We start from the raw sequence: 57671 nt of genomic DNA, 5'->3' as shown, positions 1-57671 counted from the left end.
GGTTCCCGACACAGATAAAAAATAATCAGCTTTTGGAGAAAACATGGAGGCGGGAATATTTACCCGAGAAGCAATATTTTCTTGCGCTAAAATAGGGTAGCCTGCGGCCACTTTACCAATAACGGGTAAGCCAAGTTCTTCTTTTGTTTCATCAATGGGGGGCGTGTCTACAAGGCGTATTCCTCTAGAGGCCCCTGACAGCATTTCAATGGCCCCTTTTTTATACAGGGCTTTAAGGTGCTCTTCTGCTGCGTTAGGGGATTTAAACCCAAGTCGACGGGCGATTTCTGCCCTCGTTGGTGGAAATCCTGTTTCGCAAATAAATTCGCGAATGGTTTCTAGAACGTCAGACTGTCGTTTGGTTAATTTAATCATAAGGCATCTGGTTGTTTATACAGTAACTGTTATTATATACAGCATTATTAACGATACTCAATGACTTAAATGCTTTCAGATGAACTAAAAACACAAATACAGCGTGCTTACCGTGCTTCTCTAGACGCGAAGTCTCATAAACCGAGATCGGGGCAGCGACAAATGATCGGTGCCATCGCACGAACCTTAGGGAATATCAAACAAGATTCTGAGGGTGTGCGGTTGGGTGAACGTCATGTGGCTGTTATCGAGGCGGGTACGGGCACAGGTAAAACCTTGTCTTATTGTCTTGCTGCCATTCCGGTTGCTAAGGCGCGTGGGCTTACCTTGGTTATTTCCACGGCAACCGTTGCCTTGCAAGAGCAAATTCTTCATAAAGAGTTGCCCAATTTACTTGAACACACCGAGTTGACCTTTAAATACACTTTAGCGAAAGGGCGCGGGCGTTATTTGTGTTTGAATAACTTAGAAGGCTTTTTAAGCTCCGAAGAGCATGCTATGGAAGATATGTTTGCCGGGCTTTTTGAGCAACACTTGCAATCAGATGATGTCAATACTGTGCTCTATCAAGAGATGGATACGGCACTGTCAAAGGGAGATTGGGACGGCGATAAAGATAATTGGACAGGTGTGATTCGTGACCAAGATTGGCGGCGTTTAACAACAGATCATCAGCAATGTACCAATCGGAACTGTGCAAATTATTCTGCTTGTCCATTTTTTAAAGCGCGAGCCGAAATAGAAGTGGCGGATGTCATTGTGGCCAACCATGATTTGGTGCTAGCCGACTTGTCTTTGGGTGGGGGAGCGATACTGACGCCACCAAAAGAAACGATTTATGTGTTTGATGAAGGTCACCACTTGCCTGATAAAGCGATCGGCCATTTTCGTCATGAAGTGCGTTTACAGCAAAGCATCACTTGGTTGCGCCAGTTGGAAAAAAATTTGGTTAACCTAAAGCAGTCATTAACCGATGACGTCAGTCTGACAGGGCAGTTGCTGCTCAAGATCCCACAACAAATCCAGAGTATCGTCAATTTTATTCAGTATGCCCAGCAAGGGCTGGCGCCCTTTATTCAGGGATTGGGATTGGATAAAGACAATAATCAGCATCGCTTTGAGTTTGGTGTCATCCCCGACGAACTTAGGCAACTTGCTTACAGTTTACAAACGGCTTATCAAAAGTTGTTTAAAAGCATTGAGAGTATTCAGGATGAATGCAAGAAAACCAAACAGAATGAAGGTATGGGCGTAACGCCAGAGATCGCAGAGACTTGGCAGCCTATTTTGGGGGTAATACTTGGGCGTTTAGAGCAGAGCATTGGATTGTGGCAATTGTATTGCGCGGTGGATGATCAGGCTTATCCGCCCAATGCACGTTGGTTGGTATTATCGGGGCAAGGTATGGAGCAAGATATTGAATTGGGTGGTTCACCGATACTGGCCGCAAATACATTGCGTCAGCAGCTCTGGGATAAGTGCTATGGTGCTGTGGTCACCTCTGCCACACTGACGGCGCTGAATCAGTTTAATCGTTTCAATATGCGTTCTGGAGTACCTCGCGATAGTGAGTATTTACGCGTATTAAGCCCCTTTGATTTTCAGAAAAATGGGCGCCTTGTCGTACCCAATATGGAGCATGAACCCAATCGAGTCGAGCAGCATACCGCGGAGATTATTGGCTATCTTAATGAGCATGTGAATACGCAAAAAGGCAGTTTGGTGTTGTTTTCGTCACGTCGCCAGATGGAAGAGGTGGCGCAATCCCTTGCTGCAGGGTTGCAGGATATTCTACTGATGCAGGGCGAGCAGTCTAAGCGCGTAATTTTAGATTCCCACAAGGCTCGTATTGACGAAGGCAAGGGAAGTCTTTTATTGGGGCTGGCCAGTTTTGCAGAAGGGGTGGATTTGCCTGGCGACTACTTAACTTGTGTTTATATTGCCAAAATTCCCTTTGCTGTTCCCGACGATCCTGTTGAAGCGACGTTGGCGGAATGGATTCAGAAGCGAGGCGGTAATCCCTTTATGGAGATTACCATTCCAGATGCGTCATTACGTTTGGTTCAAGCGACGGGCCGTTTGCTGAGAAGTGAGCAAGATAGGGGCGAGATACATATTTTAGATAAGCGTTTACTTACTAAGCGTTATGGCTCTCAGCTGATAAATAGTCTGCCGCCCTATCAGTACCTATAGTGTCTTGTAAGGGTGCTGCAACAAAGCGGGTGATAAAGCCTCATCAATTAGGTACACTCTCCCGATAGAACATTCACTTTAAAAAACAATAGAAGCGTATAGATTCCAATATGGAAAACCAAACTCAAGAAACACAATCAACCACAACATCAAAACCAAAGCGTACGCGTCGTCCAAGCAAACGTCCTAGAAGTCATGAAGAAAATACGATTGAGGCATCTGCAAGCACTGAAGTTGAACATACTGCAGCGGAAACCAGCGCACCCAAAAAGTCTCAGGCAAAGGCGTGGTCCATTGACGATTTTATTGTTCCCGAAGTGGAAGGTAAGGTGCGTTTTCATGACCTAAATTTACCAGACCGTGTATTAAAGTCGATTGCTGAGATGGGATTTGAATATTGCAGTGAAATTCAAGCCGAGACCTTGCCAATGACGCTACAAGGTTATGACATCATAGGTCAGGCCCAAACTGGTACCGGTAAGACAGCCGCATTTTTAGTCGCCATGATTAGTGATTTTCTAGATTACCCACTAGAAGAAAAAAGACCGAATAACTTTGCTCGTGGACTCATTATTGCTCCGACACGAGAGTTGGCTTTGCAGATTGCCGATGAAGCGGTAAAGCTAACCTCTAATTGTCATCTTAACGTTGTCACCTTGGTGGGTGGCTTGAGTTATGAAAAGCAAAAAATTGCGTTAGAAACGGAAAATGTCGATATTCTTGTGGCGACACCGGGTCGTTTATTGGATTTTGCTCGAAGCCGTAAAGTTCAGCTGGGCAAAGTGGAGTGTCTCGTTTTGGACGAAGCAGATCGCATGTTGTCAATGGGCTTTATACCAGATGTCAAAAGCATTATTCGAATGACGCCGCACAAAGAACTTAGACAAACTATGCTATTCAGTGCGACTTTCCCTAAGGACATTCAAGCGTTGGCGCAACAGTGGACTTACATTCCAAAAGAAGTGTCTGTGGTGCCGAAAGAAGCAACGAATCAAAACATAGATCAAGTCATCTACACCGTTGAAGCCGATCAAAAGTGGCCAGTTCTTAGGCAGTTGATCAATGAAAATGGTGGGCAAAGAACGATTATTTTCGTGAATCGACGTGATGAAACGCGTGATTTGTACGAGCGTTTACGCAAAGCTAACATCAACTGCGCCATTTTATCTGGCGAAGTGGCTCAAGATAAGCGTGTTAAAACACTGAATAACTTCAAAGAAGGCATCATTCAAGTGTTAGTTGCTACGGATGTTGCAGGGCGAGGCATTCATGTCGACAACGTTGAATTGGTTGTGAATTACTCTCTACCGGACGACCCTGAAGATTATGTACACCGTATTGGTCGTACTGGTCGAGGGGGTGAAGTCGGTAAATCGGTGAGTTTTGCCAGCGAAGATGATTCTTTTATGATTCCAGAAATTGAAAGAGTGGTTGGTGAGAGTATTCGCTGTGAATATATGGTTAATACGTCTCAATAATCATCGCTTACTTTCATAGTGAGATAAGATGAAATTAGAACATAATTATGCAAATCTGGGTGCTGGGTTTTCGTCGAAAACCCAAATCCAGCCACTGATAGAGCAGCGATTGGTTGAGTTTAATCAGCCCCTTGCTGCTTTTCTTTCTGTTGATATCAAATCCCCACTTACAAAGTCTTTACTGTGTGGCGATAAGGTCATTCCTGACGCGCTTAGCATGGTTTACGCAGGTCACCAGTTTGGTGGCTTCTCACCGCAGTTAGGTGATGGTCGAGGTGTCTTGTTAGGCGAAGTTCGCGGTGCAAATGGCTTGCTTTATGATTTACATATGAAGGGGGCGGGCCCAACGCCTTATTCTCGTCGTGGTGATGGTCGCGCCGTATTGCGTTCTTGTATTCGTGAATATTTAGCGGGTGAAGCGATGACGGCCTTGTCTGTCCCTTCTTCACGCGCACTGGCTTTGTACGACAGTCGCCAAGCCGTCTATCGTGAAACGCCTGAAGCTGGCGCCATGCTGTTGAGAGTTGCGCAAGGGCACGTCCGTTTTGGTCACTTTGAATACTTTTTTTATCAGGGTAAGCAGACTGAGCTTGATCAACTTATTGCGTATTGTTTGACGCATTTTTACCCCGAGTGCCAAGCGACAGATTCGCCGCTGGAAAGCATGTTGATCGAAGTCGTCAAACGCACAGCCCGTATGATTGCAAAATGGCAAGCGTTAGGGTTTCAGCATGGCGTAATGAATACAGACAATTTTTCTATTACGGGTGAAACGATTGACTATGGCCCTTATGGGTTTATGGAAGATTATGAGCCAGATTGGGTGTGCAATCATTCTGATCATGAAGGGCGATATGCTTTCTCCCGTCAACCGGGAGTAGGCTTATGGAATCTCAATTGTCTGATGCGCTGTTTTTCAAAGCATTTAGAAAAAGATCAATTAATTGCGATTTTGCAATGCTATGAGCCAGAGCTTCAAACACAGTACGATTGCTTAATGATGGAGAAAATGGGGCTGAATAGCTCGCGTCAACTTCATGATCTTTTGCCATCCTTGTTGACACTTTTAGCAGCGGAAAAACTCGATTACAGCGTGTTCTTTAGGTTGTTAAGTCATATTAAGCAAGATCATTTTGACACCCTGCTTGATGAGGTCGTGGATCGGGATCGATTAGCCCAATGGTTGGTTAAGTACCAATCAGCTCGCTTGGATCAGCCTCTAAATTGGCAAAAAACCAGTGAGCGAATGCTACAAGTTAATCCCAAGTTTATTTTGCGTAACTACTTGGCCCATGACGCCATTCAAGCGGCTGAGCACGGAGACTATTTGCCCTTTAGGCGTTTGTTAAACGTGCTTAACCATCCGTTTGAAGAGCATCCAGAATCGGAATACTTGGCACAAAGGCCGCCATCATGGGGCAAGTCGTTAGAAGTCAGTTGTTCATCTTAAAAACGTAAGACGATAATGGTAGAGAAACAGGCATTATGAAGCATTCAGTGTGTGTGTTAGGCGGTGGTAGTTTTGGTACGGCCTTAGCGAATATTATGGTAAAAAATGGCCATCAAGTCAGTCAATGGATGCGTAACGAAGAGCAGGTGGAAGAAATTAATTTAACGGGACTTAACAGTCGTTATTTACCCGATGCGCCTCTGCACAGAGAATTACTCGCAACCAGTAACTTAGAGCAAGCCATACGGGACAGTGATACGGTATTCGTGTCCATTCCTTCAAAATCATTTGAACAGGTGGTTCAGCGAATTGAACCCTTGTTAACGGCAGACAAAATACTCATAAGCACAACTAAAGGCTTTAATCCCAATCGTTTTGAGCTAATGAGCGACGTGCTTCGTAGAAATTCTGTGACACAAAAAATTGGCGTCTTGAGCGGTCCTAATTTGGCGAAAGAGATTGCGGCAGGCCAGATGACAGGTACCGTGATTGCAAGTGCCAACGATCAAGTTCGCCAACGGGCTATTGAATTGCTCAAGTCCCCTAGTTTTCGTGTTTACGAAAATAGAGATAGCACAGGGGTGGAGTTGGCTGGGGCGTTGAAGAATATTTACGCAATCGTCTGCGGTTTGGCCAAAGCGTTAAATGTGGGTGAGAATACCATGTCGATGATTATGACTCGAAGCTTGGCGGAAATGAGTCGTTTCGCCGTTCACTTTGGTGCTAATCCGATGACCTTTTTAGGGTTGGCGGGGATGGGTGATTTAATCGCCACGTGCACATCGCCACTAAGTCGGAATTATCGTGTGGGTTTTGCGATCGGTTCTGGGCAAAATTTAGATGAGGCGATTGGCGGTATCGGTGAAGTTGCTGAGGGGGTTAATACCCTCAAGATGGTCGTCGATGAAGCGAAAAAGCATGGTCTGTATATGCCATTAGCAGAAGGTCTTTCTAAATTATTGTTCGAGGGTGCCAAGCTGGAGTCATTGATTGGTTCAATGATGACAGGGGAGCAAAAATGGGATGTCGAATTTGCGACAAGTGAGGAGAATAGCAATGTCTAAGCCGGGTTATGCAAATCAAGGTTTTTGGTTTCGAGTTATCTTTATGTTTTTGTATTGGGTAGTGTTAAACATTGCCATTACCGTGTTTGGTGTCTTACTGGTTATCGTAGGTTTGCTGAAATTGGTGATGAGTTCAGAGCCGGTCACTTTATCTTCTTGGCTTAAAAGTGTGGCTTTATTTCTTGGTCAAATATTCTCTTTCTTGTCTTTTGCAACGGAAGAGAAGCCTTTCCCATTTCAACCATGGCCTCAGGTAGACGCCGATGACGAAGTCTAAGCGTTTGTATGTGCTTCGCCATGGAAATGCGGCGCCTTACGGTTATGATCAGGATGAACTTCGTGAATTAACTGAGTTAGGCATAGTCGAGGTCAAAGCGGCGGCAGCCGCTTTTCGTGAGAAAAATCTGTTATTCGATAAGGTGTTTGTTAGTCCTTATGTTCGTGCACAACAGACAGCGAAGGTTTTTTTGGCTGGGCTGGACGCGGCGTCCAGCTTTGAAGACTTGTCATTGATAACACCGGACGGTCAACCAATGGCAGTGGCTGCTTGGCTTAATGACCAGCCATATCATTCTGTTTTATTAGTGACTCATCAGCCTTTCGCTCAACAGTTTGTGAATTATTTAGTCGATGAGCCTTTGCCGATCAATTTTGCCATGACAACGGCGACCCTAGTTGCTGTTGAAGGGGAACTGTTTGCCGCTGCTTGTTGTCAATTTAAATGGCGTGTTTCTCCTTCTTAGAGGGGAGCAATAGCTTAAGATACATTTTTAATTTAATTGGTTGGTAATGCATATCGATGGGAAATGAAGTGGTTTACAGGCTGGCGCATACAGAAATAGCGGGTGTGCAATGGTTACCCAAAAAAACAATGGCGCTTAAAGTTATCTCGTTACATGGCTGGTTAGACAATGCGGGCAGTTTTTCCAGCTTGTCCCCTTATTTGTCAGATTATTCCCATGTTGCTTTAGACCTTGCGGGCCACGGGTTGTCTCAGCATCGCCCAGCAGGCTGTTTTTACCATCTGTGGGATCATGCTTTGGATGTGGTTTCGGTTTTGAATCAGTCAAAGCAAAGTGTTTGGCTGATTGGGCATAGTATGGGTGGGGCGGTTGCCATGCTTGTCGCGGCGATTGCGCCTGATAAAGTACGCGGCTTGATCGTTTTGGACAATATGGGGCCACTAAGTGGCCATCCTTCGGATCGAGTTGTGACCTTGCAACGTGCGGTCAACAAAATGGCGAAGTTTCGCCCTGACAGAGCAACCCATTACTCATCAAAAGAAGCCATGGTGTTGGCTAGAATGGATGGTTTTACTTCGCTATCTAAATCTGCGTCGGCTTTTTTGGTTGAGCGAGGAGCCTATGAGGATGGTGATGGAACATGGCGTTGGCGGCATGACGGTAAGCTAACATTCCCGTCTCCTTTTCGTATGGATGAGGAGAGTGTTGACGCTTTTATTGGTGAAATAAAGTGTCCAACACTTGCGCTTGTCGCCAAAGAAGGGGTGTATCGTAATACACCTAAGTTTGTAAAAGAGCGAGCGGCTCAGTTTCCATGGATTACTTTGAAATGGTTAGAGGGAAATCATCATTTTCATCTTGAGCCAGAAACCTGTCTTTCTGTTGCAAATGAAATTCAGCGCTTCATCAATCAAAACTAATGCAGAACACCGACCTCGTTGAGGCTAAAGGAAAATGACATGGCGAAACGACATATAATAGCGTTATCACTATTGGCTACGATAAGCAGTTTTTCTTTTGCAAATATCTTAACCATTGAGCCGTACAGAGACGCTCAGCTTGTTAAAAGCCGTTCTCAGGCAGAAGAGTGGGTGAGTGTTCCACTGGGTAAAATTGGCCGTTCTGGTCGCGGTTGGGAGCCTGAGTCTGTTATTCGGGTTCAAGGCGACTATTTAACTTCCTTGCATAAAATTAATAGAAGTGCTGATCTTACGGCTATTTTTGCTCACTACCGTGCCCAAATGCTAACCAAAAATCGTACCATTTTATTTGAGTGTGAAAGTCGTGCTTGTGGAAGCGGGAATGCTTGGGCAAATGATTTTTTTAACGATTACTTATTAAATGGTGCGGATCAAAATCAATACTTGTTGGTGGTAAAAGACCAGCAAGAGCTTTACCAAACACTGTACATAAATCGTCGCGGTGCTGGTGATGTCATGGTTAGAATTGATGAGGTGAAATCGGCTGAGTCCTATGGCACGGAATTCAATATAGTGGCTCAGATGGATGCGCAAGACACCCCCAGAATTCGTCGTTTTGTGAGGGATTTGCCAGAGGATCAAAAAGTTATCGGCTTTGTGACAAGCAAAAAAACCGGTATCACCAATGCGATTGAGTCGGGCGATCAGCTTATCCAGCAGATCCAAGCGGGTTTGGGGGATCAACTAAGGGATAAGGTGCGTTTCATTAATGTGGCTGACCTAGGGGTAGAGTCGCTGGGCGTAAACCGTATTTCTTTTGTTTACGCATCCCAGTAAGTGTTCTACTGCTATATTTTGTATTTATTCAGTCATGTTGTTAATTGCGGTTTTTGATGAGTAGGTTTTGTTTGTGAGTAGCAAAAAAACAGTGGCCTTGGTGTTGGGTAGTGGCGCGGCTAGAGGGAATGCACACATTGGCGTAATTGAAGCGATCGAAGCTCGCGGTTATGAAATTGTTAGCGTATCTGGTTGTTCGATTGGTGCTATTGTTGGTGGGGTGTTTGCAGCAGGCAAATTGCAAGAATACCGTGAGTGGGCGGAATCCCTTGATCGGGTGGGTTTGGTGCGGTTATTGGACATGTCTTTTTCGAACGGTGGATATCTCAAAGGCGATCGTTTTTTCGAGAAGATTAAAAATATTATTGGCGATGTTGCGATTGAGTCATTACCCATCAGTTATACCTCGATTGCTGTTGATTTATTAAAGCAAAAAGAGTTTTGGTTTCAGCAGGGTGATTTAATCAGTGCTATGCGAGCGTCGTCAGCGATTCCGTCTATTGTGTCGCCGGTGTTGCTTAATGGCCGTATGTACGTGGATGGCGGTGTGCTTAATCCTCTACCTATTATTCCCTGTGTGCCTGCGGGGGCTGACTATATTGTGGCTGTGGACTTGAATGGTGCTGCAGAGGGCATTGCGCAAGACGAATCAGAAAATCGTTTTGCTGCCCCTGCTTGGTGGCAAAGTGCGAAAGGTTTTTTTTCAAAGGGCAGTGAGTCTGAAAGTGAGGAGGCAGAATATTCGCCAGAAAGTTGGGGAAGGCTTCAAACCATTAACATGATGTTTGAAACGATGCAGGAGTCCCTAACGCAATACAAGTTAGCGGGTTATCCGCCTGATTTGTTGATCTCCATACCAAAAGACATTTCTGGTTTTTATGAGTTTTGGCGCGCCAAAGAGTTAATCGACTTTGGGTATGACGTTACTCTCAAAGCGCTAGATGGGTTGGAGTCGCCGACTTCGAATTATTATTCGTTCCCCAAAGGGAATTAATTAGCCAATAGGGTTTATGCCTAGTTCTCTGAGTTGGCTGCATAAGGAGATAAGTGGTAGGCCAATTAAGCTGTTTGGATCGTTTCCTTCCATTTTTTCAAATAAACAGACCCCGAGCCCTTCGCATTTAAAACTGCCGGCACAGTCGAGAGGCTGTTCGATTGAGATATATTGTTGAATCTCGCGTGGTGATAAATCCCTAAAGTAAACGTAATATTCGTTTAAGCTATACTGATATGTCTGTGTGTGTTGATCGAATACACACAGGCCGGTTAAGAAGGTGACTTTCTCTCCACTAAATGTCGTGAGTTGTTTTATGGCATTTTCTTCGGTGTGAGGTTTGCCGAGAATGTTTCCGTGCAAGGTGGCGACTTGGTCAGAGGTAATGATTACCGTATCCTCTACAAGACCTTTCTGTTGACGATCATGGTGAACGGCGAATGCTTTGGCAATGGAAAGTCGCTTTACAAGATCGGTTGCGCACTCTTGATATAAAGGCGTTTCATCGATGTTAGGCGAGTGGCATTCGAAAGATACGCGTAAACGTTGTAGCAGCGTTTTACGATATTCAGATGATGAGCCTAAGATGATTTTTTTGTTCATGGTGTTCCTGCTTATTTATGCATTTGTTCTAAGGTGGTCTGGATTTTACTGTTTTTGTTCGAGAATGCCTTAAGATAGTGAAAAAAAACGTGTTTAAGGCAGTTAGACTTTGACAAGTGGGCTCCTTGGCCATATTATTCCCCGCCATGTTGAACGATACATTACCTAAATATTTTGACCCTCGAAAATACGCTAGCAACGAGCTCGCCTTCGAAGGGTACGTGCCCCTTAATGCCTTTAAGGAGCTTTGTGCTATATTAGCCTCTGATGAGGGTAATGCATTCATTCATCTAGACTTTAGAGTTGATGAGGATAGGCGCTACACTGCTACTGGATCATTGACCACTCAAGTACAGGTTGTTTGTCAACGCTGTCTTGGCCCGGTTAAACATGATCTGGAGTTGGATTTGAAGCTGGGGTTCGTTTATGACGAAGATCACGCTAAAAATTTACCTAATGATTACGATCCTGTTGTCATGACCGATGGTGAAGTAATCTTGGCAGACATGGTGGAGCAGGAAATCATACTTGCCTTACCAATCGTCGCCTATCACGAAGAAAGTGGTTGCAACCCAACAGCTGTAAAGTATGCCTCGTCTACCGATGACGCACCGGATGGCGAAAAACCGAATCCATTTAGTATATTGGCCCAATTAAAGGCCAAGTAAAGTTAGGAGCTCCAAAAAATGGCAGTACAAAAAAGTAAAGTAACTCGTTCACGTCGCGGCCAGCGCCGTTCGCATGATGCTTTGACAGGACCAACTCTTTCTGTAGAAAAGACAACAGGTGAACTTCACCGCCGTCACCACATTTCTGCAGACGGTTTTTACCGTGGCCGTCAAGTTATCACCCCTAAAGGTGAATAACTAAGATACCCATGATCAGGGTAGCTTTAGACGCTATGGGCGGGGACTTAGGTCCCCGCATTGCATTCGGCGGTGCAATAGAGATTCTTTCTCGCCATCAAGATGTCGCCATCACCTTATATTACTCCCCTTGTTCTGGTTTGGTCCTTCCTGAACCTCATGAACGCTTATCTCTTGTTGTTTGCTCCGATGTAATTGATGCCAACGAAGAGATTGTTCTGTCCTTATTTCGTCGACGACAAAGTACGTTATATCGCGCATTGCAATCGTTGGTTGACGGTTCGGCTGACGTGGTGGTTACCTTAGGTAATACGGGTGCTATGGTTGCTTTGGCTCGACATTTATTAGGTGTTCTCAGACCTAAACTTTACCCAGCCTTGATCAGGGAGCTGTACTCCAATCCCCTTAGATGTTTGGTGGATTTGGGTGCAAATGTCCATTGTCCACCGTCTATGTTAGTGGGTTTTGCCGAGCTAGGCGCGGCGTATATTGAGGCGTTAAGTGATGAGGCGCCCAAAGTGGGCTTATTAAACGTTGGGGTGGAGAGCTCAAAAGGAAGTGTGGTTATTCGAGAAACGAATCGATTGTTGAGTGATAGGACGTGGCCATCTTATCTTGGTTATGCGGAAGGGACAGAGCTGTTTGAAGGTGAGAAAAATGTCATTGTTTGCGATGGCATGGTTGGTAATGCAGTATTAAAAGCATCAGAAGGTTTGTTGTCATTTTTGATGGGGAAGTTTAAAGGGTTAGGCGGCGCGTCGTCTTTGTTTGAGACTTTTTACCAAACTGAGCGCAGGCATGGGGCCTGTTTAGTTGGGGTGCGTGGCAATTTGGTAAAAGGTCATGGTTGTTCAGACTTGCCAGCTATGATTGGTGCCATTGAGTATGGCGTTGATATTGCGCGGGCAGATTTATGTTCTGCCATAGCGGCGCGTATTTTTGATTAAGCTTGATAGCTAGGAGATTAAATGAGCAGTAAATTGGCTTTTGTTTTTCCAGGACAGGGTTCTCAGCAGCTGGGTATGTTGGCTGATTTGGCGGAAAAGCACGATATAATAGGGCAAACGTTCACGGAGGCATCTGAGGTTCTTGGTTACGATTTATGGGACCTTGTTCAAAACGACGCTGAAAAATTGAGCCAAACCGATAAAACGCAACCTGCACTACTAACGGCCAGTGTTGCCTTGTGGCGTCTTTGGGAGCAGCAAGGTGGTGAAAAGCCTGCTTATGTGGCGGGTCATAGTCTTGGTGAGTATTCGGCTTTGGTGTGCGCTGGTGTTATGGCATTTGCTGATGCGGTTGAGCTAGTTAAACTGCGTGGTGAATACATGCAGCAAGCGGTTCCTGCTGGTGAGGGTGCGATGGCTGCCATTATTGGTTTGGACGATGATAAGGTCGTGGCTGCATGCGATGCTGCGCCAGGGATCGTGAGTGCGGTTAATTTCAACTCGCCCGGTCAGGTAGTTATTGCAGGTCATGTTGCTGCAGTAGAAGCGGCTATGGTGAATGCGAAAGAAGCGGGTGCTAAGCGAGCGCTGCCGTTGCCCGTAAGCGTGCCTTCTCATTGCGAATTGATGATTCCAGCGGGTAGCAAATTGGCTGAAAAACTTGAAACCATTGCGTTTCATTCACCTTCTTGTACTTTGGTGCAAAATGTTACCGCTCAGGCTGTATCTGACCCTGCCGTGATCAAGGCCAATCTTGTGTCTCAGTTGAGCGAGCCTGTATTGTGGACGCAATCCGTTATGTTGCTGGCTGAATTGGGTGTGACCTCTACAATAGAGTGTGGTCCTGGTAAAGTGCTTAGCGGCTTAAATAAGCGTATTGTCAAAGGCCTAGAAACGGCTTCGCTTGGTGACATTGCTAGCTTTGAAGCGGCGTTGTCCGCTGAGTAAAACATTTACACTCGGCTCTTACAGTGTCGATTTATATTTATAGATTAAATGGTGGAGGCAAAAATGAGTCTAGAGGGAAAAATTGCTTTGGTCACAGGAGCGACTCGCGGTATTGGTAAAGCGATTGCGGTTGCTCTTGTTGAGCAAGGTGCAACGGTTATTGGTACAGCGACAAGTGAATCTGGAGCTCAAAGTATCAGTGATTATCTAGGAGCCAATGGTAAAGGCTGGGTGCTAGATGTATCATCCAGCGAATCCGTTGAGACGGTCGTGAAAGAAATTACCGCTGAGTTTGGTGCGCCAACTGTTCTGGTTAACAATGCTGGTATCACGCGTGATAATTTGATGATGCGAATGAAGGAAGATGAGTGGGAGCAGGTGGTTAACACTAACCTAACGTCCGTATTTCGTGTTACAAAGGCATGCTTGCGTGGTATGACAAAAGCCAAGTTTGGTCGTATTATCAGTATTAGTTCTGTTGTTGGCTCTATGGGTAACGGTGGTCAAACCAATTATTCGGCGGCAAAAGCAGGACTAGAAGGTTTTAGTCGTTCTTTAGCGGCTGAAATCGGGTCTCGTGGCATCACTGTCAACTGTGTTGCTCCAGGCTTTATCGAAACAGATATGACCAAGGTGCTTCCAGAAGAGCATAAAGCGAATTTGGTATCAAAAGTACCGGCTTCACGCCTTGGTCAGCCTGAAGAAATTGCGGCGGCTGTCGCCTTTTTGGCGTCAAATGGCGCTGCATATATCACTGGTGAAACATTACATGTCAATGGTGGCATGTATATGTCGTAATTTGAGTTGAATTTTATATTTATTTCAACGAAAATACGTCTCCGGTTCATGTCGAGAATCACGCCGTACAGGTGATCGAATTTTTATAATATGCTCACACTGAGCTGTTAATGAGTAGAGTAGGAACTTCTAATGAGTAGCATTGAAGAACGCGTTAAGAAAATCGTTTGCGAACAACTAGGCGTTAAAGAAGAGGATGTTGTTGCTTCAGCATCTTTCGTTGATGACCTAGGTGCCGATTCCCTAGATACAGTTGAGCTAGTAATGGCTCTGGAAGAGGAATTCGACACTGAGATTCCAGACGAAGAAGCTGAAAAAATCACTACAGTGCAAGCAGCGAACGACTACATCAACGCTAACTTGTAATAGATCAGTGAACTAAGTTTCCCGAAAAGCCGCTTGTACTTGTTACGGCGGCTTTTCTTATTAATAGCCCTTAAGAATGTAGGGCGAAATACTGGAGTAATCATATGTCTCGTCGTCGGGTTGTAGTCACAGGTATGGGAATGGTGACCCCCCTTGGCAATAATGTGGAAAGTACGTGGGATAATATATTAGAAGGCAAGAGTGGTGTCTCAGAAATCACCACTTTCGATACAAGCCAATTTTCAACTCGGTTTGCCGCTCAAGTTACAGACTTTGACGCGACTCTATACATGAGTGCCAAAGAAGCTCGAAAAATGGATGTCTTCATCCAGTACGGTATTTCTGCAGCAGTGCAAGCCCTTGACGATGCCAATTTAAATGCTGACACCGCAGATCTGTCACGTGTCGGTTGTGCAATAGGTTCAGGCATTGGTGGTTTGCCAATGATCGAGAAAAATCTTGAGCTGCTTAACGAGTCTGGCCCCAAACGCATTTCTCCTTTTTTTGTGCCGGGCGCGATCATTAATATGATTTCTGGTCATGTTGCGATTCGCTTTGGGTTTAAAGGCCCTAATATTTCTATTGTGACCGCGTGTACAACAGGAACTCACAATATTGGTATGGCGGGTAGAATGATTGCTTACGGTGACGCTGATGTCATGGTAGCAGGTGGTGCAGAAATGGCGATCACCCCTCTCGGTATTGGCGGGTTTGGCGCAGCCAGAGCTTTGTCCACGCGAAATGATGATTTTAAGACCGCTAGCCGCCCTTGGGATAAAGACCGAGATGGTTTTGTAATGGGTGATGGCGCTGGGATTTTAATACTAGAAGAGTATGAACATGCCGTTGCTCGCGGTGCGAAAATATACGCAGAACTGGCAGGCTTTGGGATGAGCGATGATGCTTATCATATGACAGCGCCCCCAGAAAGCGGAGAAGGGGCTGCTTTGGCTATGAGTGCTGCATTAAAAGATGCGCAACTGGCCGCCTCTGATGTTGATTACATTAATGCCCACGGCACATCGACACCTGCTGGTGACTTGGCTGAGACGAATGGGGTAAAAGCCTTGATGGGTGAGAACGCTTCTGATGTTGCGATTAGTTCAACGAAGTCCATGATAGGCCATTTGTTGGGTGCCTCTGGCGCGGTTGAGTCAATCTTCTCCATTTTGGCGATTCGTGATCAAGTCGCGCCGCCAACCATTAATTTAGAAGAACCCGGCGAGGGATGTGATCTAAATTATGTGCCAGGAACGCCGCAAAAACGTAAGATTGATGTGGTTCTTAACAACTCCTTTGGCTTTGGTGGCACAAACGGCACCTTGGTGTTTAAGAAGATACACTGATTAAGTCAGCCTTACCCTTTTGCTGCCTAGCTTGTTAACAGAAGTGAGTGCAAGGGGTTCTGTTATAACAGCCCCCTAAAAGGGGGGGGTGATGGCAGGCGATTTTTTTCGTCTGCTATCACCATGATGTAATCTAGTTGCTGTGTTTAATGTAGCTGCTGTGGCTGTAAATCTGGTTTGTTTCGTAAATTATTAATTTCTACTGAGATCTCATACGCTTTGTTTTGACGGTCGAGCTCGTATAAACGATCTTCTAGTTGCTGATAAAGTGTAATCTCTTCATCACCCAGAAAATGCAGGCATTCGCCACCAACAAACCACAATAGTTCCCGTTTTATTAAAGGCACTAGGTTTGCGTAGCAACGAATGAAGCGTGATAATACTTCTTGAGCATCAAAACTGTAATCGTGTGTGTTGGCTTGTATTTTTTGAGTCAGAAGATCCCACTTCTCTAAGAAGTCTACCTCTTCTTCTGCTAAATCTGACTGATTAAAAGGAGCATGCTCCGCTATGCGCTGACGCAAATCTGCAAATGCATCCAGTATGTATTGTGTGCGTGATTCCACGTAAAGCCCTATTCAAATAAAGTAACGATTTAATCGGCATTAGCCGTATGAGAGCTTTAATTATGACATATGCAATCGAAATTAGTGACCTTAAAAAGCGCTATGATGGTGGCTTTGAAGCACTGAAAGGGATTGATCTTAAAGTTAAGAAAGGCGATTTCTTTGCGCTTCTCGGTCCAAATGGTGCCGGCAAATCAACCACCATAGGTATTTTATGTTCGTTAGTGAATAAGACAGCGGGCAAGGTGTCGATTTTTGGTACGGATGTAGATCACGATTTTGCAAAAGCCAAAAAATATTTGGGTGTCGTGCCACAAGAATTCAATTTTAATGTCTTCGAAACCGTATTTAACGTGGTTGTCACGCAAGCAGGTTTTTATGGCATTCCAAAAGCGATCGCAGCGCAGAGGGCCGAGAAATATCTAAAGCAGCTTGACCTCTGGGAGAAGAAAGACGTTCAGTCTCGTATGTTATCCGGTGGAATGAAGCGTCGTTTGATGATTGCAAGAGCGCTAATACATGAGCCAGAAGTGTTGATTTTAGATGAGCCGACGGCTGGTGTGGATATTGAGTTACGCCGATCCATGTGGGCTTTTATTAAAAATCTGAATGAGCAAGGGACGACGATCATTTTGACGACCCATTATTTAGAGGAAGCCGAGCAGCTGTGTCGAAATATTGCCATTATTAATGCTGGCGAAATTGTTGAAAACACCAGTATCAAAGCCTTGCTGAAAACGTTAAATCAAGAAACTTTTATCTTAGATTTGGATGCCAGCTTACCAGAGGGCTGGTCAATACCAGAGTTCAATGTATCTGTTAGTAAAGACGGCGGTACCGTTGAGGTGGAAGTAGTAAAAGGGCAGTCTATCAATGCCATTTTTAAAGCGCTTGATGCTATCTCTGTCAATGTGGTGAGCATGCGCAATAAATCAAATAGACTCGAAGAGCTCTTCGTAAAATTAATCAAAGGCTAACTCGATGAAAAACTCAGAAATTTGGATTGCATTTTATACTATTTTGGTCAGAGAGATTCGTCGTTTTACGCGCATTTGGCCGCAAACCTTGTTGCCCCCAGCGATCACTATGACGCTGTATTTTGCTATTTTTGGTAATTTAATTGGCGAGCGAATTGGGCAAATGGGGGGCTTTAGTTATATGCAATACATTGTGCCCGGTCTGATTATGATGTCTGTTATCACCAATGCTTATTCAAACGTGTCTTCGTCGTTTTTTTCCGCAAAGTTTCAGCATAGCGTTCAAGAACTATTGGTGTCTCCCACGCCGAACTGGGTCATTTTAATGGGCTATACACTTGGTGGTGTCGCACGCGGTTTGTGTGTTGGTCTGATCGTGACTGTGTTGTCATTTTTCTTTACTGACTTTGCTCTTGAGAGTTTGTTTCTGACCGTCCTTGTTGTGGGGTTAACCGCCATTATGTTTTCGTTGGGCGGGTTTGTTAATGCGATTTATGCGCGAAGCTTTGACGATGTTTCGATTGTGCCAACCTTTATTTTAACGCCTCTCACTTACCTTGGCGGTGTTTTCTACTCGATTGATTTATTGCCAGATTTTTGGCAATCCGTATCGCTTTTAAATCCTATTCTTTATATGGTAAACGCTTTTCGTTATGGGATTTTAGGCGTCTCGGATATTAACGTGTATTGGGCGCTGGTTATTGTCAGTGTATTTATTGTGGTGTTGTTTGGATTTGGTCTACGTTTGCTTAATCAAGGCAAAGGTATTAGGAATTGAGGAAGTAGATATGGGCTTTTTACCGTTAGGTCAACAAACTGAGTATGTGTCCGAGTACGATGCAGGGTTGCTTTACCCCATCGCTAGAGTAGACAAATGGGCTGAGATGGGCATTGAGACAGAGCGTTTGCCTTTCTATGGGGAAGATATTTGGAATGCGTATGAAGTGTCTTGGTTGAATGCGAAGGGCAAGCCGATAGCGGCCTTGGCTGAGTTTCGTCTGCCATGCGATTCACCAAATATTATTGAGTCTAAATCTTTTAAGCTGTATCTGAATTCTCTAAATCAGATGCGTTACGAATCCGTTGAGGAAGTTCAGGCTCTGCTGGAAAAAGATTTGTCGGACGCGGCGTGCGCACCAGTAACGGTTTTTATCCGCGATGTTGATAATATGGCGTCCTTGGTTGTGATGACGCCAGATTATTGCATTGATGAATTAGACATCGAGGTATCCGAGTATCACCCTAATGCAGATCTTCTCACGGTCGACGCCTCTCAGGGTGTGGTCGAAGAACGCTTGGTCAGCCATCTTCTGAAATCCAATTGCCCTGTAACCAATCAACCTGATTGGGGTTCGGTGTTTATTGAATACAAAGGCACTAAGATTTGTCATGAAAGCTTGTTGAAATATGTTATTTCGTTCCGTGAACATACCGACTTTCACGAGCAATGCGTTGAACGAATGTTTATTGATATTTTGCGTCAGTGCCAACCTGAAAGCTTAACGGTTTATGCACGTTACGTGAGACGTGGTGGTTTGGATATTAATCCTTATCGTTCAACAATGCCTCTGGTATTGGGGAATGATCGCTTAACACGCCAGTAATTGTTTTAGTCAAACATTGCTCTGATTCACCTAGTTAAAGCAAATAAGCCGCTTGTCAAAAAAACAGGCGGCTTATTTGCTTTCAAGGCTTGCGTTTATAGTATATCTAGTTGTTTTGCCATGAAAAAGCCCAAGCAAATTAGTAATAGAATGAGAGTAAGTGCTCCTGCTAATGCTGTTGAATAAAAGAGCCCTTGCGAGTGGTTTGGATTATGGTTATTTCAATGAGATTAATCAGCGGTTATGTTAAAGGCTTCTATTAGATAGTCCACTAAGGCTTTCACTCTTAAGCTGATATTTCTGGATTTAGGGTAGAGCAAAGTGACGTCAGAAGAGGATAGCTGCCAGTCTGGTAACGGGTTAACGAGTAGTCCTTTCGCTATTTCTTGCTCTACATAATAGGCAGGCTGTCTGGAAATGCCAGCTCCATTGAGCGTTGCCAGCTTGGAGACATGACCATTTGAGCAGGTTAATTTTGCTAATACGGGGAGCTCATACTTCTCTTTAGTAGTGGTGTGTGTAAAAGACCATCTTTTCACCGAGCCATTGATTAATGCATGGTCTAATAAGTCTTTCGGACTCTTCAGTGTAGGCATGGATGTTAAATAGGCTGGGCTCGCCACGAGATGATTCGTATAGTGGGTTAACTTGCGACCGATTAGATTAGAGTTGGACAAGCTTCCCATTCTGACCACTAAATCATACTGCGCCTCAATTAGATCTTCTCGAGTGCTGGAAAAGCTCAGGTCAATTTCTATTTGCGGATTGTCAATCATAAAGCGAATCATGATTGGTGCGAGTATGGCTTCACCAAACAACCCCCCCACCGAGTTTATCCGAATTTTCCCGCTGATACTGGCGTGAGCATTTTGCGCCGATTGAACCGCATGTTCCAACTGATCTATGCCTTGGCGAGAAAGTTGGTAAAAGGTCTCGCCTGCGGGAGACAAAGACAGAGAGCGTGTGGATCGATAGAGCAATTGAACGCCCATGTGTTTTTCTAATCCACTGATGATTTGCGATATTCTCGCGCGTGACAGATTGCGTTGTTCGGCTGCCTTTGAAAAGCTCTGTGTCTCTACCACGGCCAAAAACTCGGGTATGCCTTCTGGGAAGTTGGTGCTCATATTGTTAAGCCTTAATAAACAATGCATTTAATAGATTGATAATTATAAACAGTAAAAAGGCTCGTATAGTAGCGTTATGGGTTATTAGATCTCGCCGAGGAGGATGTATGAAAACGAGAGTGTTAGGAAAAACAGGCTTTGAAGTATCAGAAATTGGCTTAGGGTGTTGGCAACTGGGTAACGACTTCGGCCCTTTAGAAGACAAAGACGCTGAGCAGATATTGCAAACGGCGATGGCTGAGGGAATTCGTTTTTTTGACACTGCGGATGTATATGGTGGCGGAATCAGTGAGCAGCGAATTGGAGAATGGTGTAAAGCCTTAGCTAAGCCGCCCATTATTGCCACAAAAGTGGGACGAAATGCCGCGTTATACCCAAACGGTTACAGCAAGGCAGCAGTGAAAAAAAGCCTGCAAGAGTCCGCGAATCGGTTGGGGGTTGATAGTATTGATTTGGCGCAATTACACTGCGTACCAAGAGAGGTGCTGTTTGATGGTGATATCCTTGTTTGGATGGAAGACCTTAAGCAAGAGGGCATTATTAAGCATTTTGGCGCCAGTGTAGAAATGTTAGACGAAGCAAGGTTTTGCTGTGAACATCCTGAAATGGCCAGCTTACAAATTTTGTTCAATGTATTTCGTCAAGATGCCGTTGAGTCGCTTTTGCCATTAGCCGAAAAGAATAATGTTGGCATCATAGTACGTTTGCCTTTAGCAAGCGGATTGTTGTCAGGCAAAATGTCCAGCCATCATCAATTTAATGAGCATGATCATCGCTCTTATAACCAAGATGGCGCCGCGTTTCATGTGGGCGAAACCTTTAACGGCATTCCGTTTGAAAAAGGTGTGGCGTTAGTGGAATCATTAAAAACGAAGTTACCTGAAGGGCAGAATATTCTTGATGTATCACTGCGCTGGCTTTTAGATCAACCTCAGGTGTCTAGTATTATTGCCGGAGCCAGTCGTTCCTCACAAGTTGTTCGCAATGCGGCGGCGTCTTCACTGCCTCCATTGAGCAAAGAACTGCACGTATTGCTGGCCGATTTTTATCGTGATGAGGTGAAATCGGAAATTCGTGGCGGCATTTAACGTATTAAGAATTCAGACAAGAAAAAGTGGGGCGCGAGCATAATCGCGTCCCACTCTGAATGCTTTATTTTAGTATTTGTTCTGAGTGAGCCTTGGTTTTCACCTTGCTGATAATGTCCGCAATAACCCCTTCTTCATCGATAATAAATGTGGTTCTTACTGTGCCCATTGATTCCTTGCCCATGAACTTTTTCAATTGCCAAGTGCCATATAGCGCATGTACCTCTTTTTCAGTATCAGCGATTAAAGGGAATGGCAAATCGTATTTTGCAATGAAGTTTTGGTGTTTCTTTTCGGTGTCTGTGCTCACACCAAGAACGACGTAACCTTGATCTAACAGAGCTTGGTAATTGTCACGCAGATCGCAGGCCTGAGCAGTACAGCCTGGTGTTGAGTCTCTTGGATAAAAATACAGCACCACTTTTTTGCCTTTAAATTGGCTCAAAGTGATGGTGTCGCCATTTTGATCTTTGGCGCTAAAATCGGGCGCCTTTTGTCTAATTTCAATCGTCATAATGTGCTCTCTATTAGGTGAGGTGTGTTTAAAAAATAGCCTATATATTATTAACTTAATTAAGTTTAGCGTAACAAGTATGGGCGGATAAATCCCTCAAGGGCTTTTTCTATCATTTTACTCGGGCTTTACGCCCCTCTATTATTGTTAAAGAGGGGGCTGGGCGTTACTATAGGCCCGCTTATAATTTTATCGGAGACTCGAAATGATCACAGGTAGTTTAGTTGCGCTCATCACACCTATGTCACCAGATGGCGCTGTAGATACTAAAAAATTAGATGATCTTGTAGAGTTTCACATCAGCGAAGGGACGCACGGTATTGTCGCGGTAGGCACTACGGGGGAATCCTCAACCTTAACGCCTGAAGAGCATACTAATGTCATTCGCCAAGTGGTTAATACCGTGAATGGTAGAGTGCCGGTTATTGCTGGTACGGGCGCTAACGCGACTCACGAAGCCATTGATTTGACGCGCCGAGCGAAAGAGGCGGGCGCGGATGCCTGTCTTTTGGTTACGCCATACTACAACAAACCCACACAAGAGGGATTGTTTCAACATTTCAAAGCCATTGCTGACGCGGTGGATATTCCTCAGATTTTGTATAACGTTCCTGGAAGAACCGCTTGCGACATGCAGAATGAAACTGTTGTACGCCTTTCTGCCGTTAACAACATTGTTGGGGTTAAAGATGCGACGGGCGACTTAGAGCGTGGAGAAGCATTGATTAATCTGGTGCCGGCAGATTTTGCGGTTTATTCTGGTGACGACGCGACCGCTGTATCTTTGATGTTGTTGGGAGGTAAAGGCAATATCTCTGTGACGGCGAATGTGGCGCCAAGAGTCGTTGCTCAAGCTGCTGAGCTTGCTTTGACCGGTCATTCTGATAAAGCGCACGCGCTTGATGCAACTATTGCGTCACTGCACAGCAATCTTTTTCTAGAGTCCAACCCTATCCCAGTAAAGTGGGCGTGTAGTCAACTAAACTTATGTCAGGAAGGCATTCGATTACCGTTAACGCCACTGTCTGATCAGCATCATTCTGCCGTTCGCCAGGCACTAATAGAAGCTGGAGTGTTATCAGTATGAACAAAATCTTGTTTAAAGTAGTGAGTTTGAGCACAGCGACCTTGGTATTGTCAGGTTGTAGCCTTTTTTTGACAGATCACACCGACGATTATCAGGACCAAGTTAGCAATAGTTCGGCTCTTATCGTGCCAGAGGGTGCCGTACCGTCACGTGATGTTCTGGTTATACCAAATGAAGATAAAATTGCGTCGTTAACACCATCAAAGCCTTTTACCATTCCAAGAGCACCTTTTGTGTTTTATCCCATGGTTGAAGTCACTGTGAATGAGACCGAAGAGGCTTTTTCATTGGTTGTTCCTACCGGTGTTGAAAATGCCAAACGTATTGTGGCTGATTATTTAACATCACTTTATGGTGCGGGAACGCCGATCGCTTCTCAAACAGAGAATACATTAACAAGTGTGCCTTTTGATTTTCATCCTCAGGGGTGGCTGTCTTCCGTTTGGAGCAGTGTAACGAGAATATACCCAAAACAAACGGCGTTTTCTTTTGAGTTTGATACCGTTAATGGCCAAACCGTTATTCAGGTAACGTATCGTGAAGAACAGGAAGGCATTGAGCCTACTGGTTGGATGACACCGAACAAAAATGAAGATGCTTACGCCGTCGCTGTTCGACTTTGGGGTGTGATTGGACGACAGTTAAACCAATCTTCCGCTTTTCTTTCTAACCGTGAGAGTGTATCCGATTTTCCAATGTGGGTAGATCACGAGGGTATGTATGCTATCCAATTGGGCAAAGAGCCAGTCAGTGAATCCCGTCTGTTATCGACTTTTGAATCTGCCAATCTGTATTTAATGCCCGACAAAACGCAATTTGTGTCTCCCGTTCCTGCTGATCAGGTTGCGCGAATTGGCGATGTGATTGATTTAAGTATCCCTCTAGGGAATGGTCAAAAACAAAAATTATTCAACGTTTACCGTCGTAATTTAAATGATGTTACCTGGGATAAAAGAGAATATCCCTACGAGATCACAAAACAGAAAGCGGGGTACTTTTTAGTCATTGATGTATCCGCCGCGCCTAATCCAGAAGTTGTTTCTTTCAGATTGGCACAACGTTTTATTAATTGAAGTTGAAAACCCCTCAAAAATGAAAACCGGAGACTCTCCAATGGAAAAGCGACAAGAACTGTATGCAGGTAAGGCAAAATCTGTATACCGTACCGATGACCCTGACAAAATGGTGTTAATGTTTCGTGACGATACCTCGGCATTTGATGGTAAGCGTATTGAACAGTTAGACCGCAAAGGGATGGTCAATAATAAATTCAATGCATTTATTATGACGAAACTTCAAGAAGCTGGCATTCCAACGCATTTTGAAGCCCTGTTGAGTGACACAGAGTCTTTGGTAAAGTGCCTTGATATGATGCCTGTTGAGTGTGTCGTACGTAATGTGGCGGCTGGCAGTTTATGTCGACGTTTAGGTGTTGAGGAGGGCGTTACTCTTAATCCGCCTACGTTTGAGTTATTTTTGAAGAACGACGCCCTGGGTGATCCAATGATCAACGAGTCACATGTTGAAGCGTTTGGTTGGGCTAAGGCATCCGATCTCGCTAAGGCTAAAGCGTTAACGTATCAAGTTAATGATGTTCTGAAGGCGCTTTTTGCTGCAGGCGACATGATACTGGTTGATTACAAACTTGAATTTGGTTTGTATAAGGGTGAAGTGATATTAGGGGATGAGTTTTCACCTGATGGCTGTCGCCTATGGGATGCAGAAACAAAAGAAAAACTAGACAAAGACCGTTTTCGTCAAGGTTTAGGCGGAGTGATCGAGGCTTACGAAGACGTAGGTCGCCGTATTGGTATCGATTTCAACGCGTAAGCGGTTTTGTGATCAGTAGTAATGGAGGGTTTTCCCTCCATTTTTTGCTATGCAAGGACACACTTTGATTAATCTTCTTCCTCTCGCTATTGGTCTACGCTATGCCCGGGCCAAGCGTTCAAATCATTTCATCTCCTTTATCAGCTTTTCTTCCGTTGCGGGCTTAGCGTTGGGTGTAATGGTTTTAATTACCGTGCTTTCGGTCATGAATGGCTTTGATAGAGAATTGCGTCAACGTATTTTGGGGATGGTTCCTCATGCTACTCTTTGGGGGTCGCCTGTATTAGAGGATTGGCGCAATACGGCACAGCAAATTTCAAATATGCCAAATGTCATTGGTGTCGCTCCCCAAACGCAAGCGCAAGTTATGTTCCAATCTGGTGCCAACGTGCATGGCGCTATACTAAATGGTATTCATCCAGAGATGGAAAAGAAAGTTTCCATTATTGGCGATAATATGGCGTCTGGCTCATTAGAGGCTTTGGATGAGGTTCGTTTTGGAATAGTGCTTGGCTCACAATTAGCCAGAATGTTAAATGTAGGGCTCGGTGACAAGGTCACCGCTATTTTACCCAAAGCCAATGTATCTATCGCTGGGGTTGCGCCGGTATTAAAGCGTTTTACTGTGGTTGGAACGTTTGAGGTGGGGGCAGAGCTCGACAGCGGTTTGGCTTATATTAATATTCAAGATGCTGCCAAGCTTAAACGCTATGACGAAGACGGTGTTGAGGCGCTTCGTATCTCTTTTGATGACTTGTTTCTTGCGCCAACGCGTATTTGGGATATTGCGCGAGCGGTGCCAGGGCAAAATAGAGTGAGTAACTGGACTCGCACTCACGGTAACTTGTTTCAAGCAATCCAGATGGAAAAAACCATGATAGGTTTGCTGCTCTTGCTGATTGTGGCGGTAGCGGCGTTTAATATTGTTTCAACGTTGGTCATGGTGGTAACTGACAAGCGCAATGATATTGCGATATTGCGCACTATGGGTCTGACATCGGCTCAGGTAATGTGGGTGTTCATAGTGCAAGGTATGTTTATTGGCTTATTAGGGACCCTTATTGGTGTGGTTTTGGGGGTCGCGTTAGCCTTAAACGTCAGTGATATGATCGCCGGTTTACAAACTCTTCTTGGTGTTCAATTTCTTAATGCGGACGTGTATTTTATTAATTATTTACCCTCTGAGCTGAAATGGTCAGATGTGCGTGTCATTGTCGCTTCCGCATTTGTTATGACGGTCGCTGCTACGATTTACCCTGCATGGCGTGCTTCAAAAGTTGAACCAGCAGAGGCTCTGCGTTATGAATAATCAGATAGTGTTAGAATGTCACGACTTGTCCAAACAGTATCAAGATGGCAAACAGCTTGTTGATGTTTTTGACTCGATCGACTTCACCCTCCAAAAAGGAGAGATTTCAGCCATTGTGGGGGCCTCGGGTTCCGGCAAAACCACCTTACTTAATTTGTTAGCCGGTCTTGATTTAGCCACGGCTGGTGAGGTGAAGCTGGCACAAGTATCTTGGTCTAGTATTAATGATGCTAAACGTTCAAAGATGCGCAATAAAGAAATGGGATTTGTTTATCAATTCCATCATTTGTTGGCCGAGTTTTCAGCATTGGAAAATGTGCTGATGCCCATGTGGATTGCAAAAATGCCCAGAGCAAAAGCAGCGGAACGGGCCAAAGAGTTGTTAGGGCAAGTGGGTTTGGCGGATCGCATTCATCATAAGCCATCACAGCTGTCTGGCGGAGAAAGGCAGCGTGTTGCGATCGCTCGTGCTTTGGCAAACCGCCCGGCATGCGTGTTAATGGATGAACCTACGGGAAATCTAGATGAAAAAACGTCTCTTGAGATTCAGCGTTTAATCGTTGATTTGAAAAACCGATACAATATGGCGTTTCTAGTGGTCACTCATGATGAAAAGATGTTGGATTGGATGGATTCAGCTTATCGCCTTTCTCAGGGAAGATTAACTATATTGAAAGGGTTGAATGCTTAGATGTGGTCTTAATCGTACTTAGATGTGGTCTTAATCGTACTTAGAGTGCACTAAGTCAGGCATTTTATAAACGTCGTTTTCGTTCTTGCCAGCGCTTGACGACGTGGAATCGCCATAAAAAACTGATGACAAGATAGCCAATTATCCCCGCCGATAGTCCACACAAGGTGGAGCCTAAATATAATGGTAACCATATTTGCTCCATCTGCCCCCATATCCATTCAACCGAAAAATGAAAATCGCTGTGGACGTGTTCACCAAGGATAACGGTGCCCACTTTATAATTAAAATAAAATACAAAGGGCATTGTGACGGGGTTGCTTACCCACACTAAAGCAATAGACAGCGGGATGTTAGCTCGCAAAGGAATAGCAAGTAAGGCTGAGGCGAGCATTTGAAAGGGCATTGGAATAAACGCCCAAAAGACACCATTCAAAAACGCTCGTGCAACGGATTTACGGCTTAAGTGCCATAAGTTGGGTTCATAAATCTGTGAACCTAATAATCCCAACGCCTTGCTTTTTCTCAGCTTGTCGGGATTAGGTAAGATTCTTTTTAAGTAATTTTTCGGCATAATTGGGTTAAATAGATTAGCAATTTAAGACATGGAGGTCTTATGTTACTAAGTAGTTTGTCCATCTTAATTGGCGCCGTGATGGTGCCGATTGGCTACGAATGGCTATATTCTACGCACATCATTCTTGTGTGTCTTTATTTAATCCATTCAAAACGTTTAATCCTTTGTCTTGCCGCAGGCTTTTCAATTTTTGCCGTTGCGCAAAGCGAATACTTCTCCCTGCCAACCTTTGAGTTTCAGCTTGATGAGCGTGTTCTTATTGATTTTGATGAGAAAAAGATACACGTAGAGCGGCCTTTTAACGTGAATTCGCTTTCTGTCGACGACAACGCTTCGATCCAAATTGTTTATTTTCATGAAAATGGTACGCGCTTTATTGAAAGGGACTTTACCCTCAAGGTAGTGAGTCAGTTAACAAGTCTTGTAACTGATGATTTTAGTCTGCAAGTGGATCCTGCCTCTTTGGCACAAGCCAGGATTCGACGCATTACCTTACCCAACAAAAACGGCGCGTGGTGGGAGCGTAATTTATACGTCAAACGGCAAATGGCTGAACTGAGCTTAACGCGTTTAGATAAAGAGCAATGGGCTGTTCAAGACCGACAACAAGGTTTCAGAGACCGTATACAGTCGCATTTGGATGATAAGTTGCAGGGGTTTGATTCATGGCGTTTTTCAAAAGCCTTGTTGCTTGGTCAAGACAACCTATGGAGTGAGAAGGACACTTGGGTGGTGCGTGTGCTTGGACTGGCGCACTTATTCGTTGTGTCTGGCTTGCATACGGGTTTTATGTTTATTATCGGTCGATTGTTTAGTCAGTTTGCATGGCGGATATTTCCCGATAAGTGGCTGTTATCCGGCTTAACCCGTTGGCATTGTGATGCCATTATTGTGATGCCTTTGTTATTTACTTATGCGTATCTGACAGATTGGGGGGAGCCCGTTGTCAGGGCTTCTATTATGCTCAGTGTGTATATGCTCGCTAGGTTGTTGGCCCTTAAGTTTTCAGCTTATGAAGTGATTACTTTTGCGCTTTGGCTGGTGCTCTTGCTGGATCCCAGAACCGTTTTAAGCCCTGGTTTGTGGTTGTCATTTAGCATGGTGTATTTATTAATTGGTTTTTGTCAGGGGATAACGGTGTTCTCTCGGCTCTTTATGGTACAGGTAATGCTCACCACCGCATCTATGGTGTTGGTGCTTGGTTGGCAAGACGCCATTTCGGGTGTTTCCATTTTAGTCAATGTTATGCTGATTCCATTTGCAGGCTTGGTGTGGTTCCCGTGGGGAATACTGTCTTCGTTAGAGGCCGCATTAGTGGGAACAAGTTATGGCTATTTCTTACTTGATAAGCTGCTGGGCTACGTTATGTACAGTCTTGAATGGATTGCGTTTAAAGGGCCTTTGTTGAACTTTGACTCCTTTTCATCAACGTTCCCAAGATGGATTATGTTGCTGTTAGTGGTGCTCTGGGTGTATCAAAGCCCATTAAAACGGGGCATGGTGATGGCCTTGGGTATTTGGTGTGTTTTATTTTCTACAAGCTTGTTTAAGCCTTTTTTTCATTATTCAAGCATAACCAACATCGAAAATGTGTTTGTTTTTCAAGAAAATAACCGCGTGATCACCAGTGATCGCTGGCTTCAGAAAGATATTATGGTGAAACCTCTGAGTATATACTTGGGTGCGAATAAAATGTCTCAGAGTCACGCCACACTGAATTTTTTATCAACTCAAATGCTGCGTAATCCTGACCCATTTTTATTGTTAGAAAAAGAGGTTCGTTGGGTCCTCCTAAAGCAAGCTAACCGTCAGCAAACTCTGACTACTTTTGATGCGCTAGATATCCACTGGGTTATTGTGCCACCGGGAGAGTCCTTACACTTTTATTTGCATAAGGATTACGTATCCTTACGTCATTCGTCCTGTATTTATTTATTTTTTCTCGTAAAATCTGACACTTGCAAACGTGTTGAAACCTTAGAGAGTATGCTAAATTACCAGCAAATTTAAATTGGAGATCGAAGTGCTAGCCTTTATTCAAACTGGTGGTTTTTTTATGTGGCCGATTTTAGCGTGTTCTATTATTGCGCTGACCATTATCCTTGAGCGTTTCTGGACGCTGCGCAAGTCCAGCATCGCCCCGAAAACCCTTTTATCAGAGGTTATGACCCGATTACGCGACGATAGAATGACGCTGGATTATATTCGCTCTATGCAAGGTAAAACGGGCTTAGCCTCTATTTTTGCGGCTGGTTTGCTAAATTCAAAACATGGTCGAAGTGCAATGAAGGAAAGTGTTCAGGAAGCAGCGAGCCATGTTATTCATGAATTAGAACGTTTTATGAATACATTAGGCACGATTGCCGCCATATCACCATTGTTAGGCTTGTTAGGTACCGTGGTCGGCATGATCAAGGTATTCTCTGTGTTAATGGAAAGCGGAGCGGGTAATACGGCATTATTGGCTGGTGGTATTTCGGAAGCCTTATTGACGACAGCGGCAGGCTTAGGTGTAGCCATTCCTGCGTTGATTTTTCACCGCTTTTTCAGTCGCCGCATAGACGAGTTGGTGGTTACCATGGAGCAACAATCCACAAAGCTCGTGGACACACTGCATGGCGACCGGGATAAAACAGGGGTAGCCTAGTGAAATTTCGTCGTCAAAAAATAGAAGACGTACAAATAAATTTAACGCCTCTAATAGACGTGGTTTTTTTGTTATTGATTTTTTTCATGGTGAGTACGACATTTAACCAAAGCACTGAACTCACCATAGATTTACCAACCGCAACGTCTAACGCCCCCAGTTCTGATCGTACTCAAAATGTGGAATTGATTATTACGGCGGATGGCCAATATGTGATTAATGGTCAAACCTTAATCAATGAGCGTGTGAGCACTTTAGTACAGGGGTTAAAGGAAGTGACCCAAGGCGATTATACTCGCCCTTTAATCATCACGGCAGACGCAAAATCTTCTTATGATATGGTGTTAAGGGTATATGACGCCGCCGCGTCATTGGGGATCACAAAACTGGCTCATACAGCACAGAAAGAGCCTGTTCAATGAGTGTTGAGTCATGGTTCACACAGGCTTGGTACGGTAAGAGTTGCTGGACGAAAATTTTTCAACCACTTCAGCCCTTGGTCAAGACGCTAGTGATGAAAAAAAGGAAGGCATTTTTACAAGGCTCTAACGGGGCTTATAAAGCGCCTGTTCCCGTTATTGTTGTGGGAAACATCAGTGTGGGTGGCACGGGCAAGTCTCCTATGGTAGTTGCCTTGTGTCAGCTTTTATCCGAACACGGTTATCGCCCTGGCATTGTTTCCCGCGGTCATGGTGCAAAAGTATCATCACCGACGCATGTGTACCCTCATAGTTCTGTGTTAGCGGTGGGCGATGAGCCTTTAATGCTGGCGCGCCGTGCTGCATGTCCCATGGTGGTTTTTCCTAAAAGAGATGAGGCCGTTAAACACCTTCTCGCCACAACCGATATTAATATCGTCATCAGTGATGATGGTATGCAACATTATCAGCTTGATAGAGACATTGAGATTGCCATGCTTGACGCTAAGCGTGGTGTTGGGAACGGTCAATTATTACCTGTTGGGCCACTAAGAGAGCCCGTTGAGCGACTCAACGAAGTAGACTTTGTGGTTAGCATCGCTGATACAATGACAGAGGCGTTAAATAAACTGGCTTTACCTATCAGTTTAGCACCGCTTGTTTCTAATGCGATGGTGTCTTTAGATAACGCAAGACAGATGCACTTTTCAGAAGCTTTTGGACGCGGCATTAAGTGGCATGTGATGGCTGGCATTGGCAATCCAGCGCGTTTTGTTGAAACACTAGAGCAACTCGGCTTATCACCACAGAATGCCTCATATCGGTGGTTTTCTGACCATCATGATTTTAATGTTGACGACGTGCCATCAGATGGTGCCGTTATCATGACGGAAAAAGACGCTGTTAAATGCCAGTCTCTAGCACTGAATAATACCAATGTTTGGTATTTACCTGTTTCATTGGTACTGTCGGAGTCTTTCCAGCAAGCCTTTATTAAAACCTTAACCCTTTTAAATACGGACAATAGTCATGAATAAAACCTTATTAGATATTCTTGTATGCCCAGTGACAAAAGCGCCTCTTACGTTAAGCAAAGATGGTACAGAATTGATCAGTAAAATGGGGGGCATGGCGTATCCAGTCCGTGATGGCATTCCGGTATTGTTAGAAACGGAAGCGAGAACACTCACCACTGACGAGCGTCTAGAATCAGGTTCGACAAAATGAAATCGCAAACAATGCGGTTCAATATAAGCGATTCCTTTGCGCAAGCGGTTGAAGAGTCAATTCAAACGAATATTTCCTTGGCTTCTTACAATACGTTTCGTTTCGCTTACTGTGCCGAATATTTTGCGATTGCGAATACGCTGGAGTCTCTCAAGGCGCTGTTGCAATGGGCAAATCACTTTGATTTACCCGTTACCATGATTGGTGGTGGCAGCAATCTGTTGATTACTGCCGACATACCAGGATTGGTTATTATCAATCGCTTACTGGGTATGCATGCGAAAGATCGAGGCGGTAATGTCGTTACCTTGACCGTTGCCGCGGGCGAAAATTGGCATCACGTTGTCGACTATGCCGTTAATAAAGGCTGGTTTGGTATCGAAAATTTGGCCTTGATTCCTGGCACTGTGGGTGCCGCGCCCGTACAGAACATAGGGGCGTATGGGGTAGAAATAAAAGACGTCTTAGCTCGTGTTCAGGTTATCAATACGGCATCAGGCGATGTTCATTGGATCAATGCGCTAGATTGTGGTTTTGCTTACCGCGACAGTCATTTTAAACATCAATGGAAAGACACACGATTGATTACGGCCGTTGAATTGTCGCTTAAAAAGAAGGGTTCCCTGACGTTAAGTTATGGCGGTTTATCCAACATACTTAAACCTGAACCGACTCTAAAAGAGGTTTTTGAGCTGGTGTGTCGTGTGCGCGATGAAAAATTGCCAGATCCAAAAAAACTGGCGAATGCAGGGAGCTTTTTTAAAAACCCTATTGTCAGTGAAGCTCAGCATGTTGACTTAAAAAAGCGCTTTCCGACTATGGTATCTTTTCCTTTCGAAGGAAACTTTAAACTGGCGGCGGGTTGGCTGATTGACCAAGCTGGATGGAAAGGTAAGCAATATCAAGGTGTGGGTGTGTATGATAAACAAGCTTTGGTGTTGGTTAATTACAGTGATGACACTGCTCAATCCTTATTGGCATTAGAGACGCAGATACAGGCGTCTGTTTTCGATCTATACGGTGTTCTGTTAGAGCGTGAACCTGTTCGCTTACCCAGTGAAGCCGTTGTTGAGGATGTGTTAATTTGAGTGGTTCAGGTTTAAAGGTGGGGGTGATTGATTCTGGCGCAGGTGGTTTAACCATACTGAATTCCATACATACAAAACATCCTTATCTGGATTTGCTGTATTTAGCCGACGACGCTTTTGCCCCCTATGGCAATAAAAGTGTTTTGCAACTGCAAGACAGGTTAGTAAAGATAGGGCATTTTTTTGAAAACGAAAAAGTGTCCGCCATTGTCGTTGCTTGCAATACTGCCACTGTCGTCGCCATAGATGCACTCAGAGCCAGTACGTCTTTGCCTATTATTGGTGTAGAGCCTGCTGTTAAGCCTGCTTTTCGGCTCAGTAAACAGCGCAACGTTGCGGTATTAGCGACCCCCGTGACAGCCAATAGTGCTCGATTAAATGATTTGATTGCTTTATGGAAATCTGACAGCCGCGTTTGTGTGATGTCGAGCGATACCTTGGCGTATGATATTGATGCTTGGCCAGAATCTGAACCTAAAATACAGCATACTATTCAGCAATTAACCCACGAAATGTCAGAGAAAAAAATAGATACCTTGGTGTTGGCCTGTACACATTACCCTTTGGTTAGGCACTTATTTGTGCAAGCGTTAGGGGCCGGGTGTGACATCATCGAACCCAGCGAAGGGGTCACCGCACAATTGATTCGACGCCTGCAAGAAGTCTACCCAACAAGAATGTGTGAACTGCAAAATACGTCGACGTTAAAACAGGGCAGTATAGAGATAGCGAGTTCATTGGGTGTGTTGAATATGCCAAGACTCCTGTCTTGGGTGTTAAATAAGCACGCTGTTTGTGGGCAAAGACACGTGGCTATTTAGTGGTCTTGTCCTCAAAAAAATCCATAATTTTATCCTTTTCCCACAAGGCATCATGATAGCCTAATTCGATCAATGCTCGACAATACTCCGGTGTAAAAAGTAAATAGCTGGCCGCCGAGCTCATCGTTTCCGTTGAGGATCCACCAGCCGCTTTTAGTAACACGCGAATATTTTTCGGCAATGTTCCCATATAGTGATGGGCAATTTCGTTTAGCTCATCCGACGGGGAAATGATTAATGTTTGTGATGGGAATTCTGGGTGGTTTGCTCGCTTATGCTTTGGGAGATCTCGGATCAAGTTATTCATGGTTTCTAATTGAGTGATGTCATCTTCTAAATTATCAATAAAGGCGCTATTTAATAACTGTCCTAGAATTTGCGCCATGCTGGGAGCGTGTTCTTCAGCACTGGAGTGAGTCATAGCCTTTTTTTTGTCGTTGCGGTTGCCGCTAACACCGATTATGAATAATTTATCAGCCCCCAGCTTCATGGCTGGATAGATCGCCGATTTTTGTCTAATAGCGCCGTCACCATAATAATGGCCTTGTATTTTTTGGGTCGGGAAAATCGTAGGGATTGCACTAGACGCCAGTAGATGCTCTACGTCGAGTTGAGCCGCTACGCCTTTACGGCGATTACCTTGCCAAGGTTGTCGCATGTCGTCCCCTTGAAAAAAAGTAGTGGATTCTCCTGTACTGTAACTCATTGCGGTAATCGCAAGGGCTTTAAGGTGATGTTGCTCTATGGCGGTATTGATACGTGAAAAATCCAGATGATTGCTCAGCAGGCTACTTAGAGGGGCATTATCCATCAATGCAATAGGTGCGTTATTGTTGTGGATATGGAAAAGGGTTAACAAGGTTTTGGTTAACGAGCTGGCGACTGGCCAACGCCCTAGGGTATATACTTGATCTGGTGTTAAATGGCGCCAAACGTAAGATAGGGTGGAGACAGCCTTAGAAAAGTTATCCGCTTGGGAAGCCAACATAGTGGCATTCAGAGCACCGGCCGAGGTCCCGCACAGGGTGGGAAAGGGCAGTGGGGTATTTTTTGGAAGCATTTTCCCCATCGCCGATAACACGCCAACTTGGTACGCAGCACGTGCACCGCCGCCCGACAATATTAATGCGTTGTTATTGTCCATAAACATTCACCTTGCCCAGCGTCTTAAAGAGTCAAACCGTCTGAAGACAATCAAAACGCATTTTCATTGTTAAAACAATCAGTAACTAAATGGGTTTACATGAATCTTGATACTATAATCGGGTGTGATATAACTAATTTGCATTATCAAGCTTTGTTGTTATTACATTTTGTGGACTGTGACTGGAATGTGTTCCACAATCTCTGTTTGATGTTAAGTCTATAATACACATAGTGATATTGTTAAGTGCACACTAAGATCAACTATCGTACATAATAAAAAGGATAAAAAATGATCCCTTCCGTTGTTATTAGTGGGGTTGGTCTTTGGACCCCGAATTACTCAATTAGTAATGAAGAGCTTGTTGCAAGTTACAATGCTTGGGCTGAGCGGTTTAATACTGAGCATGCTCAATCTATTGAAAAAGGAGAATTGGAAGCAAAACCGCTTTCTAGTGCTGCTTTCATTGAAAAGGCGTCAGGTATTAAAAGTCGCTATATTTACGCCAAAGAAGGTGCGCTAGACATTGAGCGTATGCGACCTCTGCTGGATGCGCGAGGCGACGATGACGTGTCTCATCAGGCGGAAATGGCGATTGCCGCCGCCAAAAAAGCGTTAATAGCCGCGAATAAGACAGCAGCAGACATCGACATGGTCATTGTCTCATGCGCCTATACACAACGCTCTTACCCTGCGATTGCCATTGAAGTGCAAGCGGCATTGGGTATTGAAGGTTTTGGTTTTGACATGTTGGTGGCTTGCTCTGCTGCCACATTTGGCTTGCAAAGGGCGGTTGATGCGGTTAAAGCGGGTACATCGAAAGGTGTATTGGTTATTAATCCAGAATTGACATCACCCCAAGTCAATTATATGGACAGAGATTCGCATTTTATTTTTGGCGATGTGGCAACGGCTGTTGTGATAGAGCCTAGTGCAACGTGCCAGTCTGCGCATTCTTTTGAGGTTGTGAGCACTAAGTGCGTTACCTCGTATTCCAACAACATTCGCTCTAACTTTGGCTATCTCGCGCGAGTGACCGATGAAGATCCTTACGCGGCTGATAAATTGTTCCACCAAAACGGCCGTAAAGTGTTTAAAGAAGTGTGTCCTATGGCCGCTGAGCACATTGAAGCGCATCTACACAGTGAAGGGATTCCGGTCTCAGATCTAAAACGCTGGTGGTTACATCAAGCCAATATCAATATGAACCTACTTATCAGCAAGCGATTATTAGGTCGTGACGCCACGTTGGAAGAAGCGCCAGTGGTGCTGGATGAGTTTGCCAACACAGCTTCAGCGGGTTCTATTATTGCCTTTGCAAAATATCATGAGGACCTTTCCTGTGGCGATATTGGTGTGATCTGTTCTTTTGGTGCGGGCTACTCGATAGGCAGTTTAATACTGCGAAAACGCTAAAGACTGATGCTTAGGGCAGTCGTGGCTCACTTCCCGAGGTTAAGTCATTGAAACAGATGCGATTATAGGCGAGACTGTAACCGTTGGTTTCAATGACTTAATAGGGTACTCAAAATATGGCAATTCATCCTCAAGCAGGGCAGCTAGCGCCCCATTCTTCACTGGTCAATCTTCCCGAACTGATGACGGCTTATTATCTTAATAAGCCTCGTGCTGCCACTCATCCAGACGAGCGCGTGAGTTTTGGCACGTCAGGGCACCGAGGCAGCGCTTTTTTAACCAGTTTTAATGAAGAGCATATTCTTGCCATTGCACAAGCCATTGCGGAGTATCGTCAGACGCAGAATATCTCAGGACCCTTGTATCTAGGCAAAGACACTCACGCCTTATCAGAGGCTGCCTTTCAAACAACATTGAGCGTGCTCACTGCCAATGGTGTACGTGTGCGTACTCAATTGAATGGCGGTTATACGCCAACCCCTGTCATTTCCCATGCCATATTGACCCATAACAAGCACCAGCACGATGTCAGTGATGGTATTGTGATTACACCATCTCATAATCCGCCTGAGGATGGAGGGATTAAATACAATTCACTCAAGGGTGGTCCAGCCGACAAAGACATCACAGACTGGGTGGCGAAAAGAGCCAACGCATTACTAGAAAACAACCTAGTCGGCGTCAAGCGTTTATCTCTGCAAGATACGCAATCCTGTGGCCTAATTGAGTCTTTTGATTTCATTAATCACTATGTCAATGACTTAGAAAACGTCATTGACATGCAAGCCATTGCCAAGGCAAAAATTCGTATAGGTGTTGATCCCATGGGTGGGTCTGGCATTTACTACTGGGAGCCCATTGCTAAGAAATACGGTTTGGATATTCAAGTAGTCAACACTGAGGTTGATGCGACTTTTCGTTTTGTCCCGCTGGATAAAGATGGTCGAATTCGCATGGATTGTTCATCACCATATTCCATGCAGGGCCTACTAAAGCTTAAAGACGATTTCGATATCGCGGTGGGAAATGACCCTGATTATGATCGTCATGGTATTGTTTGTGCACAATCTGGCTTGATGAATCCGAATGCCTATCTTGCTGTCGCTATTGAGTACTTGTCAAAAAACAGACCGCAATGGTCGCAAGACATCCAGTTTGGTAAAACCTTGGTTTCCAGTGGCATGATTGATCGTGTGGTACAAGGACTGGGGCGTCAGCTTTGTGAAGTGCCTGTTGGCTTTAAATGGTATGTCGAAGGCATGTTTGAAGGGTCTATGGCATTTGGTGGTGAAGAAAGTGCAGGGGCCTCTTTTTTGCGTAAAGATGCAAGCGTATGGACAACTGATAAAGACGGTTTCATCATGGCGCTGTTGGCCGCTGAAATTCTGGCTGTCACGGGTAAAGACCCACAAACCCTCTATAATGAGCAGGTTGCTCAATACGGAAAACCTTATTATAAGCGTATTGACGTGGCGGCCAATTCCGCACAAAAAGCGTTATTGGGTGCGTTAGATGCGAAAAATGTTACGCAAAAAACGTTAGCGGGTGAGGCTATTACCTCGGTTTTAACCCATGCCCCTGGCAACGGCGCTGCCATTGGTGGGCTTAAAGTGTCGACGGGAAATGGTTGGTTCGCTGCTCGGCCCTCTGGAACAGAAAATGTCTACAAAATCTATTTAGAAAGCTTTATTTCAGAAAATCATCTGGCTGAGTTGGAAAGGGAAGCGAAAGAGCTAGTGGACAGTGTTTTAGCTAGCTAAGTCGGCCTTTGGCTTTATCGACAACAGCGAAGGTGTGTTGTTTGTCGATAAGGCCTGCATTTAAAGAGGCTATTTAAAGAGACTATTTAAAGAGATTAAGGGTGTAAAGGTGTGGTGGATCAAATGGCCGACAAACGGGTTAGCCATTTGGTTAGTGGAAAGCCCAGTTGGTTACTGAGTTTCTGTGCTGTCGCTTTGAGTTCCTTGCTGTTGTCTTGATTGCTTCTTTTCCCTGCGATGATTACCCAGTTTCCGCTTCCTGTATCTAAGGCCCGTACATCGTTAAAGTGGGTTTTAATGAGATCAGTCAGTTCAATATTGTTTTTATGATCTACCCAGCAGTTCAGCGCTAACCAACCGTCTTCTTTGATATTGTTAGCGCAATGTTCAATAAAACTGGCTTGTAACACCGCTCTGTCCATTCCCTCCGTGTTGTATAGGTCTGTTATCAGCAAATCGACTTTTTTAGGCAAGCCCGCTGCCATATAGTCGACGCCATTGGCGACTTCTAGAGTAATGCGTTTGCTTCTTGGGAGTTTGAAATACAGCTCTGCCGCGTCCATAACCTCTTGGCGCAATTCAACGGCGGTAATGTGTACGGCAGGTACCGTATGATGCAGAGCATTGAGTAAAGCACCTCCCCCAAGTCCTAAAATACAGACTCTTTTAGGTTCACAAAATAACAAAGGCAGCATCATGGCCTGTGTGTAATCGTGTTGCAGAATGTGTGGCGTTGACAGTCGGACTCGACTTTGCTCATCCCCCTCTGCAAAGGACAGAATTCGATATTGGCCATCATCAAATACACGGATGGGGCCAAGTTCGTCGGCGCTGTCGTGGAGCAGGTTTTGGTGATTCATAGATTTCCTTTATGTATATCAAGCATTATGGCTGTTTCTATTCTGACTGTGCAGCACGTAAATGCTTCAAGATCACTTGCATTGGATGGGGAATTGCCACGTCATCGAAACGTTTTACCTGGCTGCGACAAGAGTAGCCAGTAGCGACTAATTTATTGGCTAAAGCGGGTTCAGCCACTTTCTCTTTCCAAGACAACTCGTAAATCGTTTTAGAGGTAGCTTTATTGGCAGTTTCATGGCCATAGGTGCCTGCCATACCACAGCAGCCAACGCTTTCTACCTTGAGCTCAAGGCCAAGGATCTTATACACGTCTTGCCAATCCTTAATAGATGCCGCTGCATTGGTTTTTTCAGTACAGTGAGTCATCAAGTGATAGATAGATTGATCCCCCATTAAAGGTTGTTTCTTTAGGTGTTCATGCTTTCTCATTAGCCATTCTTGCATGAGCTGAACCTTGGGTATTTGTCTAATGTCACCAAAGGATTTGGCGTATTCGGAGCGGTAAGTCAGTGTCATCGACGGATCGATGCCAATGAAGGGTAATCCATAAAAGGAGAGGCTTTGCAGCATATCAAGATTTTTTCGAGCCGCATTGCTAAACGCTTTCATAAAGCCATGGACATGTAGGGGTTTGCCATTTGGCATATATGGAGCAAGATAGGCCTGAAAACCAAGACGACTTAATGCCTCCATGGTATCTAAAACCAGCTCTGTTTCAAAATAACTGGTAAAGGCATCTTGCACCACTATGACGGCACGAGAGCGGTCTTTAGGGCTCAATGCTTCTATGGCCAATGGCGTAGCAAGGCGTATTCCGCGACGCGACATTTCTTTTTTAAGGTTAAATTTGCTGAGTGTCGGGTTATCAGCTAAGCCCAGATATTTGCTACTAAAATGATTCATCCAACGTCGGCGAACCAGCCAGTTATAAGGTCTTGGAAACGCCGCCATGGTCGGCATCATAAACTCTAATGAGCCCACTAAATAATCTTTCGTTGGACGCAAATACCGACTGTAATACAGCTCTAAAAATTTGGCTCGAAATTCTGGGACATCCACCTTGATAGGGCATTGTCCAACGCATGATTTACAGGCTAAACAGCCCATCATGGATTCATGAACCTCGTTGGAAAAATCGTATTCGCCGCGACGTTTAGCCAAGGTATTCTTAAGTCTTGGGATGAAGCTGAGAATAAAATGGCTATCTTTGGCTTGCTTACTGGCTTTTACTGTATCGACCCCTTGTTCGCTCATACCACGTAGCCATTCACGCATTAAAGAGGCACGCCCCTTTGGTGAATGGCGTCGGTCACGTGTGCCTTTCCAAGAAGGGCACATGGCATCATTGGGATCAAAGTTGTAACAGGCCCCGTTGCCATTGCAATACATGCCTTCTTTAAATTGCTCTCGGTTTTCGAGCGGTATCTGGCGATCAAATTGACCGCGCAAAGGCACAGCATCAATTTTGAGTAAATCTGCTCCAAGTTCAAATGGTGTGGCTATCTTGCCAGGATTCAATTGGTTTCTTGGATCAAAAGCCCCTTTAACTTGCTGTATGCTCGGATACAGTTCGCCAAAAAATGCTGGTGCGTATTCTGAACGAACTCCTTTGCCGTGTTCGCCCCACAATAGGCCATCGTACTTCTGTGTGAGGACGACGACCTTGTCGGTGATTTCACGAATCATGGACTCCTGAGATTCATCCTTAAGATCAAGGGCGGGGCGAACATGCAGAACCCCGGCGTCAACATGACCAAACATCCCATATTGAACCTGATAGCTGTCGAGTACGGCGCGGAACTCCATAATAAAATCCGCGAGGTTTTCTGGTGGTACCGCAGTGTCTTCAACAAAAGGAATTGGCCGCTTTTCTCCTTTGGCGTTGCCTAGAAGTCCGACAGACTTTTTGCGCATCGCCCAAATTTTATTGACGTTCTCATGCCCCATGGCCAGTGTATAGCCTAAAGTACTACTGCCACCTTGCTTGGCTAACGCATCAAGCTGGTCTGTCAGTACTTTGATTTTGCTGGCGACGTCTTCTTCGCTGTTGCCTGTATACTCAACGAGGTTAATGCCCTGGATATTTTCGCCCGTTGTTTCGGGAAAAAACTCAGCGACGGAGTGCCAAATGATATCGCTTTTAGCTAAGCCAAGGACTTTGGAATCAACCGTTTCGATAGAGGTTGGTTTTGCGTTAAGTAGCTCACGAGCGTGGCGTAAAGAGCCTTCAAAGCTGTCATAACGAATGTTAACTAGGGCGGCAAATGTGGGAATGGGCAATAAGTTAATCTTGGCTTCCACGATAAACCCAAGAGTGCCTTCCGATCCACAGAGCACAGAGTTCATGTTGAAGCGACCGTCCGCAGTGCGTATGTGAGCTAAATCGTAACCCGTTAGACAACGGTTTAAAGCGGGAAATGTGTCTTTTATCTGCTGTGCTTTGCTTTTCTGTATGCCATCAACCACACGGTGAACATGGGCGGAATAATCATCTCCCGATTGAATACTAGCCAGAGTGTCATCGTCGATGGGAAAGGATTCCAACAAGTGTCCATCTAGTAATACCGTTTTTAAGGCGATGACATGATCGCGAGTCTTTCCATATAGGACAGATCCCTGTCCACTGGCGTCTGTGTTGATCATGCCGCCTATAGTGGCTCGGTTACTGGTGGACAATTCAGGGGCAAAGAATAAGCCATGTGACTTGATGGCTTTATTAAGCTGATCCTTTACGACACCTGCTTCAACGCGCGCCCAGCCTTCTTCGACATTAACCTCTAAGATACGATTCATGAACTTGGAAAGGTCAACCACCAAACCATCGCTCAATGACTGTCCATTTGTGCCTGTACCACCGCCTCTAGGGCTTAAGACAATATCATGAAACTCGGCCTGATTTGATAGGCGAACTAAACGTTGAATATCGTCAATGTTTTTCGGGTAAATAACGCCTTGTGGTAAAATCTGATAGATGGAGTTGTCGGTGGACAGTACCACACGGTTGGCATAATCTGGATTAGTGTCCCCAGAAAATCCACTGGCTTTTAGGCGTTCGATAAAAGAAAGGTACTTTGCTTGTACTGGCGACACGTCAGAAAGCTTTGGAATCATGTTTCATCTCCACAAATGATGACTGGGGCAATTTTAACAAAGAAACAAAGGTGGTAGTGATATTTCTTCGGCGAAAAAAATTGCTGACGTCACGTTAAAAATTCATCTTACGCACACCAGCGTTATCGATGGAATAATGGTCCAACAGATGAGCTACTCATAGTTTGCTTTGGCTTTAAGTACTTTTTCCAGATATTTTTGCGATTCAGCTCTTGGGTGGTCATAGCGCAATTTCTTGTAGACATTCGTCGTTGACGTTTGATTAATTTTATCCATGGCTCTTTTTCTATCAGGATCGAAGGTTTTTAATACGTTCCCAGTTCCTCCGTTGTACGCAGAAATAATGGAGTATTCTTGGCTCAACGCGTTGTCGACGTTGACTAGATAGCGGTTTTGCAAAAGATACAGATAGGCACTGCCAATATCGATATTACTTGCGGGTGAAAAAAGCTCATCCTTAGTCGGCTGCCCTGGCTTCTTTTTAACTAGGTTGTAAACATCTTTACCCGCCGTCGCAGGAACGACTTGCATGAGTCCGTAAGCGTTAGCGTGGCTGACAGCGTAAGGATTAAACGAGCTCTCCGTTTCAATAATGCCGTAGATAAGCGCAGGTGACAGCTTGTACTTATTGGCGGCGGCAATGACATAGTCACTGTATTTTTGTTGACGCAAGTGTTGATGTTTTTCAACCAGTTTGAATTCCACTGCATAAATATTTCGTCCGTCTACTCTGCTTGTTTTGAGTGTATTATTGACAAGATGGTCAGAGTAGCGTTGAGCGCGCCAAGGGTACTTTACGAGTTTGCCGTCATGATCGATGACTTGGGGGTAGAGAAAGGGAACGCCTTGCGTATTGGGTGCAGAGCTTGAGAATATATCGGTCTTACTTGGATCGGATGTGGTCAGTAAGGTTGCGGTTACCGCTTGTTTTAATGTGGCAAGCGGAGTGTCTTTTTCAAGCGTTTCAACTCTTACTAGCCCTTTTTCAAAATCAACAATGGCCCGAGCTTGGTAATTATTGGTGTATTTAACGTACTTCTTCTTGTCAGGCAGGGTGTGATCGTCTTTTCCCCAAATCTGATTTACTTTTTGATCTAGCTCGGCATAGAGTGCTCTAATGGCTTTGATATCAGCGTTAATCAAATCTCGAGTAATTTTGGCTTGTTCACGAATGGCTTTTAGGTCTTTTATGTCATCCGCTTGCTTTATTTGGTCTGAGAGGTCGTTGACTGAATGCAGGGACTCAAACGAGGACAAAGATTCGCAGCCAGCGATAGACATCATCACTATTCCACATAGGGCTGTTGATGTGAAACGCGTCAAAGTGGGACGTGTAATGAACATAGGATCTTTTCTCTTTAAAAATACGCAATAAAGTTGGTCGCCAGTCTTTTGTCAAACGGTGACATTTTTTGTGGTTCCAAGTGCTATTTTAAGCGCGAAGAATTATACCAGACCAAAGTTAGTTACAGGGCACTTTTCATCTTATCTATGGGGGGTATTTTGCCTTTATTACATGCAGTTAACGTGTCTTCCCTCGGCGTGAACGCTACTGATGTGGGTGACGACTATGTGCTCGATGTTTATCGGGGGGATCTAGAGCATCCTGAGGCACCGGGCAATAAGTGGCATAAATTGCGCTATCACTTAGCGGAAGCTAAAGCGCAAAATGCGTCTGTTATTGCGACCTTTGGTGGACCCTTTTCAAATCATCTTCATGCTTTTGGCAATGCTTTGAAACCTTTGTCGTTTAAGGCAATAGCTCTTGTAAGAGGGGAGTTGCAACCTAGGTTAACGCCAACATTACGCGATCTAGCCCTTCAAGGGGTTGAGTTATGGCCGACGTCACGATCAGATTATCGACTCGCTGAGTTATCTTATGTTGCTGAGATGATCAACCAAAAACATGAGCAAGTTTATTGGATTCCTGAGGGGGGTGGAGGGCAATTGGGCGCCATGGGATGCCGTGATTGGGCGAGAGACATTGTCCGTTTCGCTGGTGGGTATGATGCATGGGTTGTGTCTGCAGGAACGGGTACAACGGCGGCGGGCTTATTGGCTTGTGAAGACTCGCCTTATGTTCATGTTTTTAGTGCTTTAAAGGGAGCAGAAGGGCAGCAAAAAGACATTTTTCAGCAAGCATTGACGTTGTGTTCTTTAGAGCATCACGCTTTGAATAGGACACTGGGAGAGAAGTTGCATTTTCATTCAGACAGTCATGAAAGCGGGTATGCAAAATACAGCCCAGAACTCGATGAATTTTTGCGCCAATTTGCACGCCATAATTCGGATTGTTGGTTAGATCCTGTTTATACGGGTAAAAGTATGTTTGGTTTGATTCGTGCTATGAGAGCAGGGAAATGGCCTTATCGTAAAACCTTGTTTATTCACACAGGAGGATTGCAGGGGTGGCGAGGCTATTCTGGAGTACAGAATCCTTTCAAGGAGTTTTAACGAGATGGCGATAAATGTCATCTTCATGTTAAAGTGCTTTTGCTGAATTCAATCCCTCTAGCCGTGTCTACCTGTTTAGCAGGCTATGAGGGAGTTATGTTGACATCGAAAATGAGAAGAGAATGACACATGAGTGTTTTTAGGCGTGTTGGTATTATTGCTAGATTAGATAAACCTCAGATTCTTGATACGGTTAAGAAATTGATGGAATACCTTATCAACAAAGACATTGCGCCTGTGTTAGAGGACCAGCTTGCAACCATGATGCCTGGCATTAAAGTATCATCTTCTCCTCTCAAAGAGTTAGGCGATCATTGTGATCTTGTCATGGTGGTGGGTGGTGATGGCAGTTTTTTAGGCGCTGCGCGAGCAATCTGTAATTATGACATCCCCGTTTTAGGTATTAACCGAGGTACATTGGGTTTCTTAACCGACATATCTCCACACAACCTGCAAGAAGAATTAGACCCTATTTTTCGAGGTGAATACCACGAAGAAAAGCGCTTTATGATAGAGGCCAAAATCAAGCGACAAAATCGTCCGAGCGGAGAGGGGATTGCGTTAAATGATTTAGTGCTGCATCCAGGTAAGTCGGCCCGAATGATTCGTTTTGATTTGTTTATTGATGATCAGTTTGTCATGAATCAGAAATCTGATGGTTTAATTGTTGCGACTCCAACTGGGTCGACCGCCTACGCATTGTCGGCAGGTGGTCCTATTATGTTACCCAAATTAGATGCTCTGGTACTGGTGCCTATGCACCCACACACATTAAGTAATCGGCCTATCGTGATTGACGCAAATGCACGAATTCGGATTGTGGTATGTGAATCTAATCTCACTTATCCGAGTGTGAGCTGTGATGGACAATTAAACATTACGGCGGCGCCTGGAGATGAAATTTATATCTCGAAAAAAGCTGGTAACATACGTCTGATACACCCGAAGAATCATGATTTCTATAATGTTTGTCGTGATAAATTAGGCTGGCAAACGGGTTATCGCAATTAAACAAAGCGGCTTGCTCTAGCAAGTCAAAAAACGTTTTTTATTGTTTTCAAAAGGTGCCCTTTTAAGGTTACATGCATTTAGCTTATCAATTTCAATCAACAGAAGACCCAACCCTGTTGTCCGATACTTTATGGAAGCATAAGGTTTCTCATCGTATTATGAGCAACCAAGGGGTAAATGAACTTTGGCTGGTGGACACAAGTCAATTAGCCTTGGTCGAGCAGATAGTCACCTTATGGAAAGCAGATCCCTCTCGATTAAAAGAGCTTACCCCTGACATTCGAAAAATGAACAACCCTTTTTTGCGGCAAGTTAAATCCGCTCCAATGACCGCCTTGATTTTGTTGGCCACTTTTTTCGTTGCGGCTATTACTCAGCTTGGCTCAGACCTGAAAATGGCCAATTATTTTACAATCAGTCCATTTGAAATAAATAATGGGCGTTTGTATTTTCAAAGTCTGATGGATGTGATGGCAAAAGGCGAATATTGGCGGCTTTTCTCACCTGCTTTACTGCATTTTAGTGTTTTGCATATTGTCTTCAACACCTTATGGGTTTGGGATGTAGGTCGAAAAATTGAACGGCCCCTCGGCTCTGTTTGGTTTACAGTAGGCATTGTCTTAATCGCCTTATCGAGCAACATTCTGCAATTCCTCATCAGTGGCTATCCCATATTCGGTGGTTTATCTGGTGTGGTTTATGGCTTGATTGGTTTTGCGTGGTTACTGCCAATATTAAAGCCCTCTTGGCCAATGATTATTAGCAAACCATTAATGGCCTTTTTTATGATCTGGTTAGGGTTTGGTTATACTCCGTTTCCGGAGATGGTCGGTCTTGGTCGTATTGCCAATACAGCCCATACCATAGGTTTATTGACTGGGTTAAGTCTTGCTTTGCTGTATTGGTTAGTCACTTTAAAGCGAAAGCCTGCAAGGTGACTTCTATTTAAATTTTCCTGAAGAGAATGAAACAATGAACTTTAAAGAAATGATCGACAACATGTCGCCTGAGGTTTACGTCCGACTTAAGCAAGCGGTTGAACTGGGTAAATGGCCAAATGGTGTTCGTTTGACACCCGATCAAACTGAGATTTGCCTGCAGGCCATCATTACGTATGATCACAGTAAAAAAGCAGAAAAAGACCGAGTTGGTTATATCAATACCGAAGGTCACAAAGGCAACCGAACAAAATCGGCGGACGAACAAAACACCATTAAATGGGTAGGTGACGGTCCTGAGGGGCAAGCCTGATGCTGCAAGGCAATCTCAGAAAAATGGCGACAGAGTCCCAAAATGGACAAGTGATTTACCATCTTGTTCTGGGTGACGAGCAAGTAAACGTGAATGAGCTGTTGGGTAAAAAAGTGACCCTGCACCTAGATGGAACAATTCACTGTACTCACTGTAAGAAGGTGACTAAGAAGTCCTTCAGCCAAGGTTTCTGTTACAACTGCTTTCGAAAATTAGCGGCTTGTGATACGTGTATTATGAGCCCTGAAAAATGCCATTTTCATTTAGGAACCTGTCGGGAGCCGGAATGGGCAGAGCAATATTGTATGCAAAGTCATTATGTTTATCTGGCTAACTCATCAGCGCTCAAAGTGGGTATCACCCGTGGTGATCAACTGCCGACACGCTGGATTGATCAAGGTGCTACCCAAGCTCGACCTCTTTTTCGAGTACAAAACCGAAGAATGTCTGGTTTAGTTGAGACCTTGTTTAAATCGCAGGTTGCAGACAAAACGAATTGGCGAAATATGTTAAAAGGCACAGACATACGTTTTGATCTAGAACACGAGCAAGAGCGTTTGATCGGACAACTTTATGAGGGGCTTGATTCCCTTCAGCACGAGTTTGGTTTGCAATCCATTACAGATTTATCCGATGAAAATGAAACTCACGAGTTTATCTATCCAGTTCTAGAATATCCGACCAAAATTACCAGTCTGAACGCTGAGAAAACACCGCTTATCGAAGGCACTTTAATGGGTATAAAAGGCCAATATTGGATGCTCGATACTGGGGTAATCAATATTCGTAAGTACACAGGTTATCAAGTGACATTGACATTTTAGGAGTAGAGCACATGAAAGAGAGTCAACCTTCTGCGATTTTTTTAAAGGATTATACCGTTCCTCCTTTTCTTATTGATAAAACTGAGCTTACTTTTGAATTAGACGAAGCGGTCACAATAGTCACGTCACGCTTGCATATGCGCCGTAATCCCGCGTCAGGAAAGTCGACCTGCCCTTTGGTTTTAGATGGCGGTGAAGAGGTTAAACTGGTTGGGGTGGCAATGGACGATTACCCGTTACCGCCAGAAGAGTATCGTATCAGCGAAGATAAACTGATTATTACAGCAACCGCGGATGAATTTATTCTAACCTGCGAAACCGTGATTGAACCACAAAATAACACGCGCCTTGAAGGGCTTTACCGCTCATCGTCCATGTTTTGCACTCAATGTGAAGCGGAAGGTTTTCGTCATATTACCTATTACTTAGATCGTCCTGATGTAATGTCTGTGTTTACTACCACTATCATTGCTGACGAAGCCCGCTACCCAGTGATGTTGTCCAATGGTAATGAAGTTGAGCGTGGCAAAACTGATGAAGGTAAAACGGTTGTTGTGTGGCACGACCCATTCCCTAAACCAGCTTATCTTTTTGCTTTGGTTGCGGGTGATCTTGCTGTAAAAAATGATGTATTTACGACGCAAAGTAAGCGCGACATTAAACTGCAAATTTTCACTGAATCCCACAATATCGATAAAGTTGACTATGCTATGGAAGCGTTAAAACGTTCCATGCGTTGGGATGAGCAAGTGTACGGCCGTGAATACGATTTAGACATTTTCATGATTGTTGCCGTAGATGACTTTAATATGGGTGCAATGGAAAACAAAGGCCTTAATATTTTTAATTCTTCCTGTTTGTTGGCTAGCCCAGAAACCACGACAGATGACAGTTATCTTCGCGTAGAAGCCATTGTTGCCCATGAGTATTTTCATAATTGGTCGGGTAACCGTGTTACTTGTCGTGATTGGTTTCAGTTAAGTTTAAAAGAAGGTTTTACGGTATTTCGTGATCAGACTTTTTCTGCAGACATGCATTCAGAAACCGTCAAAAGGGTTGAAGATGTGTCCTTTCTAAAAACGGCACAATTTGCAGAAGATGCGGGTCCAATGGCGCATCCGGTTCGTCCGGCGTCGTTTATTGAAATTGCCAATTTTTATACCTTAACCGTCTATGAGAAGGGCGCAGAAATTGTGCGCATGATACACACCTTGCTAGGGGCTGAAAAATTCCGTGCAGGTTCGGATTTGTACTTTGAGCGTCATGATGGTCAAGCCGTGACCTGTGATGATTTTTTGGCGGCGATGGAGGACGCGTCTGGAGTCGATTTAGCTCAGTTTAAGCGTTGGTATTCTCAAGCGGGTACACCAATAGTGACAGTGACAGATACGTTTGATGAAGAAACGGGAACTTATCGTCTCACAATCACCCAAGACACGCCGCCAACGCCAGCGCAACCAACGAAATTGCCTTTGCATATACCCGTCCGAGTTGGTTTACTGGATAAACAAGGCCAGGCATTGTCGTCAGAGTTAAATGGAACCACTTCAGAAGAGCATGTTTTGCAGCTCACCGACAGTGAGCAGGTGTTTGAGTTTAGCGGCTTGTCAGCGTGTCCAGTGCCCTCTTTATTGCGTGGTTTTTCAGCGCCAGTTAAATTGCGTTACGATTATTCTACAAGTGACTTATTGTTGTTAATGTCTGCCGATGCGGATGGTTTTAATCGTTGGAGTGCGGCACAACAGTTGGCCGTTAATGAGCTGAGTGGCTTGATTAAGCAAGCAATTGATGGCCAAGCATTTGCATTAGATTCACAGCTTGTGGAAGGGTTTAAAGTCTTGCTAGGTGACTCGAGTTTAGACCCAGCCATGGTGGCCTTGATCCTGTCATTACCTAGCCAAGCCTATTTGTCCGAGCTGGCGAACCCTATTTATCCTGCAGCGATTAAAGAAGCGCGTCAGTATTTAAAAACCCAGCTTGCTAATGCTCTGCGAGGGGATTTTGAGCGTGTTTATCATGAACACAATGTACAAGGGGCGTATCAAGCAACAGCAAAAGATATTGCCCATCGTTCACTGAAAAACATGGCATTGTCTTATTGGGTAGAGACAAAAGAGGCGGGTGCTCAACAAGCCGTGTTCGAGCAGTTCCAGTCGTCCAATAATATGACAGATCAATTCTCAGCGCTTTCTATCGCTGTGACCTCTCAGCATGACAAAGCGTCTGAAATGTTAGCGGCTTTCTATGATCAGTGGCAAACAGAGCCTTTAGTGGTAAACAAATGGTTGATGCTTAGCGCCAGTCAAGAAAGTGATCATGCATTAGAAACAGTAAAAGGGCTAATGGCGCATCCGGCCTTTGATCTAAAGAATCCGAATAAAGTACGATCAGTATTAGGTGGTTTCGGGCAAAATGTGGCGGGCTTTCACAAAGAAGATGGCAGTGGTTATCACTTCCTAGCAGACCAAATTATTCTGCTTAATAAGCGCAATCCTCAAATTGCCTCTCGTCTTTGTACACCGCTAACGCGTTGGAGAAAACTCCAACCTGAACTGAGCCTAAAAATGAAAACAGAGCTTGAGCGAATTATGTCAGAAGATTTGTCAAAAGATGTTTATGAGGTGATTTCTAAAAGTCTTGCTTAAGCGCTGTTTGTGACTTAGTGACTAACCCAATACGCTTTATCTAAAGCCCTTTTGAAAAACAAAAGGGCTTTTTCTTACCTATTTGTAAAATACTTTGAACCAGATTTTACTGGTTCTTTGCATTCCATACGTAAATCTGGCATAAGAGAGTTAACCTATTGTCGACCTTGAGTTTATTTAAGGAGCGAAAAATGAAAGTAAAAAAGACAATGCTGATGCCAATTGTCCTCGGCTTGTTTGTTTCGGCGTGTAGCACGTCGTCACGGGAAGAAACGACGTCTATGGTCGAATTGGCGCCTACTCAAGACATCGGTCAATCACAAGCGAGCGTTTCGGATAATAACGCCATTAACAATATCAATGCCGTTGTTAAAACAAATACAGTAGAAACTAATGCATTTGAAGAAGATTTAAAGAAGCAATTGGCCGCAAAGGTTGGACAAATTTCTCGATTAAATCGCCAGTTGGAAGAGAACAGGACACAGCTTACGGCGTTAAATCGGGCGTTAAACGAGAAAGATGCCATCATTGCGGATCTTCAAGACAAAATGGCCAAGGCAGAGACGACCAGTGCTGAGGCTTTGGCTGAGTTAGAACGCGAAAAAACGCTACGAGAGTCGCTAGAGTCCCGTTACGCGTCAATTCAGTTGCAGAACGATTCATTAAATCGTCGTGTTACTCAGCTCGAGAGTGAAAATGCCTTGTTGCAACAGCAGATAGCGCAACTGGAAATAATGCCAGCGTCTAAAGACGCACTGGAATACAAATACCAGTCATTATTGCGCGAACATACCCAGCTACAAAGCGAAAATGCCGAACTCGACAGTGATATTAATTTGACCCAGCAGTCATTACGTCAATTACGAGATGAAAATCTAACTTTAGGTGGTGCCTTGTCTGAAGCTAGGGCCCAGCATCAAATATTGTGGGATAAAATTCGTGAGCTAAACGATCGTAGTGCCTCCGCATCTAATCAGGGGCCTGACGTTGATCCGCTTAATATCGCAGAATCTTCTCAAGCTGATCTTGATCAAGAAACGTTAAATGTATCTGAACAGCGTCCATCAATACCGCAAGAGCAAACTCAGGTTCAGACTCAAGTGGCACCGGTTGACGACCAAGTAACAAGTACCCAGCTTGGATCTACATTGGTAGCGCCTGTGGTATTGCCATCTCCGCAAGTTGACCAAGCAAAACTGGAATTACACAATGAGAATGACAGAATTCGACGTCAACTGGCGCAGTTTCAAAACACCATTGACCTGCAAAAACGACTTATTGATGAATACAAAAAGGACGTACTTAAGCTTGAAGCAGCTCTAGATGAAGGTGCAGACTATGCCGCTAGATGGCAAGCGCTCGATACCAAGTTAGCGTTGGCGCAACAAACTAATACAGAGTTAAGGTCAAAGCTCAATGAGTCAGAGTCGGCTTTATTGACGTATCAGGCTGAGTTAGCAGCTATTACCACCCAGTTAGCACAAACACAAAGAGCCCTTGAGGCCAATGAAAATAACAGCATAACCATGGCTGCTGTAATGGACGCGCTGCAATCTCAGCTTGATGCTCGCTTAGTGGATGTTGAATGGCAGCTTCCTAATGAAATGGCACTTCACAATACGTTCGAGATATTGGTTTCCGCGCGTGTCGAGCCTGCATTAGGTGGCGTCATGTTCCAAGCGGAATTAGTGACAGACAGTGATATCCAGATGGTGAGCGACTCTGTGGTTGGGTCAGTCGTCCAAGGCGGGCGTCTACAGTGGCGCTGGCGTGTGTCAGGGTTAAATGAAAAACCCGATGCTCAGCTTAATTTATTTGTGAATCAGCAAATCAATTTTCAAGATCAAACCATCCAACGTCAAGTCTTTCGCGGTAATGAAAACCTCTCTTTAATCAATACCAATTTGTTTGAAAAGTATGGCTTCTGGCTTGGTGCAATTTTTCTTGGCCTAGTTGGTGGTTATTTAATTGGTCGCGTGAATCGCCGTTTAAACACCTCTCCCCGATAGCGGATAGCAACCAAGAGAAGGCGGATTCGTAACGCCTTCTCTTGGTTTTACCTCGCATCATTCAACTCCACATTATTATTTTTCAACGCGTTGATTGCGTCTTTTGGGTATAGTAGCTGGTATATACTTTTTTGAGGTAATTCCAGTGGTAAAGTCCGACTCGTATTCTATTATTGAAAAACGATTAGCTGAAAACGTATTGATCTTAGATGGCGCCATGGGCACCATGATTCAATCGTATAAATTAGAAGAAAAAGATTATCGCGGCGACCGTTTTGCGGATTGGAATAGTGACTTAAAAGGCAATAATGACCTGCTTTCTCTGACTCAGCCAAAGATCATAAAAGACATTTATTCCAGCTACCTTGCCGCTGGCGCCGATATCATTGAAACCAACACCTTCAACGCCAATTACATTTCCATGCTTGACTATCACATGGAAGAACTTAGCTACGAGCTTAATTTTGAATCCGCTCGTTTAGCGCGTGAAGCCGCAGACGAATTCACCAAACAAAATCCACACAAGCCACGTTTTGTTGCCGGTGCGGTTGGTCCGACTAGCCGTACTTGTACGATTTCCCCTGATGTGAACGACCCAGGGTTTCGTAACGTGCATTTTGATGAGCTTGTTGCGGCCTATACCACAGCGGTTGATGGCCTAATTAAGGGTGGCGTTGATATTATCCTTATCGAGACAATTTTCGATACATTGAATGCCAAAGCCGCTATTTACGCAGTATTAGATTATTTCGAAAAAACTGGCGTTCGTTACCCAATCATGATTTCAGGCACCATTACAGATGCTTCGGGCCGAACGTTATCAGGCCAAACCACGGAAGCCTTTTGGAACTCTATTTCTCATGCTAAGCCCATTTCTGTTGGATTAAACTGTGCTTTGGGGCCAAAAGAGCTGCGCCAATACGTTGAAGAACTTTCACGTATTGCGGATACGCATGTCTCTGCTCACCCTAACGCAGGCTTACCCAATGCATTTGGTGAGTACGATGAGTCACCAGAGGAAATGTTGGAAGAGATTCAGGGTTGGGTGGACTCAGGCTTTTTGAACATTATCGGTGGTTGCTGCGGTACGTCACCAGAACATATTGCTACCTTCGCCAAAGCCTTTGCTGATGCGGCGCCTCGTATTATTCCTGACATTGAAAAAGCGTGTCGTTTGTCCGGTCTAGAACCGTTTAATATTGATGGTAATAGCTTGTTCGTCAACGTCGGTGAACGTACCAACGTGACGGGCTCGGCGATGTTTAAGCGTCTTATCAAAGAAGGTGACTTTGATACTGCGCTGGATGTGGCACGCCAACAAGTGGAAAACGGCGCACAAATTATCGACATCAACATGGATGAAGGCATGTTGGATTCGCAGGCCGCCATGGAGCGTTTTCTTAAGCTTATCGCATCAGAACCTGATATTTCTCGTGTGCCAATCATGCTTGATTCTTCGAAATGGGAGATTTTAGAAGCTGGCTTGAAATGGATTCAAGGTAAAGGCGTGGTTAACTCTATCAGTATGAAAGAGGGCGAAGATAAGTTCCGCGAGCAAGCTCGTAAACTCATGAAATACGGCGCAGCCGTTATTGTCATGGCGTTTGATGAAGTCGGGCAAGCGGATACCCGTGCTCGCAAGATCGAGATTTGTCGCCGTTCGTATCATATTTTGGTTGATGAAGTCGGCTTTCCGCCAGAAGACATTATTTTCGATCCTAATATTTTTGCGATTGCCACTGGGATAGAAGAGCATAACCGTTACGCTTTAGACTTCATTGAGGCAACAGGCGACATTACTCGTGAATTGCCTTATGCCAAGGTATCGGGTGGTGTGTCGAACGTTTCTTTCTCGTTCCGGGGCAATAACCCTGTTCGCGAAGCGATTCACGCTGTGTTCTTATACCATGCCATTAAGCAGGGCATGACAATGGGGATTGTTAACGCGGGGCAGCTTGCGTTGTACGAAGATATTCCGCCTAAGCTGCGTAATGCGGTAGAGGACGCAGTACTGAACCGCACTCCCGATGCAACGGACAATCTACTTGCGATGGCGGGTGAATTTGCCGGCAATGGTGAAGTGGCTGAAAAAGAAACCCAAGAATGGCGCGGCTTACCAGTTTCTGATCGTCTTAGTCATGCACTTGTTAAAGGCATTACGGAATTTATTGATGAGGACACTGAAGAAGCTCGTCAATTATATGATCGTCCTTTAGAGGTCATTGAAGGGCCACTGATGGACGGTATGAGCATCGTTGGCGACTTGTTTGGATCTGGAAAGATGTTTTTGCCGCAGGTGGTGAAATCGGCCCGAGTAATGAAGAAGGCGGTTGCGTACTTGATGCCATTCATCGAGGAGGAAAAACTTCGCAACAAGGATACGGCCTCATCAAGCAATGGCAAAATTGTCATGGCGACGGTAAAGGGTGACGTACACGATATCGGTAAAAATATTGTGGGTGTCGTTCTTCAGTGCAACAACTTTGAAGTGATTGATCTTGGTGTCATGGTTTCGGCCGAAAAAATCTTGCGTACGGCGAAAGAAGAGGGCGCAGACATGATTGGCTTGTCAGGCTTGATCACGCCGTCACTCGATGAAATGGTGCACGTAGCGAAAGAAATGGAGCGCCAAGGATTTAATTTGCCCGTGATGATTGGTGGTGCCACTACATCAAAAGCGCATACAGCGGTAAAAATCGAACAAAATTACAAGCGTAATCAAGTGGTTCATGTCACTAACGCATCGCGTAGCGTCGGTGTGGCGAGTGCTCTATTGAGTAAAGATAAAGAGCGGCGTCAAAAATTTGTTGATGAAATTAAAGCCGATTACGAGAAAACGCGTATTCGTTATAAAGACAGAGCTAAAGCAGGCCGTCGAGTCTCGCTTGATAAAGCGCGTCAGAACAAACCACCTATTCAGTTCGATGGTCATGTTGTTCAACCTAAGAAATTGGGTGTGACTGTACTGACTGAAAAGGACATCGATCTTAACGTGGTTAAGGATTACATAGACTGGACGCCATTTTTCCAAACATGGGAATTGGCAGGCGCCTATCCGCGTATTCTCACTGATGAAGTGGTTGGGGTTGAGGCAACGCGTGTTTACCAAGACGCGTTAAAAATGCTCGACGAAGTGATAGCAACACAGTGCTTACAAGCTCGTGCTGTGGTGGGGTTATTTCCTGCCAATCAAGTGAATCACGATGATATCGAAATTTATGCGGATGAATCTCGCAGTGATGTGATTGAGCGCTTGTCTTTCCTTCGTATTCAGAATGAGCTCACCGCACCCGGTAAATACAATCACAGTTTAGCGGATTTTGTTGCACCAAAAGACAGTGGTGTCGCGGACTATATTGGCGCATTTGCTTGTGCGGCAGGCTTTGGTATTGATCCTTTGGTGGCGAAATATGAAGCCGATCATGATGATTACAACTCTATTATGATAAAAGCCGTCGCCGACCGATTAGCGGAAGCCACCGCAGAGTATTTACATAAAAAAGTGCGTAAAGAATTTTGGGGTTATGCTGAATCCGAAGCGCTAACCAATGAGCAATTGATCAAAGAGAAATACCAAGGTATTCGTCCAGCACCGGGCTATCCAGCGTGCCCTGATCACACAGAAAAGGCCAAGTTATGGACTCTATTGGATGTGAAAGATAAAATTGATATGGAAATTACGGAAAGCTTCGCAATGTTACCGACCGCAGCGGTGAGTGGTTGGTATTTTGCGCACCCAGAGGCAACGTATTTTGGGGTAGGGAAGATAGGTCCTGACCAAGTTGACGATTACGCCAAGCGTAAAGGTATGTCTAAAGACGATGCTGAGCGCTGGCTGGCGCCGAATTTAGGGTACGATCCAGAAGATGATCGTATTTAAATACAGTAGGGCGCAGTATTACTCAACTTAACGACTTTAATGAATATGACAGCGCAAAGGATTAAGTATTTTTATGACAAAAGCGATCAAAGACCCAGAAAAGCACAAGGTGCGCATGCAAGCCATTAAGTCACACGTGGACAAGCGCATTGCTAAAGCTCAAGAAGACAAAGGTACTTTTGTTTTGTTAACCGGCAATGGTAAAGGCAAGTCCAGCTCTGCCCTAGGTATGGTCGCTCGTGCTTTAGGGCATGGTATGAAGGTAGGTGTGGTGCAGTTTTTGAAGGGCGAATGGAATACGGGTGAAATCGACTTTTTCAAGCAGCAACCTAATGTTCAGTGGGAAATTATGCCGGCTGGCTTCACGTGGGAAACACAAAACCGTGAGTCTGATGTGGCTTCTTCTCTGCAAGCATGGGAGAAAGCCTCGGCGATGTTGTCTGATGACAGCATCGATTTAGTGGTACTAGATGAATTAACTTACTTGCTGCATTACGAGTATTTGAACGAAGACGAAGTGCTTGAAGCGCTAATGAAACGTCCCGAAAATCAGCATCTCGTGGTGACAGGGCGTGGTGCAAGTAGTGCCTTAGTAGAGTTGGCGGACACAGTAAGTGAAATAAAAGAAGTAAAGCATGCCTTCAAAAGAGGAATAAAAGCGCAAAAAGGGCTGGAGTTCTAAACGGGCATTATTTATATTGTTTGTCCTTTGCAACGAAGGGGAGTCTTTTTCTCCCATTATTTATTATCAAATAAAAAGAGGTTTTTATGGCGACCATTGAGCGCATGGAAGTAGGTCAACGCATGAGTCGAATCGTTAAGCACAACGAGACGGTGTATTTGTGTGGCCAAGTTGGCGCAGATGCAAATACAGACATAGCAGAGCAAACTAGAACCATGCTTGAAAAAGTAGATGCCCTACTAGATCAGGCTGGATCAGATCGTTCCAGTATATTATCTGCTACGATTTACCTACGTGACATGAAAGATTTTGCTGCTATGAATGCTGTTTGGGATGCCTGGATACCTGAAGGTCATGCGCCAGCACGCGCCTGTGTAGAGGCTAGAATGGCCCGTCAAGAACTGCTGGTTGAAATCTCTGTTGTTGCAGCAGTCGGTTAATAGAGCGAAACGGCTATAAAACAAGTTGAATGAAAGATTATTTCGTCGGCTTGTTTTATAGTTTTTTATCGTATTATTTAAGCGATTTTTTATTAATCGCGACATCATTTTCTACCAAAGCATTGCTTAGTTCGCGTATGGTTCTACCCATGTCTCTGGCAAGATTCATTAATAAAATGCCAAAGTCAAATGGATGGCGGTCGTGAAAATCACTGAATACATCGCTGGATACTTCGACTAGGATGCCGCTTTTTACGGCTACCAAGCTCCCCACTCTTTGATGAAGTGCAATCATGGACACAAAGCCTATGGCTTCGCCAAAGTAGATTGTCCGTGTAAGCCTTTTTTTACTGTCATGTTGTTTGTAAAAATCTAGCTCACCCTCTAAAACCACATAAAAACTGTTGCCTTTGTCTCCATACGCAAAGATCTCATCGTCTTTCTCAAAGGTATGAAGCTTTCCTTGATCTAGTAAAAATTGAATGCCACTGTCTGATAGGGCGCCAAAAATAGAAGCATTTTTTAAACGAGAGAGTGATAGGGCGTCACTGAGTTTTTTGTTGGGTGTTTTTAATGTGACGGGATTCATAATAGCCGCCTTATTGTTATGGGTTATGACAAGATGACGACCAAAAACGAGTTTTCTTTATAGTAAATGATATTTCTTATTAGCAAATTAATGT

General features: G+C 44.5%; 55 protein-coding genes (1 of these 55 cut by a window edge). 44 read left to right on the top strand and 11 right to left on the bottom strand.

Features of this window, described 5'->3' with window-relative positions; genetic code table 11:
* Positions 1-375: the 5' portion of a transcriptional repressor LexA gene (gene lexA, locus EBI00_RS11445; RefSeq protein WP_123096064.1), read on the bottom strand. 249 nt of this gene lie to the left of the window's left edge; the window shows 375 of its 624 coding nt (coding positions 1-375); the start codon lies at positions 373-375; the stop codon falls past the left edge of the window.
* A gap of 69 nt (positions 376-444) precedes the next feature.
* On the opposite strand from lexA, the gene dinG reads away from it, so the two are divergent.
* The 9 genes from dinG (at position 445) to EBI00_RS11400 (ending at position 10054) form a co-directional block, all read left to right on the top strand.
* Positions 445-2568, top strand: a complete 2124-nt coding sequence (dinG, locus tag EBI00_RS11440) for an ATP-dependent DNA helicase DinG (RefSeq protein ID WP_123096063.1) — start codon at positions 445-447, stop codon at positions 2566-2568.
* Between the two features lie 110 nt (positions 2569-2678).
* Complete coding sequence (locus EBI00_RS11435) at positions 2679-4046, top strand: DEAD/DEAH box helicase (RefSeq protein ID WP_123096062.1); 1368 nt, start codon at positions 2679-2681, stop codon at positions 4044-4046.
* Between the two features lie 28 nt (positions 4047-4074).
* The gene (locus tag EBI00_RS11430; RefSeq protein ID WP_123096061.1) at positions 4075-5496 is read left to right on the top strand and encodes a protein adenylyltransferase SelO; all 1422 of its coding nucleotides are present in this window, start codon (positions 4075-4077) and stop codon (positions 5494-5496) included.
* 35 nt (positions 5497-5531) lie between these two features.
* A complete protein-coding gene (locus EBI00_RS11425) occupies positions 5532-6560 on the top strand; it encodes an NAD(P)H-dependent glycerol-3-phosphate dehydrogenase (protein WP_206612582.1) in 1029 nt (342 codons plus the stop codon).
* Positions 6553-6837 carry a DUF4389 domain-containing protein gene (locus EBI00_RS11420; protein WP_123096059.1) on the top strand — a complete coding sequence of 95 codons (285 nt, stop codon included), beginning with the start codon at positions 6553-6555 and terminating at the stop codon, positions 6835-6837. The genes EBI00_RS11425 and EBI00_RS11420 overlap by 8 nt, the downstream gene beginning before the upstream one ends.
* Positions 6824-7303 (top strand): phosphohistidine phosphatase SixA, encoded by a 480-nt coding sequence (gene sixA, locus EBI00_RS11415; RefSeq protein ID WP_123096058.1) that lies wholly within the window; start codon positions 6824-6826, stop codon positions 7301-7303. The genes EBI00_RS11420 and sixA overlap by 14 nt, the downstream gene beginning before the upstream one ends.
* Before the next feature lie 56 nt (positions 7304-7359).
* The gene (locus tag EBI00_RS11410; protein WP_123096057.1) at positions 7360-8223 is read left to right on the top strand and encodes an alpha/beta fold hydrolase; all 864 of its coding nucleotides are present in this window, start codon (positions 7360-7362) and stop codon (positions 8221-8223) included.
* Positions 8224-8262: 39 nt separating this feature from the next.
* Positions 8263-9060 (top strand): DUF4892 domain-containing protein, encoded by a 798-nt coding sequence (locus EBI00_RS11405; RefSeq protein ID WP_123096056.1) that lies wholly within the window; start codon positions 8263-8265, stop codon positions 9058-9060.
* Between the two features lie 73 nt (positions 9061-9133).
* Positions 9134-10054: a patatin-like phospholipase family protein gene (locus EBI00_RS11400; RefSeq protein ID WP_123096055.1), complete on the top strand. Its 921-nt coding sequence runs from the start codon at positions 9134-9136 to the stop codon at positions 10052-10054.
* Here EBI00_RS11400 and EBI00_RS11395 read toward each other — a convergent pair whose 3' ends face one another.
* On the bottom strand, positions 10055-10657 hold the full coding sequence (locus EBI00_RS11395) for a Maf family protein (protein WP_123096054.1): 603 nt from the start codon (positions 10655-10657) through the stop codon (positions 10055-10057). It lies immediately after the preceding gene.
* 125 nt (positions 10658-10782) lie between these two features.
* On the opposite strand from EBI00_RS11395, the gene EBI00_RS11390 reads away from it, so the two are divergent.
* From EBI00_RS11390 to fabF, 7 genes are all read left to right on the top strand, one after another.
* Positions 10783-11325, top strand: a complete 543-nt coding sequence (locus EBI00_RS11390; RefSeq protein WP_241557020.1) for a YceD family protein — start codon at positions 10783-10785, stop codon at positions 11323-11325.
* Positions 11326-11343: 18 nt separating this feature from the next.
* Positions 11344-11523: a 50S ribosomal protein L32 gene (gene rpmF / locus EBI00_RS11385; RefSeq protein WP_072839128.1), complete on the top strand. Its 180-nt coding sequence runs from the start codon at positions 11344-11346 to the stop codon at positions 11521-11523.
* Between the two features lie 11 nt (positions 11524-11534).
* Complete coding sequence (locus tag EBI00_RS11380; RefSeq protein WP_123096053.1) at positions 11535-12470, top strand: fatty acid synthesis protein; 936 nt, start codon at positions 11535-11537, stop codon at positions 12468-12470.
* Between the two features lie 21 nt (positions 12471-12491).
* Positions 12492-13418 (top strand): ACP S-malonyltransferase, encoded by a 927-nt coding sequence (fabD, locus tag EBI00_RS11375; protein ID WP_123096052.1) that lies wholly within the window; start codon positions 12492-12494, stop codon positions 13416-13418.
* Between the two features lie 63 nt (positions 13419-13481).
* On the top strand, positions 13482-14216 hold the full coding sequence (fabG, locus tag EBI00_RS11370; protein WP_123096051.1) for a 3-oxoacyl-ACP reductase FabG: 735 nt from the start codon (positions 13482-13484) through the stop codon (positions 14214-14216).
* A gap of 132 nt (positions 14217-14348) precedes the next feature.
* Positions 14349-14582, top strand: coding sequence for an acyl carrier protein (gene acpP / locus EBI00_RS11365; RefSeq protein ID WP_012069834.1), 234 nt, complete (start codon positions 14349-14351; stop codon positions 14580-14582).
* Positions 14583-14686: 104 nt separating this feature from the next.
* A complete protein-coding gene (gene fabF, locus EBI00_RS11360; RefSeq protein ID WP_123096050.1) occupies positions 14687-15928 on the top strand; it encodes a beta-ketoacyl-ACP synthase II in 1242 nt (413 codons plus the stop codon).
* A 146-nt stretch (positions 15929-16074) separates the two neighbouring features.
* On the opposite strand, the gene EBI00_RS11355 is transcribed toward fabF, so the two are convergent.
* Entirely contained in the window at positions 16075-16494 is a 420-nt protein-coding gene (locus EBI00_RS11355; RefSeq protein ID WP_123096049.1) for a PA2817 family protein, read from the bottom strand.
* Between the two features lie 62 nt (positions 16495-16556).
* Here EBI00_RS11355 and EBI00_RS11350 point away from each other — a divergent pair, with 62 nt between their 5' ends.
* From EBI00_RS11350 to queF, 3 genes are read left to right on the top strand one after another with little or no spacing between them, the layout of a single operon-like run.
* A complete protein-coding gene (locus tag EBI00_RS11350; RefSeq protein WP_123096048.1) occupies positions 16557-17471 on the top strand; it encodes an ABC transporter ATP-binding protein in 915 nt (304 codons plus the stop codon).
* Between the two features lie 4 nt (positions 17472-17475).
* Positions 17476-18249 (top strand): ABC transporter permease, encoded by a 774-nt coding sequence (locus tag EBI00_RS11345; RefSeq protein WP_123096047.1) that lies wholly within the window; start codon positions 17476-17478, stop codon positions 18247-18249.
* Between the two features lie 10 nt (positions 18250-18259).
* Complete coding sequence (gene queF, locus EBI00_RS11340) at positions 18260-19075, top strand: NADPH-dependent 7-cyano-7-deazaguanine reductase QueF (RefSeq protein WP_123096046.1); 816 nt, start codon at positions 18260-18262, stop codon at positions 19073-19075.
* Between the two features lie 230 nt (positions 19076-19305).
* On the opposite strand, the gene EBI00_RS11335 is transcribed toward queF, so the two are convergent.
* Positions 19306-20202 (bottom strand): LysR family transcriptional regulator, encoded by an 897-nt coding sequence (locus EBI00_RS11335; RefSeq protein ID WP_158600751.1) that lies wholly within the window; start codon positions 20200-20202, stop codon positions 19306-19308.
* Between the two features lie 107 nt (positions 20203-20309).
* Between EBI00_RS11335 and EBI00_RS11330 the strand changes: the two genes are divergently transcribed.
* On the top strand, positions 20310-21290 hold the full coding sequence (locus EBI00_RS11330) for an aldo/keto reductase (protein ID WP_123096044.1): 981 nt from the start codon (positions 20310-20312) through the stop codon (positions 21288-21290).
* Positions 21291-21354: 64 nt separating this feature from the next.
* Here the strand turns inward: EBI00_RS11330 and bcp are convergent, their stop codons facing one another.
* Complete coding sequence (gene bcp, locus EBI00_RS11325) at positions 21355-21804, bottom strand: thioredoxin-dependent thiol peroxidase (protein ID WP_123096043.1); 450 nt, start codon at positions 21802-21804, stop codon at positions 21355-21357.
* 205 nt (positions 21805-22009) lie between these two features.
* Between bcp and dapA the strand changes: the two genes are divergently transcribed.
* The 5 genes from dapA (at position 22010) to EBI00_RS11300 (ending at position 26721) form a co-directional block, all read left to right on the top strand.
* On the top strand, positions 22010-22891 hold the full coding sequence (gene dapA / locus EBI00_RS11320; RefSeq protein ID WP_123096042.1) for a 4-hydroxy-tetrahydrodipicolinate synthase: 882 nt from the start codon (positions 22010-22012) through the stop codon (positions 22889-22891).
* Entirely contained in the window at positions 22888-23964 is a 1077-nt protein-coding gene (locus EBI00_RS11315) for a hypothetical protein (protein WP_123096041.1), read from the top strand. Before dapA ends, EBI00_RS11315 begins: the two co-directional genes overlap by 4 nt.
* Positions 23965-24004: 40 nt before the next feature.
* On the top strand, positions 24005-24721 hold the full coding sequence (purC, locus tag EBI00_RS11310; RefSeq protein WP_123096040.1) for a phosphoribosylaminoimidazolesuccinocarboxamide synthase: 717 nt from the start codon (positions 24005-24007) through the stop codon (positions 24719-24721).
* A 64-nt stretch (positions 24722-24785) separates the two neighbouring features.
* Positions 24786-26030, top strand: coding sequence for a lipoprotein-releasing ABC transporter permease subunit (locus tag EBI00_RS11305; RefSeq protein ID WP_123096119.1), 1245 nt, complete (start codon positions 24786-24788; stop codon positions 26028-26030).
* A complete protein-coding gene (locus EBI00_RS11300; protein ID WP_123096039.1) occupies positions 26023-26721 on the top strand; it encodes an ABC transporter ATP-binding protein in 699 nt (232 codons plus the stop codon). Before EBI00_RS11305 ends, EBI00_RS11300 begins: the two co-directional genes overlap by 8 nt.
* A gap of 64 nt (positions 26722-26785) precedes the next feature.
* On the opposite strand, the gene EBI00_RS11295 is transcribed toward EBI00_RS11300, so the two are convergent.
* Positions 26786-27295 carry a DUF2062 domain-containing protein gene (locus EBI00_RS11295; RefSeq protein WP_123096038.1) on the bottom strand — a complete coding sequence of 170 codons (510 nt, stop codon included), beginning with the start codon at positions 27293-27295 and terminating at the stop codon, positions 26786-26788.
* Positions 27296-27337: 42 nt separating this feature from the next.
* Between EBI00_RS11295 and EBI00_RS11290 the strand changes: the two genes are divergently transcribed.
* Genes EBI00_RS11290 through murI form a run of 7 tightly spaced genes read left to right on the top strand, consistent with a single transcriptional unit; the run spans position 27338 to position 33500 of the window.
* Positions 27338-29308 (top strand): ComEC/Rec2 family competence protein, encoded by a 1971-nt coding sequence (locus tag EBI00_RS11290; protein WP_123096037.1) that lies wholly within the window; start codon positions 27338-27340, stop codon positions 29306-29308.
* 13 nt (positions 29309-29321) lie between these two features.
* Positions 29322-29945, top strand: coding sequence for a MotA/TolQ/ExbB proton channel family protein (locus EBI00_RS11285; protein WP_123096036.1), 624 nt, complete (start codon positions 29322-29324; stop codon positions 29943-29945).
* Positions 29945-30367: an ExbD/TolR family protein gene (locus EBI00_RS11280; protein ID WP_123096035.1), complete on the top strand. Its 423-nt coding sequence runs from the start codon at positions 29945-29947 to the stop codon at positions 30365-30367. Before EBI00_RS11285 ends, EBI00_RS11280 begins: the two co-directional genes overlap by 1 nt.
* Positions 30364-31401 (top strand): tetraacyldisaccharide 4'-kinase, encoded by a 1038-nt coding sequence (gene lpxK / locus EBI00_RS11275; protein WP_123096034.1) that lies wholly within the window; start codon positions 30364-30366, stop codon positions 31399-31401. Before EBI00_RS11280 ends, lpxK begins: the two co-directional genes overlap by 4 nt.
* Positions 31394-31591, top strand: coding sequence for a Trm112 family protein (locus EBI00_RS11270; RefSeq protein WP_123096033.1), 198 nt, complete (start codon positions 31394-31396; stop codon positions 31589-31591). The genes lpxK and EBI00_RS11270 overlap by 8 nt, the downstream gene beginning before the upstream one ends.
* Positions 31588-32679, top strand: coding sequence for a UDP-N-acetylmuramate dehydrogenase (murB, locus tag EBI00_RS11265; protein WP_241557019.1), 1092 nt, complete (start codon positions 31588-31590; stop codon positions 32677-32679). The genes EBI00_RS11270 and murB overlap by 4 nt, the downstream gene beginning before the upstream one ends.
* Positions 32676-33500 (top strand): glutamate racemase, encoded by an 825-nt coding sequence (gene murI / locus EBI00_RS11260; RefSeq protein ID WP_123096032.1) that lies wholly within the window; start codon positions 32676-32678, stop codon positions 33498-33500. Before murB ends, murI begins: the two co-directional genes overlap by 4 nt.
* Here murI and EBI00_RS11255 read toward each other — a convergent pair.
* Entirely contained in the window at positions 33493-34644 is a 1152-nt protein-coding gene (locus tag EBI00_RS11255; RefSeq protein WP_123096031.1) for a patatin-like phospholipase family protein, read from the bottom strand. The genes murI and EBI00_RS11255 overlap by 8 nt on opposite strands.
* A 291-nt stretch (positions 34645-34935) precedes the next feature.
* Between EBI00_RS11255 and EBI00_RS11250 the strand changes: the two genes are divergently transcribed.
* Positions 34936-36060, top strand: coding sequence for a beta-ketoacyl-ACP synthase III (locus EBI00_RS11250; RefSeq protein ID WP_123096030.1), 1125 nt, complete (start codon positions 34936-34938; stop codon positions 36058-36060).
* 116 nt (positions 36061-36176) lie between these two features.
* The gene (gene pgm / locus EBI00_RS11245) at positions 36177-37820 is read left to right on the top strand and encodes a phosphoglucomutase (alpha-D-glucose-1,6-bisphosphate-dependent) (RefSeq protein WP_123096029.1); all 1644 of its coding nucleotides are present in this window, start codon (positions 36177-36179) and stop codon (positions 37818-37820) included.
* Positions 37821-37939: 119 nt separating this feature from the next.
* Here the strand turns inward: pgm and EBI00_RS11240 are convergent, their stop codons facing one another.
* The 3 genes from EBI00_RS11240 to EBI00_RS11230 all read right to left on the bottom strand — a co-directional run bounded on the left by EBI00_RS11240 (position 37940) and on the right by EBI00_RS11230 (position 43136).
* The gene (locus EBI00_RS11240; RefSeq protein ID WP_123096028.1) at positions 37940-38680 is read right to left on the bottom strand and encodes a spermidine synthase; all 741 of its coding nucleotides are present in this window, start codon (positions 38678-38680) and stop codon (positions 37940-37942) included.
* 37 nt (positions 38681-38717) lie between these two features.
* Entirely contained in the window at positions 38718-41792 is a 3075-nt protein-coding gene (ydiJ, locus tag EBI00_RS11235) for a D-2-hydroxyglutarate dehydrogenase YdiJ (protein ID WP_123096027.1), read from the bottom strand.
* A 153-nt stretch (positions 41793-41945) separates the two neighbouring features.
* Positions 41946-43136: a murein transglycosylase domain-containing protein gene (locus tag EBI00_RS11230; protein WP_123096026.1), complete on the bottom strand. Its 1191-nt coding sequence runs from the start codon at positions 43134-43136 to the stop codon at positions 41946-41948.
* Between the two features lie 159 nt (positions 43137-43295).
* On the opposite strand from EBI00_RS11230, the gene EBI00_RS11225 reads away from it, so the two are divergent.
* The 10 genes from EBI00_RS11225 to EBI00_RS11180 all read left to right on the top strand — a co-directional run bounded on the left by EBI00_RS11225 (position 43296) and on the right by EBI00_RS11180 (position 56988).
* Positions 43296-44246: a 1-aminocyclopropane-1-carboxylate deaminase/D-cysteine desulfhydrase gene (locus tag EBI00_RS11225; protein ID WP_123096117.1), complete on the top strand. Its 951-nt coding sequence runs from the start codon at positions 43296-43298 to the stop codon at positions 44244-44246.
* Positions 44247-44375: 129 nt separating this feature from the next.
* A complete protein-coding gene (locus EBI00_RS11220) occupies positions 44376-45257 on the top strand; it encodes an NAD(+) kinase (protein ID WP_123096025.1) in 882 nt (293 codons plus the stop codon).
* Between the two features lie 71 nt (positions 45258-45328).
* A complete protein-coding gene (locus EBI00_RS11215; RefSeq protein WP_123096024.1) occupies positions 45329-46195 on the top strand; it encodes a rhomboid family intramembrane serine protease in 867 nt (288 codons plus the stop codon).
* Positions 46196-46229: 34 nt separating this feature from the next.
* On the top strand, positions 46230-46508 hold the full coding sequence (locus EBI00_RS11210) for a YeaC family protein (protein WP_123096023.1): 279 nt from the start codon (positions 46230-46232) through the stop codon (positions 46506-46508).
* Positions 46508-47332, top strand: coding sequence for a DUF2797 domain-containing protein (locus EBI00_RS11205; RefSeq protein WP_123096022.1), 825 nt, complete (start codon positions 46508-46510; stop codon positions 47330-47332). Before EBI00_RS11210 ends, EBI00_RS11205 begins: the two co-directional genes overlap by 1 nt.
* Positions 47333-47343: 11 nt before the next feature.
* A complete protein-coding gene (pepN, locus tag EBI00_RS11200; RefSeq protein ID WP_123096021.1) occupies positions 47344-49977 on the top strand; it encodes an aminopeptidase N in 2634 nt (877 codons plus the stop codon).
* Between the two features lie 191 nt (positions 49978-50168).
* Positions 50169-51986 (top strand): coiled-coil domain-containing protein, encoded by a 1818-nt coding sequence (locus EBI00_RS11195; RefSeq protein ID WP_123096020.1) that lies wholly within the window; start codon positions 50169-50171, stop codon positions 51984-51986.
* A 145-nt stretch (positions 51987-52131) separates the two neighbouring features.
* Entirely contained in the window at positions 52132-55866 is a 3735-nt protein-coding gene (gene metH, locus EBI00_RS11190; protein ID WP_123096019.1) for a methionine synthase, read from the top strand.
* 73 nt (positions 55867-55939) lie between these two features.
* Positions 55940-56548: a cob(I)yrinic acid a,c-diamide adenosyltransferase gene (cobO, locus tag EBI00_RS11185; RefSeq protein WP_123096018.1), complete on the top strand. Its 609-nt coding sequence runs from the start codon at positions 55940-55942 to the stop codon at positions 56546-56548.
* 86 nt (positions 56549-56634) lie between these two features.
* A complete protein-coding gene (locus EBI00_RS11180; protein WP_123096017.1) occupies positions 56635-56988 on the top strand; it encodes a RidA family protein in 354 nt (117 codons plus the stop codon).
* Between the two features lie 73 nt (positions 56989-57061).
* On the opposite strand, the gene EBI00_RS11175 is transcribed toward EBI00_RS11180, so the two are convergent.
* The gene (locus EBI00_RS11175) at positions 57062-57577 is read right to left on the bottom strand and encodes a cyclic nucleotide-binding domain-containing protein (RefSeq protein WP_123096016.1); all 516 of its coding nucleotides are present in this window, start codon (positions 57575-57577) and stop codon (positions 57062-57064) included.
* Positions 57578-57671: the final 94 nt, after the last annotated feature.

Source organism: Marinomonas hwangdonensis (assembly GCF_003721245.1).
GTDB lineage: Bacteria > Pseudomonadota > Gammaproteobacteria > Pseudomonadales > Marinomonadaceae > Marinomonas > Marinomonas hwangdonensis.
Note: the sequence above shows the minus strand (reverse complement) of the source record. Positions and strands in the feature narration are given on the sequence as shown.

Excerpts from the sequence above, each read along its gene's own strand:
- acpP (WP_012069834.1), top strand. The coding sequence starts at position 14,349 with ATGAGTAGCATTGAAGAACGCGTTAAGAAAATCGTTTGCGAACAACTA.
- EBI00_RS11395 (WP_123096054.1), bottom strand. The coding sequence starts at position 10,657 with ATGAACAAAAAAATCATCTTAGGCTCATCATCTGAATATCGTAAAACG.
- EBI00_RS11335 (WP_158600751.1), bottom strand. The coding sequence starts at position 20,202 with ATGAGCACCAACTTCCCAGAAGGCATACCCGAGTTTTTGGCCGTGGTA.
- pgm (WP_123096029.1), top strand. The coding sequence starts at position 36,177 with ATGGCAATTCATCCTCAAGCAGGGCAGCTAGCGCCCCATTCTTCACTG.
- EBI00_RS11175 (WP_123096016.1), bottom strand. The coding sequence starts at position 57,577 with ATGAATCCCGTCACATTAAAAACACCCAACAAAAAACTCAGTGACGCC.
- fabG (WP_123096051.1), top strand. The coding sequence starts at position 13,482 with ATGAGTCTAGAGGGAAAAATTGCTTTGGTCACAGGAGCGACTCGCGGT.
- EBI00_RS11215 (WP_123096024.1), top strand. The coding sequence starts at position 45,329 with ATGCATTTAGCTTATCAATTTCAATCAACAGAAGACCCAACCCTGTTG.
- EBI00_RS11300 (WP_123096039.1), top strand. The coding sequence starts at position 26,023 with ATGAATAATCAGATAGTGTTAGAATGTCACGACTTGTCCAAACAGTAT.
- EBI00_RS11195 (WP_123096020.1), top strand. The coding sequence starts at position 50,169 with ATGAAAGTAAAAAAGACAATGCTGATGCCAATTGTCCTCGGCTTGTTT.
- EBI00_RS11345 (WP_123096047.1), top strand. The coding sequence starts at position 17,476 with ATGAAAAACTCAGAAATTTGGATTGCATTTTATACTATTTTGGTCAGA.
- EBI00_RS11410 (WP_123096057.1), top strand. The coding sequence starts at position 7,360 with ATGGGAAATGAAGTGGTTTACAGGCTGGCGCATACAGAAATAGCGGGT.
- EBI00_RS11210 (WP_123096023.1), top strand. The coding sequence starts at position 46,230 with ATGAACTTTAAAGAAATGATCGACAACATGTCGCCTGAGGTTTACGTC.
- queF (WP_123096046.1), top strand. The coding sequence starts at position 18,260 with ATGGGCTTTTTACCGTTAGGTCAACAAACTGAGTATGTGTCCGAGTAC.
- lpxK (WP_123096034.1), top strand. The coding sequence starts at position 30,364 with ATGAGTGTTGAGTCATGGTTCACACAGGCTTGGTACGGTAAGAGTTGC.
- EBI00_RS11220 (WP_123096025.1), top strand. The coding sequence starts at position 44,376 with ATGAGTGTTTTTAGGCGTGTTGGTATTATTGCTAGATTAGATAAACCT.
- EBI00_RS11330 (WP_123096044.1), top strand. The coding sequence starts at position 20,310 with ATGAAAACGAGAGTGTTAGGAAAAACAGGCTTTGAAGTATCAGAAATT.
- dapA (WP_123096042.1), top strand. The coding sequence starts at position 22,010 with ATGATCACAGGTAGTTTAGTTGCGCTCATCACACCTATGTCACCAGAT.
- EBI00_RS11380 (WP_123096053.1), top strand. The coding sequence starts at position 11,535 with ATGATCAGGGTAGCTTTAGACGCTATGGGCGGGGACTTAGGTCCCCGC.
- EBI00_RS11405 (WP_123096056.1), top strand. The coding sequence starts at position 8,263 with ATGGCGAAACGACATATAATAGCGTTATCACTATTGGCTACGATAAGC.
- dinG (WP_123096063.1), top strand. The coding sequence starts at position 445 with ATGCTTTCAGATGAACTAAAAACACAAATACAGCGTGCTTACCGTGCT.
- EBI00_RS11430 (WP_123096061.1), top strand. The coding sequence starts at position 4,075 with ATGAAATTAGAACATAATTATGCAAATCTGGGTGCTGGGTTTTCGTCG.
- EBI00_RS11255 (WP_123096031.1), bottom strand. The coding sequence starts at position 34,644 with ATGGACAATAACAACGCATTAATATTGTCGGGCGGCGGTGCACGTGCT.
- rpmF (WP_072839128.1), top strand. The coding sequence starts at position 11,344 with ATGGCAGTACAAAAAAGTAAAGTAACTCGTTCACGTCGCGGCCAGCGC.
- EBI00_RS11180 (WP_123096017.1), top strand. The coding sequence starts at position 56,635 with ATGGCGACCATTGAGCGCATGGAAGTAGGTCAACGCATGAGTCGAATC.
- EBI00_RS11295 (WP_123096038.1), bottom strand. The coding sequence starts at position 27,295 with ATGCCGAAAAATTACTTAAAAAGAATCTTACCTAATCCCGACAAGCTG.
- purC (WP_123096040.1), top strand. The coding sequence starts at position 24,005 with ATGGAAAAGCGACAAGAACTGTATGCAGGTAAGGCAAAATCTGTATAC.
- EBI00_RS11240 (WP_123096028.1), bottom strand. The coding sequence starts at position 38,680 with ATGAATCACCAAAACCTGCTCCACGACAGCGCCGACGAACTTGGCCCC.
- EBI00_RS11425 (WP_206612582.1), top strand. The coding sequence starts at position 5,532 with ATGAAGCATTCAGTGTGTGTGTTAGGCGGTGGTAGTTTTGGTACGGCC.
- murB (WP_241557019.1), top strand. The coding sequence starts at position 31,588 with ATGAAATCGCAAACAATGCGGTTCAATATAAGCGATTCCTTTGCGCAA.
- EBI00_RS11270 (WP_123096033.1), top strand. The coding sequence starts at position 31,394 with ATGAATAAAACCTTATTAGATATTCTTGTATGCCCAGTGACAAAAGCG.
- EBI00_RS11420 (WP_123096059.1), top strand. The coding sequence starts at position 6,553 with ATGTCTAAGCCGGGTTATGCAAATCAAGGTTTTTGGTTTCGAGTTATC.
- ydiJ (WP_123096027.1), bottom strand. The coding sequence starts at position 41,792 with ATGATTCCAAAGCTTTCTGACGTGTCGCCAGTACAAGCAAAGTACCTT.
- sixA (WP_123096058.1), top strand. The coding sequence starts at position 6,824 with ATGACGAAGTCTAAGCGTTTGTATGTGCTTCGCCATGGAAATGCGGCG.
- EBI00_RS11290 (WP_123096037.1), top strand. The coding sequence starts at position 27,338 with ATGTTACTAAGTAGTTTGTCCATCTTAATTGGCGCCGTGATGGTGCCG.
- EBI00_RS11350 (WP_123096048.1), top strand. The coding sequence starts at position 16,557 with ATGACATATGCAATCGAAATTAGTGACCTTAAAAAGCGCTATGATGGT.
- cobO (WP_123096018.1), top strand. The coding sequence starts at position 55,940 with ATGACAAAAGCGATCAAAGACCCAGAAAAGCACAAGGTGCGCATGCAA.
- EBI00_RS11315 (WP_123096041.1), top strand. The coding sequence starts at position 22,888 with ATGAACAAAATCTTGTTTAAAGTAGTGAGTTTGAGCACAGCGACCTTG.
- fabD (WP_123096052.1), top strand. The coding sequence starts at position 12,492 with ATGAGCAGTAAATTGGCTTTTGTTTTTCCAGGACAGGGTTCTCAGCAG.
- pepN (WP_123096021.1), top strand. The coding sequence starts at position 47,344 with ATGAAAGAGAGTCAACCTTCTGCGATTTTTTTAAAGGATTATACCGTT.
- EBI00_RS11435 (WP_123096062.1), top strand. The coding sequence starts at position 2,679 with ATGGAAAACCAAACTCAAGAAACACAATCAACCACAACATCAAAACCA.
- EBI00_RS11205 (WP_123096022.1), top strand. The coding sequence starts at position 46,508 with ATGCTGCAAGGCAATCTCAGAAAAATGGCGACAGAGTCCCAAAATGGA.
- EBI00_RS11230 (WP_123096026.1), bottom strand. The coding sequence starts at position 43,136 with ATGTTCATTACACGTCCCACTTTGACGCGTTTCACATCAACAGCCCTA.
- fabF (WP_123096050.1), top strand. The coding sequence starts at position 14,687 with ATGTCTCGTCGTCGGGTTGTAGTCACAGGTATGGGAATGGTGACCCCC.
- EBI00_RS11250 (WP_123096030.1), top strand. The coding sequence starts at position 34,936 with ATGATCCCTTCCGTTGTTATTAGTGGGGTTGGTCTTTGGACCCCGAAT.
- bcp (WP_123096043.1), bottom strand. The coding sequence starts at position 21,804 with ATGACGATTGAAATTAGACAAAAGGCGCCCGATTTTAGCGCCAAAGAT.